Source organism: Thalassospira alkalitolerans (genome assembly GCF_002115745.1).
Lineage (GTDB): Bacteria > Pseudomonadota > Alphaproteobacteria > Rhodospirillales > Thalassospiraceae > Thalassospira > Thalassospira alkalitolerans.
In genome coordinates this window covers 461,372-519,042 of sequence record NZ_JFKB01000001.1, presented here as the reverse complement: position 1 = coordinate 519,042, position 57,671 = coordinate 461,372, and the positions used below count along the sequence as shown (strand labels likewise).

At 52.6% G+C, this 57,671-nt stretch carries 52 protein-coding genes and 1 tRNA gene (1 of these 53 cut by a window edge); 22 read left to right on the top strand and 31 right to left on the bottom strand.

Annotation, left to right across the window (positions count from 1 at the left end):
- Nucleotides 1-471, top strand: partial view of a M48 family metallopeptidase gene (locus tag TALK_RS02380; RefSeq protein WP_085615426.1) — the 3' portion only. It extends 246 nt beyond the left edge of the window; 471 of the gene's 717 nt are visible here — the last part of the coding sequence; its start codon lies off the left edge, out of view; it ends in the stop codon at nt 469-471.
- 38 nt (nt 472-509) lie between these two features.
- Nucleotides 510-1,142 (top strand): LysE family translocator, encoded by a 633-nt coding sequence (locus TALK_RS02375; protein ID WP_085615424.1) that lies wholly within the window; start codon nt 510-512, stop codon nt 1,140-1,142.
- 12 nt (nt 1,143-1,154) lie between these two features.
- Here TALK_RS02375 and TALK_RS02370 read toward each other — a convergent pair whose 3' ends face one another.
- Nucleotides 1,155-2,060: a LysR family transcriptional regulator gene (locus tag TALK_RS02370; RefSeq protein WP_085615423.1), complete on the bottom strand. Its 906-nt coding sequence runs from the start codon at nt 2,058-2,060 to the stop codon at nt 1,155-1,157.
- Nucleotides 2,061-2,211: 151 nt separating this feature from the next.
- Here TALK_RS02370 and TALK_RS02365 point away from each other — a divergent pair, with 151 nt between their 5' ends.
- From TALK_RS02365 to argE, 4 genes are read left to right on the top strand one after another with little or no spacing between them, the layout of a single operon-like run.
- Nucleotides 2,212-3,201, top strand: a complete 990-nt coding sequence (locus TALK_RS02365; protein WP_085615421.1) for a Bug family tripartite tricarboxylate transporter substrate binding protein — start codon at nt 2,212-2,214, stop codon at nt 3,199-3,201.
- 37 nt (nt 3,202-3,238) lie between these two features.
- Nucleotides 3,239-3,769, top strand: coding sequence for a tripartite tricarboxylate transporter TctB family protein (locus TALK_RS02360; RefSeq protein WP_085615419.1), 531 nt, complete (start codon nt 3,239-3,241; stop codon nt 3,767-3,769).
- Nucleotides 3,770-3,786: 17 nt separating this feature from the next.
- Nucleotides 3,787-5,286 carry a tripartite tricarboxylate transporter permease gene (locus TALK_RS02355; RefSeq protein ID WP_085615417.1) on the top strand — a complete coding sequence of 500 codons (1,500 nt, stop codon included), beginning with the start codon at nt 3,787-3,789 and terminating at the stop codon, nt 5,284-5,286.
- A 29-nt stretch (nt 5,287-5,315) separates the two neighbouring features.
- Nucleotides 5,316-6,494, top strand: a complete 1,179-nt coding sequence (argE, locus tag TALK_RS02350) for an acetylornithine deacetylase (protein ID WP_085615415.1) — start codon at nt 5,316-5,318, stop codon at nt 6,492-6,494.
- 277 nt (nt 6,495-6,771) lie between these two features.
- On the opposite strand, the gene TALK_RS02345 is transcribed toward argE, so the two are convergent.
- The 9 genes from TALK_RS02345 to mutM all read right to left on the bottom strand — a co-directional run bounded on the left by TALK_RS02345 (nt 6,772) and on the right by mutM (nt 20,373).
- A complete protein-coding gene (locus TALK_RS02345) occupies nt 6,772-8,793 on the bottom strand; it encodes a transglycosylase domain-containing protein (RefSeq protein ID WP_085615742.1) in 2,022 nt (673 codons plus the stop codon).
- Nucleotides 8,794-8,973: 180 nt separating this feature from the next.
- Entirely contained in the window at nt 8,974-10,893 is a 1,920-nt protein-coding gene (locus TALK_RS02340) for a transglycosylase domain-containing protein (RefSeq protein WP_085615413.1), read from the bottom strand.
- A 141-nt stretch (nt 10,894-11,034) separates the two neighbouring features.
- Nucleotides 11,035-13,494 carry a DNA topoisomerase (ATP-hydrolyzing) subunit B gene (gene gyrB, locus TALK_RS02335; RefSeq protein ID WP_085615411.1) on the bottom strand — a complete coding sequence of 820 codons (2,460 nt, stop codon included), beginning with the start codon at nt 13,492-13,494 and terminating at the stop codon, nt 11,035-11,037.
- Nucleotides 13,495-13,513: 19 nt separating this feature from the next.
- Nucleotides 13,514-14,674, bottom strand: a complete 1,161-nt coding sequence (recF, locus tag TALK_RS02330; protein ID WP_085615409.1) for a DNA replication/repair protein RecF — start codon at nt 14,672-14,674, stop codon at nt 13,514-13,516.
- 65 nt (nt 14,675-14,739) lie between these two features.
- Nucleotides 14,740-15,858 carry a DNA polymerase III subunit beta gene (gene dnaN, locus TALK_RS02325; protein ID WP_085615408.1) on the bottom strand — a complete coding sequence of 373 codons (1,119 nt, stop codon included), beginning with the start codon at nt 15,856-15,858 and terminating at the stop codon, nt 14,740-14,742.
- A 311-nt stretch (nt 15,859-16,169) separates the two neighbouring features.
- Complete coding sequence (gene dnaA / locus TALK_RS02320) at nt 16,170-17,741, bottom strand: chromosomal replication initiator protein DnaA (RefSeq protein ID WP_085615406.1); 1,572 nt, start codon at nt 17,739-17,741, stop codon at nt 16,170-16,172.
- 401 nt (nt 17,742-18,142) lie between these two features.
- A complete protein-coding gene (gene rpsT, locus TALK_RS02315; RefSeq protein WP_085615404.1) occupies nt 18,143-18,403 on the bottom strand; it encodes a 30S ribosomal protein S20 in 261 nt (86 codons plus the stop codon).
- A 176-nt stretch (nt 18,404-18,579) separates the two neighbouring features.
- Complete coding sequence (locus TALK_RS02310; RefSeq protein WP_085615402.1) at nt 18,580-19,356, bottom strand: enoyl-CoA hydratase; 777 nt, start codon at nt 19,354-19,356, stop codon at nt 18,580-18,582.
- A 177-nt stretch (nt 19,357-19,533) separates the two neighbouring features.
- Nucleotides 19,534-20,373 carry a bifunctional DNA-formamidopyrimidine glycosylase/DNA-(apurinic or apyrimidinic site) lyase gene (mutM, locus tag TALK_RS02305; protein ID WP_085615400.1) on the bottom strand — a complete coding sequence of 280 codons (840 nt, stop codon included), beginning with the start codon at nt 20,371-20,373 and terminating at the stop codon, nt 19,534-19,536.
- Between the two features lie 229 nt (nt 20,374-20,602).
- Between mutM and TALK_RS02300 the strand changes: the two genes are divergently transcribed.
- Nucleotides 20,603-21,406, top strand: coding sequence for a TSUP family transporter (locus tag TALK_RS02300; RefSeq protein WP_085615398.1), 804 nt, complete (start codon nt 20,603-20,605; stop codon nt 21,404-21,406).
- Between the two features lie 81 nt (nt 21,407-21,487).
- On the opposite strand, the gene TALK_RS02295 is transcribed toward TALK_RS02300, so the two are convergent.
- From TALK_RS02295 to aroA, 8 genes are all read right to left on the bottom strand, one after another.
- Nucleotides 21,488-22,693: an MFS transporter gene (locus TALK_RS02295; RefSeq protein WP_085615740.1), complete on the bottom strand. Its 1,206-nt coding sequence runs from the start codon at nt 22,691-22,693 to the stop codon at nt 21,488-21,490.
- Between the two features lie 244 nt (nt 22,694-22,937).
- Nucleotides 22,938-23,660, bottom strand: coding sequence for an orotidine-5'-phosphate decarboxylase (pyrF, locus tag TALK_RS02290; protein WP_085615396.1), 723 nt, complete (start codon nt 23,658-23,660; stop codon nt 22,938-22,940).
- A gap of 137 nt (nt 23,661-23,797) precedes the next feature.
- A complete protein-coding gene (locus TALK_RS02285; RefSeq protein ID WP_245829635.1) occupies nt 23,798-24,154 on the bottom strand; it encodes a LapA family protein in 357 nt (118 codons plus the stop codon).
- A gap of 141 nt (nt 24,155-24,295) precedes the next feature.
- Nucleotides 24,296-24,571, bottom strand: coding sequence for an integration host factor subunit beta (gene ihfB, locus TALK_RS02280; protein WP_007088342.1), 276 nt, complete (start codon nt 24,569-24,571; stop codon nt 24,296-24,298).
- Between the two features lie 73 nt (nt 24,572-24,644).
- On the bottom strand, nt 24,645-25,568 hold the full coding sequence (gene sppA / locus TALK_RS02275) for a signal peptide peptidase SppA (RefSeq protein ID WP_085615394.1): 924 nt from the start codon (nt 25,566-25,568) through the stop codon (nt 24,645-24,647).
- Between the two features lie 255 nt (nt 25,569-25,823).
- Nucleotides 25,824-27,527, bottom strand: a complete 1,704-nt coding sequence (gene rpsA / locus TALK_RS02270) for a 30S ribosomal protein S1 (protein WP_085615392.1) — start codon at nt 27,525-27,527, stop codon at nt 25,824-25,826.
- A 221-nt stretch (nt 27,528-27,748) separates the two neighbouring features.
- Nucleotides 27,749-28,393: a (d)CMP kinase gene (gene cmk, locus TALK_RS02265; RefSeq protein ID WP_085615390.1), complete on the bottom strand. Its 645-nt coding sequence runs from the start codon at nt 28,391-28,393 to the stop codon at nt 27,749-27,751.
- A gap of 102 nt (nt 28,394-28,495) precedes the next feature.
- Nucleotides 28,496-29,842 (bottom strand): 3-phosphoshikimate 1-carboxyvinyltransferase, encoded by a 1,347-nt coding sequence (aroA, locus tag TALK_RS02260; RefSeq protein WP_085615388.1) that lies wholly within the window; start codon nt 29,840-29,842, stop codon nt 28,496-28,498.
- Nucleotides 29,843-30,190: 348 nt separating this feature from the next.
- Here aroA and TALK_RS02255 point away from each other — a divergent pair, with 348 nt between their 5' ends.
- Entirely contained in the window at nt 30,191-30,496 is a 306-nt protein-coding gene (locus TALK_RS02255) for an FYDLN acid domain-containing protein (RefSeq protein ID WP_085615386.1), read from the top strand.
- A gap of 100 nt (nt 30,497-30,596) precedes the next feature.
- A tRNA-Ala gene (locus TALK_RS02250) sits at nt 30,597-30,672 on the top strand.
- Nucleotides 30,673-30,803: 131 nt separating this feature from the next.
- Here TALK_RS02250 and TALK_RS02245 read toward each other — a convergent pair.
- The gene (locus TALK_RS02245; protein WP_085615384.1) at nt 30,804-31,778 is read right to left on the bottom strand and encodes a class I SAM-dependent DNA methyltransferase; all 975 of its coding nucleotides are present in this window, start codon (nt 31,776-31,778) and stop codon (nt 30,804-30,806) included.
- A gap of 400 nt (nt 31,779-32,178) precedes the next feature.
- Between TALK_RS02245 and TALK_RS02240 the strand changes: the two genes are divergently transcribed.
- The 6 genes from TALK_RS02240 (at nt 32,179) to TALK_RS02215 (ending at nt 37,062) form a co-directional block, all read left to right on the top strand.
- Nucleotides 32,179-32,610 (top strand): YeeE/YedE family protein, encoded by a 432-nt coding sequence (locus TALK_RS02240; protein ID WP_085615382.1) that lies wholly within the window; start codon nt 32,179-32,181, stop codon nt 32,608-32,610.
- A gap of 4 nt (nt 32,611-32,614) precedes the next feature.
- Nucleotides 32,615-33,064, top strand: coding sequence for a DUF6691 family protein (locus TALK_RS02235; protein WP_085615380.1), 450 nt, complete (start codon nt 32,615-32,617; stop codon nt 33,062-33,064).
- Between the two features lie 209 nt (nt 33,065-33,273).
- Nucleotides 33,274-33,999, top strand: coding sequence for a glutamine amidotransferase-related protein (locus TALK_RS02230; RefSeq protein WP_085615378.1), 726 nt, complete (start codon nt 33,274-33,276; stop codon nt 33,997-33,999).
- A gap of 351 nt (nt 34,000-34,350) precedes the next feature.
- The gene (locus tag TALK_RS02225) at nt 34,351-36,021 is read left to right on the top strand and encodes an adenylate/guanylate cyclase domain-containing protein (RefSeq protein WP_085615376.1); all 1,671 of its coding nucleotides are present in this window, start codon (nt 34,351-34,353) and stop codon (nt 36,019-36,021) included.
- Nucleotides 36,022-36,272: 251 nt separating this feature from the next.
- Entirely contained in the window at nt 36,273-36,776 is a 504-nt protein-coding gene (locus TALK_RS02220; RefSeq protein WP_085615375.1) for an Hsp20 family protein, read from the top strand.
- 16 nt (nt 36,777-36,792) lie between these two features.
- A complete protein-coding gene (locus tag TALK_RS02215; RefSeq protein WP_085615373.1) occupies nt 36,793-37,062 on the top strand; it encodes a DUF1150 family protein in 270 nt (89 codons plus the stop codon).
- A 90-nt stretch (nt 37,063-37,152) separates the two neighbouring features.
- Here TALK_RS02215 and TALK_RS02210 read toward each other — a convergent pair whose 3' ends face one another.
- The 7 genes from TALK_RS02210 to cobA form a co-directional block, all read right to left on the bottom strand.
- On the bottom strand, nt 37,153-37,935 hold the full coding sequence (locus TALK_RS02210; protein WP_245829634.1) for an MBL fold metallo-hydrolase: 783 nt from the start codon (nt 37,933-37,935) through the stop codon (nt 37,153-37,155).
- Between the two features lie 162 nt (nt 37,936-38,097).
- Complete coding sequence (locus TALK_RS02205; RefSeq protein ID WP_085615371.1) at nt 38,098-39,588, bottom strand: methyl-accepting chemotaxis protein; 1,491 nt, start codon at nt 39,586-39,588, stop codon at nt 38,098-38,100.
- A 154-nt stretch (nt 39,589-39,742) separates the two neighbouring features.
- The gene (locus TALK_RS02200; protein ID WP_085615369.1) at nt 39,743-40,204 is read right to left on the bottom strand and encodes a YcgN family cysteine cluster protein; all 462 of its coding nucleotides are present in this window, start codon (nt 40,202-40,204) and stop codon (nt 39,743-39,745) included.
- A gap of 85 nt (nt 40,205-40,289) precedes the next feature.
- Nucleotides 40,290-41,627, bottom strand: coding sequence for a cobyrinic acid a,c-diamide synthase CobB (locus TALK_RS02195; protein WP_085615367.1), 1,338 nt, complete (start codon nt 41,625-41,627; stop codon nt 40,290-40,292).
- A 52-nt stretch (nt 41,628-41,679) separates the two neighbouring features.
- The gene (locus tag TALK_RS02190; protein ID WP_085615365.1) at nt 41,680-42,300 is read right to left on the bottom strand and encodes an SCO family protein; all 621 of its coding nucleotides are present in this window, start codon (nt 42,298-42,300) and stop codon (nt 41,680-41,682) included.
- Between the two features lie 156 nt (nt 42,301-42,456).
- Entirely contained in the window at nt 42,457-43,260 is an 804-nt protein-coding gene (locus tag TALK_RS02185) for a sulfite exporter TauE/SafE family protein (protein WP_085615363.1), read from the bottom strand.
- A 78-nt stretch (nt 43,261-43,338) separates the two neighbouring features.
- Nucleotides 43,339-44,208 carry a uroporphyrinogen-III C-methyltransferase gene (cobA, locus tag TALK_RS02180; protein ID WP_085615361.1) on the bottom strand — a complete coding sequence of 290 codons (870 nt, stop codon included), beginning with the start codon at nt 44,206-44,208 and terminating at the stop codon, nt 43,339-43,341.
- 233 nt (nt 44,209-44,441) lie between these two features.
- On the opposite strand from cobA, the gene TALK_RS02175 reads away from it, so the two are divergent.
- The 3 genes from TALK_RS02175 (at nt 44,442) to TALK_RS02165 (ending at nt 48,657) form a co-directional block, all read left to right on the top strand.
- Entirely contained in the window at nt 44,442-45,554 is a 1,113-nt protein-coding gene (locus TALK_RS02175) for a cobalt-precorrin-5B (C(1))-methyltransferase (RefSeq protein ID WP_085615359.1), read from the top strand.
- 56 nt (nt 45,555-45,610) lie between these two features.
- The gene (locus TALK_RS02170) at nt 45,611-46,396 is read left to right on the top strand and encodes a cobalt-precorrin-6A reductase (protein ID WP_085615357.1); all 786 of its coding nucleotides are present in this window, start codon (nt 45,611-45,613) and stop codon (nt 46,394-46,396) included.
- 113 nt (nt 46,397-46,509) lie between these two features.
- Nucleotides 46,510-48,657, top strand: a complete 2,148-nt coding sequence (locus TALK_RS02165) for a methyl-accepting chemotaxis protein (protein WP_085615355.1) — start codon at nt 46,510-46,512, stop codon at nt 48,655-48,657.
- A gap of 74 nt (nt 48,658-48,731) precedes the next feature.
- Here the strand turns inward: TALK_RS02165 and TALK_RS02160 are convergent, their stop codons facing one another.
- The 3 genes from TALK_RS02160 to TALK_RS02150 are packed head-to-tail and all read right to left on the bottom strand — an operon-like array spanning nt 48,732 to nt 51,570.
- Nucleotides 48,732-50,027, bottom strand: coding sequence for a TRAP transporter large permease (locus TALK_RS02160; RefSeq protein ID WP_085615353.1), 1,296 nt, complete (start codon nt 50,025-50,027; stop codon nt 48,732-48,734).
- Nucleotides 50,024-50,542, bottom strand: a complete 519-nt coding sequence (locus tag TALK_RS02155) for a TRAP transporter small permease (protein ID WP_169714915.1) — start codon at nt 50,540-50,542, stop codon at nt 50,024-50,026. Before TALK_RS02155 ends, TALK_RS02160 begins: the two co-directional genes overlap by 4 nt.
- Nucleotides 50,543-50,559: 17 nt before the next feature.
- On the bottom strand, nt 50,560-51,570 hold the full coding sequence (locus TALK_RS02150; RefSeq protein WP_085615349.1) for a sialic acid TRAP transporter substrate-binding protein SiaP: 1,011 nt from the start codon (nt 51,568-51,570) through the stop codon (nt 50,560-50,562).
- Nucleotides 51,571-51,764: 194 nt separating this feature from the next.
- Here TALK_RS02150 and TALK_RS02145 point away from each other — a divergent pair, with 194 nt between their 5' ends.
- Nucleotides 51,765-52,667 carry a dihydrodipicolinate synthase family protein gene (locus TALK_RS02145; protein WP_085615347.1) on the top strand — a complete coding sequence of 301 codons (903 nt, stop codon included), beginning with the start codon at nt 51,765-51,767 and terminating at the stop codon, nt 52,665-52,667.
- Entirely contained in the window at nt 52,660-53,337 is a 678-nt protein-coding gene (locus TALK_RS02140; RefSeq protein WP_085615345.1) for a GntR family transcriptional regulator, read from the top strand. Before TALK_RS02145 ends, TALK_RS02140 begins: the two co-directional genes overlap by 8 nt.
- A 71-nt stretch (nt 53,338-53,408) precedes the next feature.
- Here the strand turns inward: TALK_RS02140 and TALK_RS02135 are convergent, their stop codons facing one another.
- Together TALK_RS02135 and TALK_RS02130 are read right to left on the bottom strand one after the other, a co-directional pair.
- The gene (locus TALK_RS02135) at nt 53,409-54,416 is read right to left on the bottom strand and encodes a complex I NDUFA9 subunit family protein (RefSeq protein ID WP_085615343.1); all 1,008 of its coding nucleotides are present in this window, start codon (nt 54,414-54,416) and stop codon (nt 53,409-53,411) included.
- Between the two features lie 150 nt (nt 54,417-54,566).
- Nucleotides 54,567-55,472: an SDR family oxidoreductase gene (locus TALK_RS02130; RefSeq protein ID WP_085615730.1), complete on the bottom strand. Its 906-nt coding sequence runs from the start codon at nt 55,470-55,472 to the stop codon at nt 54,567-54,569.
- A 274-nt stretch (nt 55,473-55,746) separates the two neighbouring features.
- Here TALK_RS02130 and TALK_RS02125 point away from each other — a divergent pair, with 274 nt between their 5' ends.
- Together TALK_RS02125 and TALK_RS02120 are read left to right on the top strand one after the other, a co-directional pair.
- Nucleotides 55,747-56,562: a tetratricopeptide repeat protein gene (locus TALK_RS02125; protein ID WP_139833692.1), complete on the top strand. Its 816-nt coding sequence runs from the start codon at nt 55,747-55,749 to the stop codon at nt 56,560-56,562.
- Nucleotides 56,563-56,634: 72 nt separating this feature from the next.
- Nucleotides 56,635-57,666 carry a substrate-binding domain-containing protein gene (locus tag TALK_RS02120; protein WP_085615339.1) on the top strand — a complete coding sequence of 344 codons (1,032 nt, stop codon included), beginning with the start codon at nt 56,635-56,637 and terminating at the stop codon, nt 57,664-57,666.
- Nucleotides 57,667-57,671 lie beyond the last annotated feature (5 nt).

The following is a 57,671-nucleotide window of genomic DNA, read 5'->3' as shown; positions in this document are numbered from 1 at the left end:
GCCTGGGTGCCATTCATGGGCAACGAACACGCCATCCGAACCGTCCCCGATGCCAAGCGCGGCGTCTGGGCCGAAGCCGGGGTCATTTGGGTATCGGGCCTTGCCGAACACACCAACCGCCGCGTTTCCGACTGGCTTAAAAAACAGGCCAAGCTTGAAATCGCCCCGCGCGCCCACGCCTATGCCGAACAGATCGGCAAAAAGGTCAACCGCATTTCGTTAAAAGATACCCGCACGCGATGGGGCAGTTGTTCATCAAGCGGCAATCTGTCCTTTAGCTGGCGACTCGTGCTTGCCCCCGAAGATGTGCTGGATTATGTCGTCGCCCACGAGGTCGCCCATTTGCAAGAATTAAACCATAGTGCGCGTTTCTGGGACGTGGTCGAAGACCTTTATGGTCCATCGAAAAAACAACAACACTGGTTAAAGAAAAACGGCTCGGCCCTGCATCGCTATGGCGCAGGAACCTAGGAAAACACAGCGACCACCGCACCATCTGGAGCCCCGATATGCTGATCCCTGCTGAAACCCTGCTGATTTTCATTCCAACCGCGCTGGCGCTTAACATGACGCCGGGCAATGACATGCTATTTTGTCTGGGACAGGGGATAAAGTCCGGCCCACGTGCCGGATTGGCAGCAAGTTTTGGCATTGCCACAGGGGCGATGATCCATACACTTTTAGCAGGGCTTGGCCTTGCCGCACTGGTTTCCACCCATCCGGTCGCGCTGGAAGTTCTGCGCTGGGCCGGGATTGCCTATCTGGTGTGGCTGGCGTTCCAGTCATTCCGGGATCGCAGCGGCGTTTTAAAACCAACCAAAACCGCACCGGCCAGTGCAATGAAAGCATGGCAGGATGGGATCATCGTCAATCTTTTGAACCCGAAAATCATCGTTTTCGTGCTGGCTTTCATCCCGCAATTTGTTGATCCGGCGCGCGGATCGGTTTTGGCGCAATTCCTGATCCTTGGTGCTCTTCTAAATATTGGCGGCACAATCATAAATTGTCTGGTCGGCGGATTTGCCGGAAAACTTGGTCAATTTCTATCGCGATCAGCCCGTCTGGCACGTGCCTTTCAGGTTTTTACCGGCTGTGTGTTTCTGGCACTTGCCGCCCGGCTGGCGTTCGACAAACGCGCCTGAACACCACCAAGGTCAAAGAACACACCCCGCCTTGCGCAAATCAGGCAATTCCGCACGCAGAAAGCTTAGAAAACTGCGTTCAACCGCGCTGAGTTCCCCTGATGCCCGAAAAAGCGCAATATCCCATTCGATTGCCGGGGTCAGGGGACGAGCAACAACCTTTTCTTCCTCTACGAACAAAGTTGCAAAGGGGTCAATCACGGCAATGCCGACATTACGTTCAACAAGGCGCGAAATGGTGCGGATGGTTCGCGCCTCGACCGCGATTTTACGCGGCCAGCCCGCGATCTGGAAAATATAATCAATCTTGGTCCGCAACGGCGACCCGATAGATAGTTCGACAAAACTTTCACCGCGCAAAAGATCAATATCAATGGTCTCAAACCCGGCCAGCCGATGATCACGCGGCATCAGGCAAACGGCCCGGCATTGCGCAAGCGGCATGACTTCCATATTCGGATCCTGAAGATCAAGAGTGATACCAATCCCCAAATCGCATTGCCGGGTTGTCACCAGATCAAGCATCCCTTCAAGGCCGGTATCGGTAATGCTGACCGCGACATTGGGATGGGCGCGTTTGAATTTTGCCACCACATCCAGAAGATAAGTGTCCACATAGATCGGCTGAGCCGCAATGCGGATGCTGCCAAGCTGATCGTTGGCAATCGCACGGGCCTGGGTTTCAATCTCGCGGAAGGCATTCAGGGATCGCAGGACGGTGGTGTGAAACTGCAAGGCCTCGGTCGTTGGCAACACCTGATTTCGTTTGCGGATGAACAATGCAAAGCCAACGGATTTTTCAAAGCTGTTTAACAACCGGCTGACCATCGGCTGGCTGATATTCATTGCCAATGCTGCCTTGGTCACCGATCCATAGGTCATAAACGCATTGAAACTTTCAAGTTCACGTAGCCGCATCAGCCTATCCTCTCAAAATATCTCAGCATGCAAATCAGTTATACTGAAATTAATTTTTTGCGTAACGAGTTATAGTTTGCGATGGAATGTATACAAAATAAAAACCGTGAGCTTGGGCAATCCTGCCACCACTATCCAGGGAGACATAAAAATGTTTCGACAGCTCAAAAAGGCCGCGACTTTTGCGGCTGCAGTTCTTGCAACCACGACGCTTGTTTCAGCCGCACAGGCCGCTGATTATCCTGAAAAAGCCATCACCCTTGTCGTACCTTATGGCGCAGGTGGCGCCTCGGATCTGGCTGGTCGTGCATTGGCCGAAACCGCGCGTCACTACACCGATGACCAGCCAGTCGTCGTTGTAAACAAGACCGGCAATGGCGGCATGAACGGTGCACGTTATGTCACCGAACAAAAGCCCGATGGTTACACCCTGCTGCTGTCGCGCGTTGGCATGGCTCTTTATCCGGCCGTTTATACCGATAGCCCGGTTGGCTGGGATGATTACACCTTCCTCGGCATTCTCGAATCGACTCCGATGATCCTTGCGGTTAACGCAGAATCAGACATCCAGACCATTGACGATCTGATCGCCAAGATCAAATCAAGCAATGGCGCGACCACCTATGCCGCATCCGGTCCTACTGCGATTGATGGCTTTACGGTTCAGGCCCTTCTGGCCGACACCGATATGGATCCGCTGTCTGCTTCTACCCTCGTGCCATACAAAGGCGGCAGCGCGCTTGCCGCAGCTCTTCTGGGTGGTCATGTCGACTTCCTCGCCATTTCTGCTGGCTCCCTGATGCCCCACATCGAAGCCGGTAAAATGCGTGCATTGATGATCTATGCCCCGAAACGCATGGATGCCCTTCCGAATGTCCCGACCGCCAAAGAACTTGGCTATAAACTGGCCGGTCAGGTCGGCGGATGGAGCGGTCTTTACGCACCAAAAGGTCTTCCGGAAGACGTTGTTGCCAAATGGACCGAAATCCTTGGCAAAGTTGCCACGGACGCAACCTGGCTTGACCTTGCCAAAAAGCGCGGCTCGGTATCGGTCATCGGTGACGAAGAACCAAGCGCCTACGTCAAAAGCCAGTTCGAGCTTTATAACGGCATGGCCAAAAAGTTCGGTTACATTCAGTAAACCGCACCCCATAAACATCTGAATGTGAGACGGAACCATGACGCCAAATCGCGATTTTTATACCGGACTGATCGCAACGGCACTCTTCGCCCTTGTCCTGTTCGTACTGATCCCGATCTATGTGAAGGTTCCGTCTTTCATTCCCGGATTTGCCCCGCCACCCAATATGTGGCCACGTGTAGTAACCTGTGTCGGGCTGGTCATGGGCATTCTTGCCATTATTTTTGCCATCCCAAAAATGCGCGAAGCCCGCGGTGAACCCGTCACCACCTTTGGTCAGACGCTTTACCGCAATCGCAAATTGATCGTGCGTTTTGGCGCGGTTCTGATTGGTTTTGCCGTTTTCACCTATGCCATACCGGCGATCGGATTTGTCGCCGCAACCATTTTACTTTTGGCCTATTTGTTCCTGATGTCGGGCGATTATAGCCGCAAAACCTGGATGATCGGACTGACCATCGTGTTTCCGATCCTGCTGTATCTTCTTTTCACCAATATCACCCACACGCCTTTCCCCGAAGGCCATCTGTTTTCGGCCCTTTCCGCCGATTTCATGACCCTGATCTGATTTGAAAGCGCCCCTTCATGTGGAATGAACTGCTTTACGCCTTTGAAGCCGTCGCAACGCTGCCCAATTTCATCGCCATGGCGGCCGGGATCTGGGGTGGTGTGATTATCGGTGCAATTCCAGGCATGACCGGCACCATGGCCGTGACCCTTGCCTTGCCCTTTACCTTCTATCTGCCGCCGGTTACCAGCATTCTGTTGCTGGTCGCCCTTTACAAGGGATCGACCTATGGCGGTTCGATTTCAGCGATCCTGATCAAGACACCGGGCACCGCATCGGCCGCCTGTACTGTTTTGGATGGTTATCCGCTGGCACAGCAGGGCAAAGGCGGCAAGGCGCTTAACATGGCGCTGGTTTCAAGCTGCATCGGCGATTTCATATCAAATATTTCGCTGTTTTTCCTGGCGATGCCGCTGGCGATGTTTGCGCTTCGGGTTGGGCCGCCGGAATATTTCATGCTGATGGCGTTTTCGCTCACCATCGTCGCCAGTATTTCGGGCCGATCACTTGTACTCGGTATCATTTCGGCCTGTGTCGGTTTGCTTTTGGCAACTGTCGGCGAAGATATGTATGGATCGTTCCGCTTTGCCGTGACCGAAGACATGAAATCCGGCCTTGGTGTTGTTCCGGTTCTGATCGGTTTATTTGCCTTGCCTGAACTGATCAAAATGATCGTGTTCCGCCCCGAAGACAACAATCCGGCCATGAAGCTTGGCGATAACCGCCTGACCATGGCCGAATTCCGTGGCAGCCTGAAATCGATCCTGCGCGGTTCTGTGATCGGTGTGATTCTGGGTGCCATTCCGGGTATCGGCCCATCAACGGCGGCGTTCTTTTCCTATAGCGAGGCGCGTCGCACATCGAAAAACGGTGATAAATTCGGCGAGGGCGAACTCGAAGGCATCGCCGCATCAGAATCGGCCAATAACGGATGTTGTGGCGCGACCATGATCCCGCTTTTGGCCCTTGGTGTTCCGGGTGATGTGATTACCGGTGTGATGTTAGGCGCGTTCATGATCCACGGCCTGACGCCGGGTCCGCTTCTGTTCCAGAACAACATCGGCGAGGTTTATTCCCTGTTTATCGGCATCCTGTTCAGTTCGGTCTTCCTGTTTATTGCTGGCAAACTGACCGCAGGTGCCTTTGCCAAGATATCGCGCATTCCCCAGACACTGCTTTTGCCCTGCATTCTGATCCTGTGCGTCTTTGGCATCTATTCAATTGGTGCAAGCCCGTTTGACGTGACCGTTCTTTTGGTCATGGGGGTTGTCGGGTTCATCATGATGATCCTGAACATCCCGGCGGCACCGTTCCTGATTGCCTTCATTCTGGGCCCGATGTTCGAAGACAATATGCGCCGGTCGATGGCAATTTCACGCGGCGATCTGAGCGTCTTTTTCCAGTCCTGGATTTCATGGGGGTTCTTTGCCCTGACCATTTTGTTCATCGCGCTGACCATCCGCCGCGAATGGCAGAAATGGCGTGAAAAATCCCGTGATGCGGCACCTTCAGCCTGATAATTCGAGAAACGAGAAGCGACAGTAAAATGAGCAAACCCAACATGTCTCGCCTGCATAATGCCATTGATTTGCTTGGTAAACTTGTAGCGTTCGACACCACCAGCAAGAACTCGAATCTCGGTCTGATCCATTTTGTCCGCGACTATCTGGCGCAATATGGAGTCGATTGCACGCTTTTCCACGATGAAACCGGCGAAAAAGCCAACCTTTTGGCCACCATTGGCCCTAAGGATGTATCGGGCATTGCGCTTTCCGGTCATACCGATGTTGTTCCGGCCCTTGAAAAAAGCTGGATCAGCCCGGCGTTTGAACTGACCGAACGCGACGGCAAACTGTTTGGCCGGGGATCGGCCGACATGAAAGCTTTTGCAGCCTGTGCACTGGCGATGGTGCCCGAATTGGTGAAACACGATCTCGCGATCCCGTTCCATCTGTGCCTGTCCTATGACGAAGAAGTCGGCTGCCTTGGCGTCGGCTCGATGGTCGATCATCTGGCCGCGCTTAAAACGCCGCCGCGCCTTGCCGTCATTGGCGAACCGACGGATATGAAGGTCATCAATGGTCAAAAGGGCAAGTTTTCGATGCGGGTTTCCGTGACCGGCACAGCAGGGCATTCATCCTTTGCCCCGCGTCACGTTAATGCCATCGAATATGCCGCACGTGCGATTGCAATGATTTCAGACCTGGCCCGTGAATTTGAAGAAACCGGTCCGTTTGACCCTGATTTCACGGTCCCGCACAGCACCATGCTCACGACCACAATCGGTGGCGGAACCGCCACCAATGTCACGCCGGATTTCTGTGAATTTACGTTCGAAATCCGCCACCTGCCAGATCACGATGCCGGTTCCGTGCTTGCCGGGATCAAAGACAAAATCCTTAAAACCCTTGATGCTGAAATGAAGGCCAAAGAGGCCGAAACCGGTTTTGAATGGGAAGAAATCTTTTCCTATCCGGGGATGGGTGATTGCACCGATGCCGAGGCATTCGAACTTGTACGCAATGTCATCCCCGAAGTTTCAGGCAAGGTTTCCTATGGCTCTGAAGGCGGGATTTTCGAAAAACAGGGCAATATCCCGTCCATCATTTGCGGCCCCGGCAGCATCAAACAGGCCCATAAAGCCAATGAATTTATTGAAATTTCGCAGATCGAGGAATGTCTTGGATTCCTTGAGAAGCTCAGCAATCAGGCTGTAGCGGCCTGATAACCTCGCCGATGCGCAGCCCCTGAAGCTGCGCATGCGGATGTCTTTCGATGCAAGGGACAGATTGCACCCAGTCCCTTGATTCCATCGCGATATTCGACAGGTGAGAACTCCCTCGGCTTTGTCGGTCTCCCCCGACGAAGCCATGCAAACTGCGAACTTGATGGCCGGTAATTCCCATGTGGATGCCGGCCATTTTTTTGGCCATCACACATCAGGGACCAGTGCATTTGCACCGGCCCCCAATGGTATTGCAAACGATAAAACCAGTCTGCTGTTACTTTTTGTTGCCCGTCGTAAAGCCAGATGTGAAATCACGCCAACTGCCGTCTTCACCAGCTTTTTTCGACCGCGCCAGTGCCGCCTTACCCAAAGACCGCACCGGCAGGTTCTGATGGGCATGCAACATGAAGTCATGCCAAAGCTTGGCGGGCAAATCGCCCCCTGTTACCTCATCCATCGGACTGCCATCATCATTGCCCATCCAGACACCCGCGACCAGTTCCGCGGTATACCCGATAAACCAGGCATCGCGGGAATCAGATGTCGTTCCGGTTTTTCCGGCCGCCGGCCGATCAATAATCGCATTTCGACCGGTTCCCTTGGCAATCACGGCTGCTAACATATTGTTCATTTCGCCGGCATGCAGCGGGTTCATAAGACGCCCTGGAAACTCTTCGCTGCGTTCATAAATGACTTCACCACCGCGACCGGTAATCTTGCGGATCGCATGGGGGAACACCGAAAACCCGCCATTGGCAACGATGGCATAGGCCCCCGTCATATCAAGCATCGAAACCTCGCTTGTGCCAAGTGCCAGACTGGGCTCCCGACCAAGCGGGCTTGAAACACCCATATCATGGGCTTTTTTAATCACAGCATCCAACCCGACTTCCATTGCGACCTGAACCGCAATTGAATTGTTCGACGTCGCCACCGCATCGCGGATCGACAAGGTTCCATGATGTTTACGATCAAAGTTACGCGGTTCCCAGCCATTCACCGAAATCGCAATATCGCGCATCCAGTCATTTGACCCAATGCCTTTGTCCAAGGCAGCAAGATACACAAACAACTTAAAGACCGAACCCGGTTGACGACGGGCCTGGGTCACGCGGTTATACTGACTTTCAAAATAGTTCCGGCCCCCGACCATGGCGCGTACGGCCCCATCGGGTGTCATGGCAAGCAATGCGGCCTGACCGACATGTTTTTCCCGCGCGCGCGGGCTTTCAAGCGCACGTTCAAGGTTAAATTCGGCCATTTCCTGAAGACGGGAATCAAGTGTTGTTTGAATCAACAGATCTTCATCGACATATCCAACATAGTCACGCACCCGATCAAGAATCCAATCGGTGAAATACCGAACACCGGGGCCGCTTTTAACCTGGCGGGCGGTTCTTACCGTTGGTTGTTTTGCCCGTTCGGCGCGTGCAGATGAAATAACGCCATTAGACGCCATTGCTTCAAGAACAACATTCGCACGCTTTGCCGAATCACGGGGATCGACCAAGGGATTATAGCGGCTTGGTGCCTTGGGAAGCCCGGCAAGAACCGCGGCCTCATACAGGTTCAGACGCCGGGGATCGGTATCGAAATAATGTCGTGATGCCGCATCAATGCCATACATCCCCGCCCCGAAATAGATACGGTTTAGATAAAGCGAAAGGATTTGCTGCTTGTTGAATTTGAATTCCAACCAGATTGCCAAAAGAACTTCTTCGATCTTGCGACCAAAACTGCGTTCGGGTGACAGAAACAAGTTCTTGGCCAATTGTTGGGTGATTGTGCTGCCGCCTTCGGCAATGCCCCCCGACCTCAGATTGACCCAGGTTGCCCGCAATATGCCCAATACATCGATGCCGAAATGGTCATAAAACCGGCGATCTTCAATCGACACAAAAGCCTGACCGACATAATCGGGCAGATCGCCAACTTCAACCGGATTGCCATATCGATCACCATAAGCCGCCAGTACAGCGCCATCGACGCTGATCACCCGAATGGATGGTTTGCGTTCACTGGCAACTTCAAAATTGATTTTGCCGGGCAATCCATAGCCGTAATAAGCAACAATACCGCCACCGATCACAAGACCCCAGATACCAAGAATAACGGCAAATCGTATAATCGCCTCGGGCCCGGGGATCATCACGCCAAGCTTGGCGAAAATGCCCGATCCACCGTTACCGTTACCGTTACCGCCACCATTACCGGTATTAACGCGTTTCTTTCGTTTGCGGGGCGCGGTGTTGCCTTTGCGAACGGCTTGCTGTCTTTTGAATGGTCTTTGGGCCACGAATGTACCTTTGATCGAATTTTGCCGCCGATTTGGGCCCATGAATGATTACCTGTCAATACAACCGCCTGACAGGCAAAAAATGGCTTCAAATCTGCACAGCTCAGCCTTTGCGACTGAAATTTATATGATTAAGCCCCAACCGTTACAGGAGACCCCATCCCCTGATGACAAGACGGTTTACTGCTCTTCCTTCAACAAGTCATGCTTCCACATATCGGTCACACCATCATTTTCGCGACGGCGTTGCGACGAGGCACGAATCATTGAACGGATCGGCAATCCGTCATGTGCGTCCAGCATAAATAACCGCCAAAGAGACGCAAGTTCTACATCCCCTCGCACCAGTGGAATTCGACGATTATCATCATTTCCGGCCCAAACGACCGTAATCAGGTCAGATGAGAACCCCGTAAACCAGGCATCCGATGCACCGGTTGACTGAGTCCCGTATCCAGCAAACGGCCGATCAAGGCGAAGTTGCGGATCCGTCACACTGGAAAACAGGGTATAGGCCCCCTGAATTGCTTCATCGGTAAGACGTTTTTCCACCTGCTGTTGGACGCGCTGATAGACCGGAATTCCGGTTCCGACAAAGGAAACACGGTTCACAAGGCTCCGTTGAACCGGTTTCCCGGAATTTTGCGGAATTGCGTGAATCGACGCAATATCGGCCAAAGTCACCGGATCAAGCCCGACAACGGTCCGAATATCGTTTGAAAGCGGACTTTGAATGCCAATCGCCTTGGCGTAATCCTTGACCTTCAACAATCCAAACTGATCGGCCAGATTGACCGGAACAGTATTAACGTCTCGAACAAAGGCTTCGCGCAAGGAAATCTGCCCGTGATATTCGTGATCCGGGTTTACCGGACGCCACCCCGCTACAGCCATGCGATTATCACGAACCCATTGTGCCGGGTCGCTGTTTTCATTCATCGCATAATAATAGGTGATCATCTTGATCATTCGACCGGGATAGTGACGCACATCCCACGCACGATTTGGCTGGAACGGAGTATAATCGGCACCGCCAACAAGGGCGCGAATTCGGCCATCCGGACTCATGGAAAGCAAGGCAACCTGTTCGGCACCTTTGGGTTTGAGCCGAAGATTGGCAACCTCGCGCACGACATCCTGTGCCAGACGCTGGATCGTCAGATCAATACTGGTGGTCACCTCGATATCGCGGCTGGTATAGCCGACCCGTTCGGCGACTTCGTCCATCACCATATCGATCACGTAATTTGAAATTACGCCTTCTTTGTATTGAACATTCAACTTGGGCTCGACCAATGTCAGGGCCGAAACACGATCCAATTCGATGAACTTATACCGCCCCAAATTCAAAAGGATTTCATTTGCCGCATTAGCCGCTTCACGCGGATGAAGCAGGGGATCGTATTTCTTTGGATCCCCCATAGCCGCGGCAAGAACGGCGGCCTGATGCAGGGTAATTCGTTCCGCGGGACTGCCATACCAAATGCGTGACGCCGCCATGATCCCGAAAATACCGCGCCCGACATAGCTACGCTCCAGATAGCTGCGCAAAATGGTTTTCTTGGTGAATTTAAATTCAAGCCAAAGAGCAACCAGCAATTCCTGGAAACGGCGCCCGGCACCAAATTTGGGGGTTTTGAAAAAGCTGCGCGCCACCTTCATGGTGATGGTCGAACCGGGACGTTCATCCCCAGCAAAAATGCGGAAAAAATCGCTGCTCGAGACACCAAGGTGATCATAGAAATCGGGATCAGCGGCAACGACAAAAACGTTCTGAATGCGTTCCGGAAGCGTGGTCAGGGATACATCCTGACTGTAACGTCCCTGAACGATTTCAAGCGTTGCCCCGTCAAAACCCATAATCCGGACTTCCGGGCTTCGGATCATATTGCGGCTGAAGTCAAGATTGGTCTGAACTGAAAGCGCAATCGCCAACAACGCCGATAGGGCAACCACCGCGGAAAACATAATAAGAAACAAACGTCGGCGACGGCGACGGCGCATAATAATGCGCAGTTCACGTTCCGCAATTTCCTGCATTGCTGCCTGGGCTGCGTTCTTACCACCAGCCTCGGTATCTTCTAGTTCTTCGTCTGCCACACCCGGATCCGTTTTTTGCCCGCAGGTTTCCTATGCCAGCGTACAGTAAACCCCCAGCTATTAAGAAAACACTTCATCCAAAGCAAACGGGGCAGCCCAAAGAACTGCCCCGCCCGAAATCACAAAATCCACCGTCGCCGATCAAACGTCCAGATTGGCAACCTTAAGTGCATTGGTCTGAATAAAGTCGCGGCGCGGCTCAACGACATCGCCCATCAGGGTTGAAAAGACCTCTTCGGCCTCATCAACGTGATTAACACGCACCTGCAAAAGCGAACGGACATTCGGGTCCAATGTGGTTTCCCAAAGCTGATCCGGGTTCATTTCGCCCAGGCCTTTGTAACGCTGGAACGAAATACCACGACGGCCATATTCCATCACCGCATTGACCAGATCAACAGGACCACTGATTTTCCAGGTTTTGTCCTTGGCACCGAACTCTGCACTGTTTTCAAACAAATCGCGCAGTTCCGTCAGCAAACCAGCCATCGCACGGGTTTCCGCCGACCGCAGGATATTGCCATCGATCACGTAACGTTCTTCGACCCCACGCAGCATACGCCACATGACGATCTCGTCCATTGTGGCTTCGCCTTTCCAGCCGCGATCAAAATCTTCGGCCAGGGCATCAAGACGTTTGGCAAGGATATCAGCCGCATCTTGACGCTTTTGGTCATCGTCAAGCAATGCCGGGTTCAAGGCACCGGCCAAGACAGCCTGTTCAAGGATCGAAATCGGCAGTTTCACCGACAATGGTTCCAAAAGACCCTTTGCCTTACGCGCCAGTTCGACGACACGAACCAAATCAGGACCCGCAACCTGAACACCGCCACTTAGCGTCAAGAGCGCATCTTCCGTGCCCTGTGCCGTCAGATACTGTTCCATTTCGCGGTCGTCTTTAAGATATTGGACAGAATTACCGCGTTTCGCACGATAAAGCGGTGGTTGGGCAATATAAAGATATCCACGGTCCACCAGTTCCGGCATCTGGCGATAGAAGAACGTCAGAAGCAAGGTCCGAATATGGGCACCATCGACGTCCGCATCGGTCATGATGATGACTTTGTGATAGCGGGCTTTTTCAATGTTAAAATCATCCCGCCCGATACCGGTCCCAAGTGCAGTAATCAGGGTACCGATTTCCTGACTTGAAAGCATCTTGTCAAAGCGTGCGCGTTCAACGTTAAGGATTTTACCACGCAACGGCAAGATCGCCTGGAATCCACGTTCACGGCCCTGTTTGGCCGAACCACCGGCGGAATCACCTTCCACGATGAACAATTCGGCTTTGGACGCATCGCGTTCCTGACAATCGGCCAGTTTGCCCGGCAAGGACGAAATATCCAGCGCACCTTTGCGTCGCGTCAATTCGCGTGCCCTGCGCGCAGCTTCGCGGGCTGATGCCGCTTCGACGACCTTCGTCACGACCTTGCGCGCATCCTGCGGATGTTCTTCCAACCACTGAGCCAGACGGTCATTGACGATGTTTTCAACAACCGGGCGCACTTCGGACGATACAAGCTTGTCTTTCGTCTGGGACGAGAATTTCGGATCCGGCACCTTGACCGAAATCACACAGGTCAGGCCTTCGCGTGCATCATCGCCCGACAGGTTGACCTTTTCCTTCTTAACAATCCCGGTTGCCTGCGCATAGGAATTGATCTGACGGGTCAATGCCGCCCGGAAACCAGCCATATGCGCCCCACCATCCCGCTGGGGGATATTGTTGGTAAAGCACAGTGTGGTTTCGTGATAGCTGTCATTCCACTGCAATGCGACTTCGACGGTGATACCGTCTTTTTCACCCACGATGGAAACCGGCTCTTCGATCTGACGAACCTTGTTGCGATCAAGATATTCAACAAAGGCACGGATACCACCGTCATAATGCAGCTGGCTTTCAACGGGTTCCCCGCCGCGTTCATCACGCAGTGTCAGGATAACCCCCGAATTCAGGAAGGCCAGTTCGCGCAGACGATGTTCCAGCGTCGGCAGGTCGAATACGGTCTGGGTAAAGATCTCGGTATCAGGATAGAAAGTAACTTCGGTCCCGGTCAGCGGTTTGCCTTCCGCTGTGATCGGGGCATCACCGACAATTTCCAACGGCTTGATCGCATCGCCGCCGGAAAATTCCATATAATGTTCCTTGCCGTTGCGCCAAACGCGCAGCTTCAGCAAGGTCGACAGGGCGTTCACCACCGAAACACCCACGCCGTGAAGACCACCGGAAACCTTATAGGAATTCTGGTCGAACTTACCGCCAGCATGAAGCTGGGTCATGATGACCTCGGCAGCGGAAACGCCTTCTTCCTTGTGCATATCGGTTGGAATGCCACGGCCGTTATCACGGATCGTCGCCGACCCGTCACCGTTAAGCTGTACCCAAACCGTATCACAATGACCTGCCAATGCTTCATCGATGGCGTTATCGACGACTTCATAGATCATGTGGTGCAAACCACTGCCATCATCGGTATCGCCGATGTACATGCCCGGGCGTTTGCGTACCGCCTCAAGGCCTTTCAGGACCTTGATCGATTCTGCACCGTAATCCTGCGCTTCTTGTTCGTCAGTTTTCGGAGCTTCTGTTTCGTTGGTCATAGCGTCACAACCTCGGCATTCACGGAGTGGTTTCAGCGGTCAGTGCGGCATCTTCCACGCGGAAGAATTGCGCACGTCCGTCCAAACCTTCAAACAGCGCCCGGTCCGTACCTGTCATCCAGGCTTGGACGCCAAGCGCCACGATTTCATCAAACAAGTAGCCGCGGCGTTCTGCATCCAGATGCGCCACGACTTCGTCAAGCAACAGCAACGGGCCAGCCCCGCGCGCTTTGCTTTGCAGGCGGGTATTGGCCATAATCATCGACAGCAACAGCGCCTTTTGCTCGCCGGTCGAGCATTGGTCCGCCGACTGGTTTTTGGCATCGTGCCATACCAGAAGGTCACTGCGCTGTGGGCCGACCGCTGCCCCGCCATAGGTCGCATCACGCGCACGTCCATCGCGCAATGCCGCCCGCATTCTGTCTTCAACCTCGATGGCCGGAAGTTGTTCCAGCCAATTCTCAAGATCACCAGCCAAAGCAAGCCTTGCCACCGGGAACGGACCAACGGCCATGGTGCCGGCCCGGCCCAGCTTTGCCAGCAATTCTGCCCGGGCAACCGCAACGGCAATTCCATGACGAACCATCGAATCCTCGATCGAGGCCAGCCATTTGTCGTCGCCCTTGCCTTCTTTCAAAAGCTTTGCCCGGCTTCGCAAACTATGTTCATAGGCGGCAACGCGGCTGCTGTGTTCCGGATCAAGGCCATAAACCAACCGATCCAAAAAGCGCCGACGCGCCGACGGACCATCCAGAAACAGACGATCCATTTGAGGTGTCAACCAGACTGCGGCACAAACCCGGCCAAGGGATGCCTGCCCGCGCTGATTTTCACCATCGATCCGCACCGCGCGTCTTTCACGTCCCTGCGCAAGAGCCGTCGGATCAAGCCCCGATCCAACCTGATAGTCCCCATCGGGGGTGGTTAACTGTGCCGATACCGCCCAGGCACGCGGCGCACCATCATCGGACACCGGAACATTGCGCGCCATCTCGCCCAATTTGGCCCGACGAAGCCCGCCCCCCGGCGACAAAAGCGACACCGCTTCCAAAAGGTTGGTCTTTCCGGCCCCGTTTGGCCCGGTCAAAACAACCGGCGCCGTATCAAGCGACAGACACAAGCTTTCATAACAGCGAAAGTCGCTAAGCTGGATGCGGGATACGGCAAGACGGTTCGTCATGGACGCACCGTCTTGTGGTGAAAAGTTTTGGGCAATGGCGGCCACAGCAAAAGTGCGCTTAACCGTCAGACGCGCATCGGCATCAGGACATACAATGCCGACAGGTCATCAGTATCGCGCAAGATGGTCGGCGACGATCCGTCCGACATCAAAAGGTTCACGGTATCGCCCTTTACCTGTTTGGCAATGTCGAGCAAATAACGCGAGTTAAAGCCGATTTCGATATCATCGGCATCATAATTGATTTCAAGTTCCTCGGTCGCAGTACCATGTTCCGGGCTTGAAGCCGACAGTGTCAGGGTATTGCCCGACATAACGACTTTGACGGCACGGGATTTTTCAATCGAAATCGCCGAAACGCGATCAACCGCATTCGCAAAGGCTTTGCAGTCGATATCAAGCGTCTTGTCATTGCCAGACGGAATAACGCGCTCGTAATCCGGGAAGGTGCCATCAATCAATTTCGAGGTCAGAACCGCTTTGCCAAAACCAAAACGGATTTTGGTATCAGACAATGCAATATCGACAGCTTCGCCGGTTTCTTCGATCAGTTTACGCAATTCACCAACGGTTTTACGCGGAACGATCACACCTGGCATATTTTCCGCCCCCTCGGGCAGCGGTGCTTCAACGCGGGCCAGACGGTGACCATCGGTCGCGACAGCGCGCAGGATTTTGGTGCCCTCGGCGTCGGTCGCATGGAAATAGATCCCGTTAAGGTAATACCGGGTTTCTTCAGTCGAAATCGCAAATTCCGCACGATCAATCAACCCGCGAAGCTCGGCAGCGGCCAAACTAAAGCTGACCGGAAGATCGCCACCCGACATAACCGGAAAATCATCAACCGGCAGAACGGCAAGATTGAACTTCGAACGCCCTGCTGACAGGGTCAAGCGCCCGGCACCGGGTTCAAGCGCGATCTGCACCTGAGAGCCCTCAGGCAACTTGCGAACAATTTCATAAAGAGTATGTGCAGGCGTGGTGGTTGCACCGGCTTCACTGACTTCCGCAGTGGTGGTTTCAATCACCTCAAGATCCATATCCGTGGCGGTCAGAGAAAGCTGATCTTTCTCGGCCCGCAGCAAAATATTGGACAGAATCGGAATGGTATTGCGTCGTTCGACCACACTTTGAACATGGGTCAAAGATTTCAACAGAACCGCGCGTTCGATGGTCAGCTTCATGCCCGTCCTATCCGTCTGTCAGTATTGGTTTAACAAATTGATTTATAATCGGTTTTTTCACTTTTGCCTCACCCTTTCGGGTGAAGTCGGCGCATTATAACATGCATGCCGTGAAATCGAAGGATTTTTACAGCATAAACCCAAGCAAACAAAACGAGTCGTTGCATATTTTAAATCGTAATGCACGCAAAGCGCGGAAGCCCGCGCAACCCGCCATTCTCAGCGGCCCTTTACAATCAAAACATCCCGCCAGAATCAGAACGGGCCACCGTTTTCAAACCGTGACCCGCATCAAATATTTACTGCTGCAATCAGCTTTCAAGCATCCGGCGCAACAAATCGATATCTTCAGACAGCGACGGATCGCTGGCATGAAGCTCGTCGACCTTGCGCACGGCATGCATGACCGTTGTGTGATCACGTCCACCGAATTTACGACCGATTTCCGGCAAGGAATGCGTGGTCAACTGCTTGGACAGATACATCGCCACCTGACGCGGGCGGGCAACCGCACGCGCACGACGCGCTGAATGCATGTCCGACACCTTGATATTGAAATGCTCGGCGACTTTTTTCTGGATTTCCTCGATCGATACCCGGCGCTCGGATGCACGCAGAACGTCATGCAGGATGTCCTGAACCATCTCAAGCCCGATTTCACGACCGACCAACTGCGCATGCGCAATCACACGGTTAAACGCGCCTTCAAGCTCACGGACATTGGCCGTGATCTTATGGGCCAGAAATTCCATCACACGCTGCGGAAGCTCAACACCCAAACGTTCCGCCTTGGATTCGAGAATCCCCAGACGCAGTTCATAGGTCGTCGCATGAATATCGGCAACCAGACCGGACCCCAAACGCGACCGCAGGCGTTCTTCAATATCTTCAAGATCGGATGGCGACTTGTCGGCAGATACAATGATCTGACGGCCCTGATCGACCAGCGCGTTGAAAGTATGGAAAAACTCTTCCTGGGTTGAATCTTTGCCGGAAATGAACTGGACATCATCAACCATCAGCACATCGACAGAACGGAACTGATCCTTGAAATCGACCGTGTTCTTATCGCGCAGGGCACGAATGAACCGGTACATGAATTTCTCGGCCGACAGATAGATTACCGTACGATGCGGCTGGGTCCGGCGAATATGCCAAGCAATCGAATGCATCAAGTGGGTTTTACCCAAACCGACGCCACCATAAAGGAACAGCGGGTTGAACGGCACCGACTCGGCCTCGGCCAGACGCCGTGCCGCCGCATAGGCAAATTCGTTCGGCTTGCCGATCACAAAATTGTCGAAGGTATAGCGCGGATCAAGGGCTGCTGAAATGCCATCATCAGACATGCTACCGATTGCCTTGCGACCACCGGAAACCGGTGCCTGAGACCGCCCGCCATAAGATTTGTGGGTATCAACTTCGTTTGCGGCCTGACCCGGGCGGGACGCATTATTGCCACCCCGGCCACGTGCGGCGCCTACTTTGGCAGATTGCGAATGATCCGTCGCAGCGTTCGACGATGCAGCCGCGTTTTTTCCATTCCCATTTGACGACAAAATCACAACGATTTCAACGAAATGGACGTTCTCGTCTTCGCTATGCCAAAAAGATTGAATGCGATCCAGATAGTGCTGCGTAACCCAATCGCGCATGGCACGAGTCGGCACGCCAAGACGCGCGACACCGGCTTCGACAGTGATCAATGCGACCGGATCAAGCCAATAACGATAGGCCGTCGCGCCAAACTCCGAACGAAGCTTTTCGCGTACAATCTGCCAGGTCGCCTTAGTATGATCGTCTAGTGCCGCCTGTTGGTCACTTGGAATCCCCCCGTTGGACTCCCCGAGTACCGATTGCGTTCCCCTAACGGCGTGCTGCACTGTTAGAACCTTTCCCCGCTTTCCCAATCTTCAACACCAAACAAAAACAGCAAAAGACAAAAAAGTACTGCACCGCGTTGATCACATTCGCAATCAACACGCCGGTCTTCCACCAAGTATTGGAAGCGTACTTAAACTCGCGCCTATCGTTTTTTTGGTTCTTCGTCTTTCACCGCATTGCGCAGCCAGCGAAGTCCAAACACTGTACTGATGCGATATGCATCAGGCAAGGCGATCTTTAACAGAACGTTAAAAGGATTTCGGCACCAAAACGGTCCTTGGTTCGCGCGGTTTTGTGCGGCTCCGCAACCATAGAACAAAAGGTGATTCAGCGAAATCCGGACAGCGAAAAGGCCGCGCCAGAAGCGCGGCCTTCGACTCGCCATCCCGTAAGGGATAAATTAGAGTGCTTTGACGCGAGCGGTCAGACGCGAGACCTTGCGAGCAACGGTGTTCTTGTGCAGAACGCCGAGCTGTGCGCCACGCGCCATTTCCGGCTCTGCGATTTTCAACGCAGCTAGAGCAGCATCTTTGTCGCCAACGATCAGCGCAGCCTCGACCTTCTTAACGAAGGAACGAATGCGGCCGATACGATTACCGTTAACGGTAGCACGTGCGGCGTTGCGAAGAATGCGCTTCTTGGCCGATTTATGGTGAGCCATTGCGAACCTGTCTCTTAAAACAAATGTTACGTAATTCGGAGCGCGGCTTATAGCTCCGTCCCCAACCCTCGTCAACCCCCGATACCTCCAATTCCGGCGAAATCCCACGGCTTGGGACTCATCAGCGCCATATGGCAGGAATGCATTTCGGGGATTTGTAGGTTAACCGACCTCGATCAGCGGTGCTTGAAGTCGGGTTTTCTCTTTTCAGCAAAGGCTTTCATGCCTTCTGCACGGTCATCAAGCGCAAAGGTCGAATGGAACTCGCGACGTTCAAACATCAACCCTTCGGTCAAGGTCATTTCATAGGACTTGCTGACACTTTCCTTGACCTTCATCGATACCGGTGCCGAGAACGAGGCGATTTTACCCGCCAGTTTCAGAGCTTCGTCCAAAAGCGAGTCGGCCGGGACGACTCGTGCGACCAGTCCGGAACGCTCGGCTTCTTCTGCATCCATCATTCGACCGGTCAGGCACATTTCCATTGCCTTGGACTTGCCAACCGCCCGTGTCAGGCGCTGGGTCCCCCCCGCCCCGGGGATGGTCCCGATGGTGATTTCCGGCTGACCGAACTTTGCGGTATCCGCCGCCAGGATGATGTCGCACATCATGGCCATTTCACAACCACCGCCAAGCGCAAAGCCAGCCACAGCCGCAATCACCGGCTTACGACAACTTGCCACACGGGTCCAACCCTTGGTAATGAAATCGTTTTTATAGACATCCATATAGTCGTAATCGGCCATTTCCTTGATATCAGCACCGGCCGCAAAGGCCCGTTCCGATCCGGTAATGACAATCGCGCGGATGTTGTCATCATTTTCAAACTGATCAAGTGCCCCGCCAATATCGGTGATCAATGCCGCACACAGGGCATTCAGGGCCTGAGGACGGTTAAGCGTGATCAGACCGACATTGTCCTTCACTTCGACAATGATGTTTTCATAAGACATCGCAATAATCCTTTGTCGGGAATCGCGCCGGTTTTGATTTTCGGGGCGATTCGGTCGAAATCATATTTTGATACTGTTTTACCGATTTTATTTCCCGGTCGCAACCAGACCGGCGGGAATCGCATGATTATCTGGATGCATCCCGACGTTTCCCGGGCGACCGGACCGGTAAAATCTCTATTTCTGGCAGGTTGGGCAAAAGAAGGTCGAACGACCCGCCTGAACAATCCGTTCGATCACGCTGGTACATCCATCGACAACGCAACTTTCACCTTCGCGGCCATAGACTCGGAAACTGTGCTGGAAATAGCCAAGCTCGCCATTGGTCTGACGATGATCTTTCAGGCTGGAGCCACCGGCCGCAATCGCATCTTCAAGAACCAGCCGGATTTCACGATAAAGACGCTCGACCTCGGCGGTTTTCAATGTCTTTGCCAACCGATCTGGCGCGATGCCCGACCGAAACAGGGCCTCGCATACATATATATTGCCAAGTCCAGCCACCAGGCGCTGATCAAGCAACACGGTTTTGATCGGGCTTGCCCGTTTGACAAGTCCGCTAGCAAGAACTTCAGCATTGAAACCATTGCCCAACGGTTCCGGGCCAATGGCCGCCAGCATCTTGTGGGTTGTGATTTCATCCGCTGCGATCAGGGTTATCACACCAAATCGCCTGGGATCGGTAAACCGCACAACAGCCCCGCTCTGCATGACAAAATCAACATGATCATGCTTTTCCGGGTCCGGCACGCCAACCATCGCATCATCGAAAATCGTCATCCGACCCGACATGCCAAGATGGATCAGCAAAACCTGACCATCATCAAGATAGCCAAGAATGTATTTTGCACGACGCGTCAGCTGTTCGATTCTCCGCCCCGCCATCCGTCCGACAAAATCCTCTGGGAACGGAAAACGCAGATTGGCGCGACGCTGTACGACATGATCAACAATATGCCCTTCCATTACCGGTGTCAGACCGCGGGTCACCGTTTCGACTTCAGGTAATTCGGGCATCGAAAATCTCACATATAAAATGACAGGAATACTATCTAGAACCCGACTCGACGATTAGCAAGCCGCCACACCGGTGAACATTGTCGCCATTACAAAGAAACAATGGACGCTGTTTTACAAGCCCCTATGCTTTCGGCGTTTTCTTGCCATCAGTATGGAGCATCGCATTGCTTCATGCACTTGTCGCGCATCGCCCCAACCTTGCGGGCTATCTACAGGATTTCAATTTATGGAATTTGGCGTCGATCTTTTGGCGATCCTTTTCGCCGTCGCTCTTTTTGCCGGCCTTGTCGATGCGATTGCCGGCGGCGGCGGGCTGATTACGATCCCGGCTTTGCTTTGGGCGGGAATCCCGCCTGCACAGGCCCTTGCCACCAACAAATTACAGGGCAGCTTTGGCAGCTTCACCTCATCGCTTAACTTCATCCGCAAAGGGCATGTTGATCCGCGTGACATGATTCTTGCGATTGCATTGACCTTTATCGGGGCCGCACTTGGCACCGTATTGGTGCAAATGGTTGATCCGGGAATCCTGCTTAAGATCCTGCCCGCCCTTTTGATCCTGATTGCGCTTTATTTCCTGTTATCGCCTCGTGTTGGCGATCTTGATGCCCATCAGTTGATCAGCAAGGGGGCATTCGCATTTACCGCCGGTTTTGGCATCGGTTTTTACGATGGCTTTTTTGGTCCGGGAACCGGTTCGTTCTTTTCCATCGCCTTTGTCGCCTTGCTTGGTTTCAACATGACCAAGGCAATCGCCCATACCAAGGTTCTGAACTTCACGTCGAACTTTGCATCACTTGTGATGTTCATTGCCGGCGGTGATGTTGTCTGGACCATCGGCCTTGTGATGGCGGTTGGCTCGTTGATTGGCGCACAAATCGGATCGCATATGGTGATGAAGGTCGGTGCCCGTTTGGTCCGCCCGCTTTTAGTCATTACGTCCATGGCCATATCCATCAAACTGATCATGGATCAATATGGCGATATCATCGGCCAATACTGGAACCAGATGCAAATCTGGATCGGCTAAATCGCCCCTGTTATTTCCCCCAAAAAACCCGCCTGACTTTGTCACGGCGGTTTTTTTATTTTCAGATAAGACGTCTCAAACTCAGGCGCTGGCTGCTGTTTCGACAAACACTTCGTCGCGACGGTCCATCAAGTGGCTCCAGATTGAAAACACCAACGCCAGCACCGCAATTCCGGCACCAAGCCAGGGGATATCCTGATAGGAAACCCCGTGGATGATTGCCAATCCGCCAAACCATGCACCGGCTGCATTGCCAAGATTAAACGCCCCCTGATTAAGGGTCGATGCAAGGTTCGGTGCCTCGGTCGCCTCGTTTACCACACGCATCTGAAGCGGCGAAACCAAGGCAAAGGACACAACACCCCAGACAAAAACCGTCACAACCGCCGGGATCACATTGGTGACCGTTTCAGCAAACACCGCAAGGATTACGATCAGCAAAACAAAGGTAATGATGATCGCCGGCATCAAACGCCAGTCACCCAGACGACCACCGATATAATTGCCAACCGTCAAACCAGCCCCGAATAACAACAAGACATAGGTCACTTCACGCGCGGAAATGCCGGTCACATTCTGAAGCATCGGGGTAATATAGGTAAACACGCTGAACATACTGGCAGCCGCCAGAACACTAATCAGCATGGCAAAAATCACCTGTACCTTGGCCAAGGCACGGGCTTCGGCAATCAGGCTTCCCCCTGTTGCCGCAATCCTGCGCGGCAGACATATATAAAGGGCAATGGCCGCCACAATCCCGATCCCGACAACCACCCAAAATGTCGATCGCCAGCCAAATTCTTGTCCCAGCGCGGTTCCAAATGGCACACCTAACACATTGGCCAACGTCAGACCGGAAAACATCAGGGCAATGGCCTGAACGCGCTTTTGCGGCGCGACAAGGTTTGACGCAACAACTGCACCAAGACCGAAAAACGCCCCATGACAAAATGCTGTCACAACACGGGCCGCCATCAAAAGCCAGTAATCCGGTGCTATCGCACACAGGAAATTGCCGAAAATGAAAATCCCGATCAACATCATCAATGCGCGGCGACGATCCATTTTTGACGTCGCAATTGCCAGAAACGGCGCACCGAATGTCACACCAAGCGCATAACCGGTTACCAGCAAACCGGCATCGGGGATGCTGACACCAAGATCAGTGGCCACATCGGGCAACAGACCCATAATGACAAATTCGGTGGTCCCGATCCCAAAGGATGCGAGCGCAAGAGCAAGAATTGGAAGATTTGCGAAGAAACCGGTGCGGGCAGCAATCGTCATGATCGAAACGTCCATGGGCGTCCAAAGGTGCTTGGCACCAATGCGAGATTATGGGGAGCATGCCGGTTTTGCCTGTCAGACCGACGTCTTAAAACCAGCTGAAACTTGAAACGATTCAATTGTGGGTGCAGCGCACAATTTCCACCATCGCGAAATTGGCATAAAGACTATGCAGCGATGTCACAACTGACACAGGCCCGGTTGAACACCGGACCTGCAGAAACCACAAACCGGATCAAATGGATCAGGAAAGCTCTTTGACGATGCGTTTAGCAGCCGCAACCGGATCATCAGCCTTGGTGATCGGTCGGCCGATAACCAGCACATCGGCTCCCATCGCAACGGCATCCCGCGGCGTTACGATACGCTTTTGATCATCACCACTGGCCCATTTTGGCCGAATGCCCGGGGTAATCAGTTTAAAGTCCGGACCGCATGCTGATCGCACAGCCGTAATTTCCTGCGCGGAACAAACAACACCATCAAGCCCCGCCTTTTTTGTCAATTCAGCCAATTTGACAACCCGGTCACTGATCGGGCCGTTCAGGCCAACATCATCCAAATCACCCTGGTCCAAACTGGTCAGGATGGTTACCGCGATGACCCATGGGGTTGCGACTCCGGCCTTGTCCGCAGCTTCACGTGCGGCTTCGACGGCCCGTTTCATCATTTCCGCGCCACCGGTGGCATGGACATTGACGATCTTAAGGCCAAGCGGCGTCACCGCACGAACGGCACCGGCAACTGTATTGGGAATATCGTGATATTTGACGTCCAAAAAGATCGGCAAACCGGCCTTGGCAACTTCGCGAACGCCTTGCGGACCATGTGCCGCAAAGAATTCCTTGCCAAGTTTTGCCCCGCCGATCACACCCGACAGGCTTGAAGCCAAATCAATTGCACGTGCAAGATCGGTCGTATCAATGGCGCAAAAAATGCGATCCTGGGGGGCAAGTATCTCGGTCATGGCGTTCTCCGATCGGCTGTAATTTCACGATTGGCCCACATAAGCACGACGGACCGGGCATCACATAGCCGATTTTACCCGAAATCACCAAGTCCAAATTGGTTTGAGCATTTGCCAATGCCCCACATCAATCCCCTTCAGGATGCCTGATCCTGGCCGATTGCCCGTTGATCGACCACAGCACCCTTGCCGTCGTCGGGGCGCAAATGACGTAATTCCCCATCCAGACGTTTGGCCGCACGGCGATGCTTTCCATTGACCAGCCATTCATATGCCAGTCCAATCCCAAGCCCGATCAACAACGCAACCATGATCGGCAAAAATAACGGCAGGTCGATTTCATACGGAAGCGGCCACAGCGAAAGCGTCACAGACGCACGATTCGACACGGCAAAAATCGCAATCAGGATCGCAAGCGGGATGGAAAGGATCCAGTAAACAATGCGCATTTCAACTCCTCGTGCCGATGGCATAAAGGCGGGAACTTGCCCCATTGGTCAGGATGCTGACTGCGGGGCCCGATTGGCTCAAATGGAAAACGATGCAAACGGCGTTAAACCACCCGGCAGAATTTCCACAAGGCAGGTTTAACGCAGTTCACACACTTTCAGCAAGCCGATCAAACAGTGCTGCGATTAGTTCAGACGTTCGCGCAACTGTTTGCCGGTTTTGAAATAGGGAACCTTTTTCTCACCTACCGGAACGGCTTCACCGGTACGCGGATTACGTCCAACCCGGGAGTCCCGCTGTTTGACGGAAAAGGCGCCAAAGCCACGCAGTTCGACCCGGTCTCCGCGTGCCAGCGCTTCGGTAATTTCGTCAAAGATCGTCGCCACGATCCGTTCAACGTCGCGCTGATAAAGGTGCGGGTTCATTTCGGCTAGCCGGGCGATCAGTTCTGATTTCGTCATATTCAGGCCCCATCCTGTTCGTTCTGACAGATATCCAATCAACCAAAGGTTAGATTACGTCACGTCGGCGCTTTCACTCAGGTTGCCAGACCGTTAGCAACCCGTCAAGATTAAGCCCCTCAGATGACAGCATTTTTCCGATATTTCCTTCGAAAAACGCTTCCATAAAGGAGTCTTCCGGATAATCGATTTCAAGCGGCACAACCGCAAGGTCCGGAGCAACCCCTTTTTCTTCCTGCAGCCAGCGCAAAGCTTCACGACGGCCGCCAATTTCGTCAATCAAACCGTTGGCAACAGCTTGCTGACCGGTATAGACCCGGCCATCTGCCAAACGGCGCACGGTATCGCTATCCATGCCACGTCGTTCGGCAACCATGTCGACAAACACGCTAAACATGTCTGAAATCAGGCTATCCATAGCCGTTCGCGCGACATCATCGATGGGCTCGAACGGGTTCGGTACCGCTTTAAGCGGACCACTTTTGACCGTCAAGGGCTCAACACCAAGCTTTTCGAGCGTACCGGTGAAATTCATCGACTGAAAAATCACGCCGATTGACCCGGTGACGGTCCCGCGCCGTGCCACGATATGGTCGGCGGCAATCGCGGTCATATAACCGCCTGATGCAGCAACAGTCCCCATTTCGGCAACGATCGGTCGGGTTTCACCAATCCGGCGAAGACTTTCAAACAACACCTCGCCACCAACCATGGTGCCGCCCGGGCTATTGATATGAACAATCACACCAACAACATCGCGGTCTTCCTCGACCTGCTCAAGCGCATCCAAAAGATAGGGGTCCTCGGTAATCACCCCTTCGATGTTTACTTCGACGATGCGTGGGCCTGCTTCGCCCCAGACAACATCACCGGCACCGCTGTGCTTAAACGCAATGATAATGGCAATCACCACCGCCACAGCCGCAAGTACGCGCCAGCGAAAAATTGATTTTTTCAAACGTCGGCGATCAAGAAGGATATCGGCATCAAATGCCATTTAACGTGCCCCGGTATTGCATCGTGAACTAACAGCTTCAAAAGCTTGCCTTTTCAAATGGTTTTTCTTCATTCGCTTGGCAAGGATAAAAAACGTTTCAAATCAAAATTCTCGTGAAAAAATGACCTTTCAGTGGAAAAGTCAGCCCCAAACCGAAAAATCCGGTGAAAAATACAAAAAAACGGGCCGTGCAATGCACGACCCGTCTCTTTGTGACCTGCCAAAGCAGATCCTGTTCTTTCAGGAACAGATGCCTTATTCGGCACCTTCCTGTTTCTTGCGCATTGCTTCGCCAAGAATATCGCCGAGCGATGCACCGCTATCAGCCGAACCGTAATCCGCCATGGCTTTCTTCTCGTCAGCGACTTCAAGAGCCTTGACCGAGAGGGTAACCTTGCGGGTTTTGGCATCGATGGTGGTAACACGCGCATCGATTTTCTCGCCAACTGCGAAACGTTCCGGACGTTGGTCCGAACGATCACGAGCGAGTTCAGCCTTGCGGATGAAGCCTTTAAGATCGGTGCCGCCAACTGCAACCTCGATGCCACCGTCGTTAACTTCGGTGATTTCGCAGGTTACTGCCTCGCCGCGTTTGATGCCGGTAACGGCTTCTTTGAACGGATCTTCAGCAAGCTGTTTGATACCGAGCGAGATGCGTTCTTTTTCAACGTCAACGTCAAGAACCTTGGCTTTGACGATGTCGCCTTTTTTGTATTCTTTGATGACTTCTTCACCGGCACGGTCCCATGACAGGTCCGAAAGGTGAGCCATACCGTCGATTCCGCCAAGCAAGCCAATGAACAGACCGAATTCGGTGATGTTCTTGACTTCGCCTTCGATCTCGGCACCAACCGGATGAGCGGCCAGGAAGGCATCCCACGGGTTCGAGGTGCACTGTTTGAGACCAAGCGAGATACGACGTTTCTGGGCATCAACGTCAAGCACCATGACTTCGACTTCCTGCGAGGTCGAAACGATTTTGCCCGGGTGGATGTTTTTCTTGGTCCAGGACATTTCTGAAACGTGGACCAGACCTTCGACACCAGCTTCGAGTTCGACGAATGCGCCGTAATCGGTGATGTTGGTAACGCGGCCTTCGAATTTCGAACCGACCGGGTATTTGGCTTCGACACCTTCCCACGGATCAGCTTCGAGCTGTTTCATACCAAGCGAGATACGCTGGGTTTCGCTGTTGAAGCGGATAACCTGAACCTTGACGGTCTGACCGATCTGAAGAGCTTCAGACGGATGGTTGATACGCTTCCAAGCAATGTCGGTAACGTGCAACAGGCCGTCAACGCCGCCGAGATCGACGAATGCGCCGTAATCGGTGATGTTTTTGACAACGCCGTCAAGAACCTGACCTTCTTGAAGGTTCTGGATCAATTCGGCACGCTGTTCAGCACGGGTCTCTTCGAGAACGGCACGACGCGAAACCACGATGTTTCCGCGCGAACGATCCATTTTCAGGATCTGGAACGGCTGCGGGTTATTCATCAGCGGGGTAACGTCACGAACCGGACGGATGTCAACCTGGCTGCCCGGCAAGAATGCCACGGCGCCCGACAGATCAACAGTAAAGCCGCCTTTAACGCGACCAAAGATGGTGCCGTCAACGCGTTTGCCTTCGTTAAACTGTTTTTCAAGTTCAATCCAAGCTTCTTCGCGACGCGCTTTTTCGCGCGACAGAACGATCAGGCCATCTTTGTTTTCATAGCGATCGACATAAACATCAACGGTATCGCCGATTGTAACGTCGCCTACGCCAAATTCTTTAAGCGGCACACGGCCTTCGGACTTCAAGCCAACATCAACGATGGCATCATCGTCGGTAAGCTTGACGACCGTACCGGTCATCACGCGGCCAATAAAGCCTTCGTCTTCAGTACCAAGGGCTTCGGCCAGCAGTGCGGCGAAATCTTCGCCAGTAGAGAATTGTGCTTGTTCAGCGGTTGTCATTAAAGAGACTTCCTTTCGAGTGTATTTTCACTATTCCGGCCTATCGGTTGTATCCGATGGTCTTGCCACAAAATTGCAGCGGTTTTGCCAGTCGCTGTCCGGGTCCCGTCGCGGAAAACCAAACGATCTTCCATATACGAAAAGGTGAACGCACAAGTCGTTCACCTTAGGACATCAGTCCTCGGGTCATTCAATCGCCTGACGGCTAAAACGCACCGATATCAGTCATTCTCGCCCATATGGGTCCGAATATGCGCCATGACGGCGTTAAACACCGCATCAGCATTCAGACGATCCGTATCAATATGGATTGCATCTGACGCCATTTTAAGCGGCGCAACGTCACGCGCACTGTCTCGGGCATCCCGTTCTTCAAGTTCTTTGAGAACGCGCTCGTATATAGCAGCGGGATTTTTTTCCTGCAACTGTTTGAACCGACGGTTTGCACGTTCTTCAACACTGGCGGTCAGATAAAACTTGATCGGGGCCTCGGGGCAGACAACCGTCCCGATGTCACGGCCATCAAGAACCGCCCCGCGTTTACCCGCAGGCGGGGTGCGGGCAAGGTCGCGCTGAAAGTCAAGCAACACGGCGCGAACCTTTGGAATCGCTGCAACTTTTGACGCTGCACTACCGACTTCCTCGCTGCGAAGTTCTTCGCCATCAAGGTCACCAGACACCAGTTTTTCAGCCGCCGTAATCGCGGCATCATCATTCGAAGGATCAAGCCCAAGAGCCAGAACTTTTGCCCCCGTCGCCCGGTACAAAAGACCGGTATCAAGATAGGCATAGCCCATTGCATCAGCGACTCGGCGTGCCAAAGTCCCTTTTCCCGAAGCTGCCGGTCCGTCAATTGCGATGATCATGCGCGGGTGCCCCTGTTTGTTTTGATGTCACTTATATGTGTGAGCCGTAATTTGCTTTACGAGCCCGAATATCCGAATAACGAAGGCCCTTTATACTTCGAATCACGATCCTGCCGGGGCGAAATTCGCACCCAGTTCGCGCATCAGCGATTCAAAACTCGGAAAGCTGGTGGTGATCGGGCTGGCATCGTCAACGGCAACCGGATCATTCGCACCAAGACCAAGAACCAGGAAGGACATGGCGATACGGTGATCAAGATGGGTTTCCACCATCCCACCGCCCGGAACATCCCCACCCGTCACGATCAGATCATCACCTTCGATCCGATGGACAACACCATTCGCCGCAAGACCGGCGGCAACCGCGGCAAGACGATCCGATTCCTTAACCCGTAATTCTTCAAGCCCGCACATCCGGGTTTCCCCCTGTGCATAGGCCGCGGCAACGGCCAGAACCGGATATTCATCAATCATCGATGGCGCACGTTCCGCCGGGACAACAATCCCGGTCAGGCGGCTTTTACCGGTTACGACAAGGTCACCAATGGTTTCACCGGCTTCTTCGCGCTCGTTGGTGATGGTGATATCCCCACCCATTTCGATCAGGGTGGTAATCAGGCCCGTCCGCAGGGGATTAAGGCAAACATCGCGAATCGTAACGTGCGATTCCGGATTGATCAGCGCCGCGACAAGCGGAAAAGCAGCCGAACTTGGATCGGTTGGCACAACAATATCCGCAGCCGTCATTTGAACCGGGCCGGTCAGACTAACGGTGCGACCGCCATCGTCATTGATGCTGACATCAACATCGACACCAAAATGGCGCAACATACGTTCGGTATGGTCACGCGACGGTATTGGTTCGATCACTGTGGTGGTCCCGGCCGTATTCAAACCCGCCAGCAAAACCGCCGATTTCACCTGTGCGGATGCCATTGGCAACGTATAGGTCACCGGTTTGGCCTCGTCGGTGCCAATCACGGCCATCGGCGGACGCCCCCGATCCCGCGTAATAAATTGCGCCCCGAATTCCGCCAGCGGATCAGCAACGCGCCCCATCGGACGCTTGCAAAGCGATGCATCCCCAGTGAAAAAGGTCGTAATTGGATGGGTTGCAACAATCCCGGCCATCAAGCGCATTCCCGTACCGGCATTGCCCATATCGATAACACTATCGGGTTCGCGAAGGGCCCCAACACCAACACCGGTTACATGCCATGTACCTTGATCATCACGGATGACGGTTGCACCAAGCTTGCGCATGGCATCTGCGGTCGCCAGAACGTCTTCGCCTTCAAGCAGGCCGGTAATTTTCGTTTCACCGATTGCAAGGCCACCAAACATCAGGGAACGATGGGAAATCGATTTGTCACCGGGAACCCGGATATCACCATTAAGAGCACGGGACTTCAGCGATTGAAGCGGACGTTTGGTCTGCGAGGAACTCATCGGGCCTGCCTGTCTATATCTGGTTGTGACCATCAAATCTTTGGTTTTTCCGCCCTTTGAACACCGTTCGATGCTGCCGCAATTTCGGGCGCAAGCAAGGCGTTCAATTGCCGGGGGGAAATTCCTATCATATGCGCTTTTGACGCACCAGTATCGAAGCTAAATTTCCCTTCAAGTTTACGGCGGGCGACAGCGCAGATTCCCGCCTTTTGACAGCTTATCGAGAAATCGGACAATTTCCTTTTGACAAGCCCGCCTCAAGATGGCAATTGGGCCCTTCAGAAGAAGGTGAATTCGCCCTTCAACCCAATTCTTTGAAGATAACGGTATTTAAGAGGGTTTGCCGTAATGTCAGCACGCGGTAAGAAACGTCACTGCCAAGCCTGCGATACCAAATATTATGATTTGAATCGCACCCCGGTCGTGTGCCCAAAATGCGCAACCCCGGACGGGGTGACCAAAATCAAGAAAGCCGCGGCTATAAAGCCAAAGCCGAAAGAAGACGATGATATCGATGACGATGTCGATCTTGATGACGATGTCGACGCAGATGTTGATGACGATATCCTTGAAGATGCGTCAGATCTTGGCGAAGACGACGATGATCTTGGCGAAGTCCTTGAGCATGTCGAAACCAAGGACGACGACCGCTAGGATTTTTTAAAAATAGGTCTTGCCAAGTTTTGGTGAACCTTCTAAATATCCCCCGCGCCGCAACGGGCACAGTCAATATCGTTGCGTCGCGGACATAAATGGGGCCGTAGCTCAGTTGGGAGAGCGCTACAATGGCATTGTAGAGGTCGTCAGTTCGATCCTGATCGGCTCCACCATCAAAACCCGTTGCCTAAAGCGACGGGTTTTGTCGTTTCCGACTTGTTTTTCCAAACAAAAAGACCACCCCGAAGAGTGGCCTGTAAAATAATTGAATTCCTATCCGGAAAATCCGTAACCGACTTTGTAATCAGTGAACTGTCTGATCTATCGAATGGTCTGGCTCGGACACGCGATCATGACCGCCAAGCAAGTTCGCAATACCATCCCCGGCACGCACAACCATAATCCGTCCTGATACGGGACGCCCCTTTTCCTGACGCAAGATACCCGTCGCGTCAGACAGCAATTCAAACTGGCAGTCTTTCAGCCAGTCATAAATCGCCCCCTCGTGATGGCGGAACCGCTGACCGGGGCCAAGGTCGAACGGGAATATGTCACCATGTTCAAGCGTAAAGACCATTAAACCACCGGGCACCAACCGTGCATGTGCCGCACGCAGCGCCGGGCCAAGATCACCCAGATAGTTTAAAACATCCCCGGCAAGCACAAGACCGTAATCATCATCCAGACTATCGGGAAGGTCCGTAATATCGGCCGCAACCAGATTGCGATACATCCCTTTGGCGCGTGCACGGTTAATCATGCGCGGTGACAGATCAACACCGTCAATGACATCAACATGCCCGGCAAAGACATCGGCAACCAATCCCGTACCACATCCCAGATCAAGCACCCGTAATGGACGCAGCAATTCGGGCAACCAGGAACGAACCGCTTCAAACAGCAATTCCGGTCCACGATACACCAATCCGTCACGCAGCGAGGTTTCAAAACGCGGCGCATAATCATCAAACAGAGCACGCACATAATCGGGTGGCAAACGGTCGCGAAGCGCAACAGCCCCCAACAACGTCAAGCGGATTTCCGCCCCCATCCGATCAACCGGATCCAGCGCAAGGCACTGACGAAATGCTTCGATGGCGTTTTCGCGCTGATCGGCACGTTCGAACATATCGCCCAGCACAAAATGCGTCTCTTGCCAATCAGGATCAGCCGACAACGCCGCCTGGGCCACCTCAATTGCGGCCTCGATATCATTTTGGTCCAAAAGCGCCAACGCGATATCAAGCCGCCGACTGGCAAGCATTCGATCTTTGCTCATGTATGATAAAAAATCCGATACGGCTCCCGGTCAGGAAGACCAAAAACACTGGGATAACTCCATCGCTGTATCTGCCCAATTCGGATCTTTGGCAAGATAGATAATCTTAATATTTATCAATGCATTAGCTAAAAATGCACTTGGGGTTGCAACAAAAAGACCTTATCTGCATGTCGCAAACTCGCGCAATCATCGCTCCCCGCTCAAATCAAACGATCACGATCACCAACATAACCATAGCCCCGCTGTAACCTTACCCGGTGGCATAAGACGCTACGGCCATCAGATCAAACCCGCTTTGTGCAACAATCTACATGACAGACAAGAAAACCAGAACACTTGCATTACATATTAATGTTATAATATATTAAATCATCACACAGGCTAACCGGAACCTACGATGGAAAATTTTACCCCAATTTCTGCCCTTTTGGGTGGCGCCTTGATCGGCTTGGCATCCGGTCTTTATCTTTTGCTTAACGGTCGCATCGCCGGCATCAGCGGTATTCTTGGCGGTTTGATGTCGCGCGGCAGCGCGATGAGTGAACGGCTCGAAAAACTTGCCTTCATCATTGGCATGATCGTCGGTCCGATCATTGTGATCGCAACCTCACCTATTCAGGCACAAAGCGTCGTGGACGCATCATTGCCCGTCATTATCGTCGCCGGGTTGATTGTCGGTTTCGGCACCCGACTTGGCAGTGGCTGCACCAGCGGACATGGCATTTGCGGCCTGTCACGGCTTTCTGCGCGATCCCTGGTGGCCACGCTATGCTTTATGGGGGCTGGCATGGCCTGCACCTTTGTCGTTCGCCATGTGATCGGGGGATAGAATCATGCGTATTCTTGCATCACTTTTCTGCGGTTTGATATTTGGCGCCGGATTGCTGATTTCCGGCATGATCGACCCGCAAAAAGTCCTTGGTTTCCTTGATATTGCCGCCATTGCCAATGGTGGATGGGACCCAAGCCTTGCCTTTGTCATGGCCGGTGGCCTTATCATCGCATTTCCGATTTTCCATTTCGCCCGTTCACAGCGCACGGCCATGTGCGGCGGCGAAATCGCTTTTCCCACACGACGCGATATTGACCGCGATCTTGTCATTGGCGGGCTATTATTTGGTATCGGCTGGGGAATGGTCGGATATTGCCCGGGCCCGGCAATCAGTGCACTTGCCTTTGGCCAGACAGAAACGTTCATATTCGTATTGGCCATGATCGGCGGCATGATCATCCACAGATTTGTTATCCCGACATCAGTCAGAAGCCCACGATTGTCACGTTAAATTCTGTTCTGACGAACATCCAAGCAGGGCCACATGCATTCCAGCCATGTCGGCCCTGCTTCGCATCCTGCGACAAATCAAGGCTTTAGCGTTTCAAATTCGCATTTCCTTGCGCCGAACATGTGAAATCACGCAGCAACAAGCTTGTCTTTGTGCGTACACTGACATATGTGCAGATCAACGCTACAATGTGATTTTGAAGGCCCCGCATGAAAATCGGCATTCTTGAAACCGGGCTTGTGCCCGATGATCTACGCGACACATTCAAAAGCTATCCCAGCATGTTTGAAACAATGCTTGGTGCGATTGATCCCACGCTGACATTCCAGACTTGGACGGTTGTTTTGGGTGATTTCCCCGAAAGCATGGATGCCGCCGATGCCTGGATCATTACCGGATCAAAACATGGTGTTTATGAAAATGAACCCTGGATGATCCGCCTGCAAGATTTGCTGCGCGATATGGTCACCGCGAAAACACCGGTTTTTGGCGTGTGCTTTGGCCATCAAATTCTGGCTGCGGCCCTTGGTGGCAAGGTCGTCAAATCCGACAAGGGCTGGGGTATTGGCGTTCATGAATACGTCACCAGCAATCAGGCACCCGCATGGCTTGGCGACGCACCGCAAAGCTTCAAACTGAACGCTTTCCATCAGGATCAGGTCGTCGAACTGCCCGAAGGTGCCGTTGTGTGGGCAAGTTCGGAATTCTGCCCCTATGCCGCCCTGCAATATGGCGAAACGGCTGCCTCGATCCAGCCACACCCGGAATTCCAGCGCCCCTACGAAGAAGCATTGTTAAAAGCCCGCTATACGCTGCTGCCTGAAGACGTGCATTCCAAGGCAAGTTCATCGCTTGAGGGAAAAATCGATAGCGACCTGTTTGCCAAATGGATTTTGAACTTCCTGCAGCGCAATCAGGCCATCAAAGCGGCTTGATCACAAAGATCAGAACAATCAATCGGCATCGGATGCTTCGGGAAACCGAACATCAGATGCCCTTTTGACAGATCACCAAACCCGCACCTCAATGAATGCCATTTAAAACGGCCCCCCCTCCCAGGCGGCACCGGCTATACGCCCGTCCCAACGCATGGCAACGCCTTGTGATCCGGCCACATTGATATTGACCGGCATCTGATCGACACGCCGTGCCTGCTGCAACAGCAAACCGATGACAAACTATTGATTATGGAATGCCTGATTTGAAGCATTCCAAATGATATGATTTATTTATGATTGCACCTGATACTAGGTTTTCCCGCGACAACAGCCAAGAAACCGAAATCCATGATCCAGAGCTTGCGGCTTTATTCCGGACTGACGCTTTTTGCGTATGTGTTCATGCATCTGATCAATCAGGCTGCGGGCATCATTTCGCCCGAAGCAATGGAATCCATCGATAAATTCACCACCAAAATCTGGCAATTTCCCCCTCTGGAAATCCTGCTTTTTACGGCGGCCATCACCCATTTCCTGCTGGCAACCGCAAGATTGACCAGCCGCCGATCCCTGCGTCTGCGCAAATGGGAATGGGCACAGATGCTCCTTGGCCTGAGCATACCATTCTTGTTGTTCCGTCATATCATCGCGACCCGGATTATCGACATCGGCTTTGATGTTGATTCCGCATTTGAACGCGTCCTTCTGGACCTTGCCATATTCGTTCCCGGACAAGGCATTTTGCACGCAATTGCCGTTATTGTAGTCTGGACACATGGCTGCATCGGCATTCATTTCTGGTTGCGGCTAAAACCGTTTTACCCGAAATGGCGCGGTCTTTTAGGTGCAAGTGCCGTCCTTGTCCCAACAATGGCACTTGCCGGATATGGCGCCGCATCTGCCGAGATTATCCGCCGAACCGAAGAAGGCGGTCGTAAATATATTTTCGGTGTTCTTAATGCCGCAAACGTTAATGATGCTGCCGTCAAATTCTATGAAAACGCCTTGCTTCCCGGCACCATCATTGCAATCGCGCTGGCCCTTGCCCCCTTTGTCGTCCGGCAAATCCGCCAAACCATTGACCGGATCAAACGCGGGCCGATGTTATCGATGCCCAATGGTCGCATAATCCGCGTTTCGCCGGGCGCTACGGCACTTGAGGCACTGCGCGATGCCGGCGTTCAGATGGCATCGGTCTGTGGCGGGCATGGGCGTTGCACGACATGCCGGATCCATTGCGGATCAGGTCTTGATCAACTTGCGGCCCCCGGCACCATCGAGGCCGCCGCATTGCAAAGCATTCAGGCGCCCCACGGTATGCGACTGGCCTGCCAGATCCGACCGCAGAACGATTTGGCCCTGGCACCGCTTTTACCCCCCAACGCCACGGCACAGGATGGCCGCCGCCCGGGTGGCCTTTCAGGAAGTGAACGTCAGGTCGTTGTCATATTCACCGATTTGCGTGATTCAACACGTCTTGGCGAAAAGAAAATGCCCTATGACGTGTTGTTCATCTTAAACCAGTTCTTTGCCGAAATGACCGAGGCCCTGCGGGAAACAGGCGGGCTTTATGCCCAGTTTACCGGTGATGGGCTGATGGCGCTTTATGGGCTCGATACCAACGATACCGAAACCATGATCCGCGATGCCCTGCACGGTGCGTCCGGCATGCTAAAACGGATCGAAAATCTGAATGAACATTTGAAATCTGAACTGCCCCATACCCTTCGCATCGGAATTGGCATTCACATGGGTGAAGCAATTGTTGGCGAAATGGGGCCACCCGGCCGGGAAAATATCACCGCAATCGGCGATACAATTAATATTACCGCACGGCTTGAAAGCCAGACCAAAGAGCACGGCGTGCCGTTGGTCATCTCAAAGGCGATTTTCGACCACGGGCCGATTCCCTTGCCCGAAAATGCTGCATTGCATGAAGTAGCCCTTCGCGGTAAGGACCAGACCGTTGCCTATTACGCATTGGAAAGCATGCCAGAATTGCCAGAACGCAATACATAATAGGTCGCCTGACTCGTGCCAAACCATCACTATCTACAGATAACAAAGGGCAAATATCACAGTTTTCCGAGCTTTGCGAAGACGCCGGATCAAAACCGGGTCTTGACTATGTCACAGAAAACCACATTTATTCGACTAGATACATATGTCTGATGCCGAATGGTTCGGGTCAGATTTACAGATGCCCGAAACGCGTAAAAGCGTGGGGTCTGGTCGAATATCACACTCGCTCTGCTGAGGAGGTGCCACCAATGTCACGAATTTCTATGTTTAACAGCCCCCTGCTTTTGGGGTTTGATCAGATCGAACGTGTGCTTGATCAGGTTTCCAAAACCAAGGCAGAAGGCTACCCCCCTTATAATATCGAGCAAATCGGCGAGAATCATCTGCGCATTACCGTCGCGGTGGCTGGATTTGCCGAAGACGATCTTTCGGTCACCACCGAAGATAACCAATTGATCATTCGTGGCAAACATCAGGAAGACGAAAGCGACCGCATTTATATCCATCGTGGTATTGCTTCGCGCCAGTTCCAGCGTTCCTTTGTGCTGGCCGAAGGCATCGAAGTTGTCGGGGCCCATCTTGATAACGGACTTTTGCATGTGGACCTGAACCGTCCTGTTCCAGAACCGGTCGTCCGAGAAATCGCGATCAACTCTGCCAAGAAAAAAGCCGTCTCGTCACGCACCATAGATATGACCGTCGACGCTGAGAATAATACCGACACGGTCAAAGACACTAGCCGCAAGGCGTAACAAGGAGAGTGGTTTTATGAGCAATCGCATCACAGACCATGACACCAAAGAAGAAGCCCACGGCGCAGATCAGGATTTGGACCTGTTGTCATCGGGGGATTTCGCCATGCTGGGCATTCACGACTTTGCCTATGTCCGTGCAATGCCCCATGCCGAGGAAGAAAGCAGCGCAATCGTATTTGGTGTCTTTACGGCCGACGGTACGCATATCGCGTCATTCGAAAGCTGTGCTGTCGCCAATGCGGCAATCCGCCAGCACGATATGGACCCGCGTTCGGTTCATTGAAACAGATCAGAACGCGGTCAATCGACCCCATAAATTACAAAGGCGGCCTTTCGGCTGCCTTTTTTATTACAAAACTTGAAAATTCAAAAGCTAGCGGATTTCAATCACTTCGCCGGGTACGGCCAAACGGACCTGTTCGTTTTCGCGCAGAATTTCGGCGATCTCGCGCCGGGCATCCCGTTTGATGTGATACAGCCAGAAACGGGCGCCGGGCATATCGGATGCCAATTGAAGAATGGTTTCAAGATCACAATGCGCGGCATGCCTAAGATCATGCTTGGGCAGATATGTTTCCTGAAACACCAAATCCGCACCGGTGAAAAGTGCCGCCGTATCCGCTGTGACATTACCGTCACCCGAATAGGCAAACCCCTTGTTATCAAAACGCAACAGGATGGCATTGTTCTGAACGCTATGATCAGAGCGGGCAAATTTGGTCTTGAACGGACCAATTTCGGTCGTTTCAGGAACCCCGTGCCATATGATTTCAAACGGCCAGGCACTGCCAAGACCGGCGAAACCAAGTTCCATAATCTTTTCAAGATGGTTGCGAACGGCGGCGGTGGCAACGATATGAAGCGGTTTTGAACGCCCGTCATCACGCCAGTTCAGCATAACCGGGACCAAACCGAAAACATGATCCGGATGCATATGGGTAAAGTACATTGCATCAATCGCATCGGGATCGGGAAATTTGCGCATCAACAATCCCGGCACTGTCGCGCCGCAATCGATCATCAGGCGATACCCATCCGCCGTAACAACGACGGACGAATTTTCAAAGGCAGGGTCAAATGCCTCGCCAACACCCAAAACATCTATGCGCATATATTCACTCGACATTTCCTGATCGCCGCGTTGTTTGCGGATCATTTGAAAGAATGTCTATTTTCGCTGAGACAACAAACAATAGGCAAGCTGTTCAAATTTCTTTGGTCAAGAAAGTCTCGAAACTGTCACCGTGCGAAGGAAACGGGGCGACCAAATACGTCAATCGCCCCGGATTTCAATACAAATGTATAGGACAAGACGCAATTAACGCGCCAAAACCTCGGCGGCTTCTCTTGTGCGGCTGACCGAGTCGGCAACCATTCCTGTGGTCGATTTGATCGAGTCCAGATTTTGCGACAAACCATCCACTGCCGATGCCATCATGCGCATGTTTTCCGAAACACCTTCGGTCACGGCACTTTGTTCTTCAACGGCCGACGAAATATTGGTCACACTGTCACGGACAGTTTCGACAGAATGACGAATAGTTCCAAGCGCCTCGACAACCTCGGACGAAATTGACTGAATGCCCGAAATTTCTGCTGAAATCTGCTCGGTTGCACGGGCGGCCTGATTGGCAAGGTTTTTAACTTCGTTGGCCACAACGGCAAAACCCTTGCCAGCATCCCCGGCACGCGCACTTTCAATCGTCGCATTCAATGCCAGCAGGTTGATCTGCCCGGCAATATTCTGAATGACTTCGACAATGCTTCCCATCGACTCGACGACTTCCGTCATACGCTGTGTTGAACTGTTTGCGCTGACAGTCTGATCAAATGCACGTTCGGTTTCCGTCCGTGACTGCGTCATGCTGCGCGAAATTTCGGCAATCGAGGCCGCCATTTCTTCGGCACTGGCAGCAACGGTCTGAACCGCGCGCAAGGTTTCTTCGGATGCACTGACACTTTGATTAGCCGAACGATCCAAAGCCGAAATATTGCTATCGATCTCTGAAAAATTCTTATCAATCATCGCTTTAAGATTAAGCAAAAGATTGGTTTGCTCGGTAATATCAATCGCAAACTTAATCACCTTGAACGGTTTGCCCACCGGATCCAACACCGGGTTATAGGATGCTTCGATCCAGACTTCCCGACCGCCCTTTCCAAGACGCTTGAACTGACCTGCCTGAAATTCACCGGCATTCAGTTTCTGCCAGAACGAACGGTATTCCTCGGTGTCACGCTGACCCTTTTCAACAAACATGCTGTGATGTTTGCCAACGATTTCATTCTCACTATATCCCATGACATCAAGAAAATTATTATTTGCCTTCAGGATCTTACCTTTAAGGTCAAACTCGATGACGGCTTGGGATTTTTCAATTGCACTAAACACGCTTTGCAACAACGCCCGCTCGACCCGTCGCTCTGTAATGTCCGTTGCGAATTTAACCACCTTGGTCGGTTTGCCATCTGCGCCCATGATCGGATTATAGGTCGCTTCAAGCCAAATCATTTCGCCGTTCTTCTTCACACGAGGCACGGCCCCGGCCGAAAACTTGCCCGCGCGAAGCTGATCCCAGAACCGACGATAGTCATCACTGCTGGAAATTTCTTTTGGAACAAACAACGAGTGGTTTTTCCCAACCACTTCTTCAAGCTTGTAACCCATCGTCTTAAGGAAATTATCGTTTGCTGTCAGGATCTTGCCATCCATGGCAAATTCGATCACAGCCATCGAAAGACTAAGCGCATTATAAATCTGCTGCCCGTCCTGCGCGCTATTATTCTTGAAAATTGACGCGAAACCCATCTCGATGCTTCCTTTCCAACGACCAGAGTTCAATTCCAAACCCAGTCTCACGATCCGCAGATATAAAAGAAAAACTAATAAACAATATTACCTATACATACGTCTAATTGGAACATATATCTTCGAACAATAAACTCTGCGTTGAATCTTGATTTCAGGCTGGCCACTTAACGATATAGCGGGTCAAATCGGGATGGGCATCATCTTCGGAAATCACCAGTCCTTTGATCGACATTCCGGCCATAATGGTCGAGTCTGAACGACCGGTCACAAGCGGATGCCAATCCGGAAGTTCCTTTTGCTCTGAAATCAGGCGATAGGCACAGGTTGATGGCATCCATGACAGGGTTTCAACATTTTCCAGCGAAAGTTGCACGCAATCAGGAATATGCTGTGTCCGATTGGGATAATCCTTGCAACTACAGCTCTCACAATCAAGCAACCGGCAGGCAACCGACGTGTAATAAACAAAATCGGTATCTTCATCCTGAAGCTTGTGCAGGCAACATTTCCCACAGCCGTCACAAAGGGATTCCCATTCTGACGGCGTCATTTCGTCAAGTTTTTTGGCTTCCCAAAACGGGATTTCACCCGCCTCGCGGGTTGGCTTTATCATCGTCTCTCTCGTCCGGTATTTATATTATTATTGATATATTACAGGATATTATCGGAAATGACTTCGCAAAGTTCCGGAATTCATCCTAGCGACAAATCATATGAAAAAAGGACCCGAAAACAGAACCATCAACCAGTCCGGCCGGACCATGCTTTTCACCCGTTGCACTTACCATGCTGCCCAGTGAAACGCCAGTTGCCGAAACTGTCGATGCATAATGAAACTCATGCCCGCGCAACACTGTGCCTGCGGGGCCAAACGGTGTTGCATCGGTCAAGGACAATGCCCTATAGCCCAAATGCAATCTGCGATCGGCAAAACTCGTGACAAGGGGCAAAAGACCCAGCATGTCATAACGATCCCCATTACCGTCAATCAAGGCCTTGCCCAACACCATATAGCCACCGCATTCGCCATAGATCGGGATATTACGCCCGGCCAACCCCATCAATGATGCCTTGAACTTGCTGGCACCTGCCAAAGTCGCGCCGTGAAGCTCGGGATAACCACCGGGAAGATAAACCGCATCGGCCTGATCATCGGGGGTTTCATCGGCAAGGGGCGAGAAAAAGGACACCACAGCCCCCTGACGGCGCCAGTCTTCAAGAACATGCGGATAGGCAAAGGCAAATGCCCTGTCGCGGGCAACAGCAATATGACGCCCAAGTGGCGGAATACTGGTGGTGGCATAGACGGTGTCATTCAGCGGTGCCGAATTATGCCCCCCATGTACCAAACCGATCAAACGATCGAGATCCACATCATCGGAAATAATCGCCGCCGCCTGATCCAAAAACCCATCAAGCGCGTCATGTTCGCCCGCCTGCACAAGGCCAAGGTGGCGTTCTGGCAATGACAACACATTGCTGCGCCGAACCGCCCCGATCACAGGAATATCTGGTAAATGTTGTGCACAGGCGGTTTCGACCATGGCCCGATGCCGGTCACTGCCGACCCGGTTCAGGATCACGGCCGCAATCTTCACATCCTTGCGAAAGCTGGCAAATCCGGCAATCACCGCTGCGGCCGACATTGACTGCCCCTTGACATCAATCACCAGCACCACGGGCCAATTCATCAACGCCGCAAGATCGGCGGTTGATCCGGCACCATCAGCAGCACCATCAAACAGCCCCATCACGCCTTCGCACAAAAGAACCGATTTATTCTCGGCCTGACGGCGGGCAAGTATCGTCATCTGATCTGGTGACATCGCCCAGGGATCAAGATTGATGCAACTTTGCCGACATGCCGCCGCCTGAAAGGCCGGATCAATATAATCCGGGCCAGTTTTGGCCGCAGAAACCGCAACACCGCGATTGGCAAGGGCGCGCAACAAACCAAGCGTTATAACCGTCTTGCCACTATTGGAAGACGGTGCGGCAATCACAAGGCCCGGAAGCTGCTTTGCGGTTAATCCCATATGCCGGTTTCCCTGATTGCCGCCTGAACTGATCACAACCAGATCGCTGCAATCATCCGTTCTTTTTCACAACTTCGGCAATACCCTTTGCCATATCTTGCGGGGCTGTACCGTAATTGAAATGACGGACAAATAATCCATCACGCCCCATCAGATAGACAAAGGACGAATGATCCATCAGGTAGGATTCTGAATCTTTCGGTTCCCCATCGGCATAGGCCTTGGCGTAATAAACCCGAAAGGCTTTCGCCGCCGCCGTGGTCTGTTCCAGCGTCCCGGTCAAACCGACCATGCGTTCATGAAAATGCGGAACATAGGCAGCAATCGCATCAACCGTATCGCGTTCCGGATCGACAGAAACAAACACCGGGATGACTTCGCTGGCAATCGCCGGATCAAGTTCGTCAAGCGCATTGCCCATGACCTGCAATTCGGTTGGGCATACGTCAGGGCAATAGGTATAGCCGAAATAAATCAGCATATATTTCCCGCGGAAATCCTGTTCCGTGCGGGTTTGCCCGTTTTGATCGACAAGTTCAAACGGCCCGCCAATTGCCGCAACCCCAGAACCGGAAGACGCCGTCTCCGATCCCATCATCATCAGGCGATAGGTCAAACCAACGCCGAGAACCAGCGCAATCGCCAAAATGATCACAAGTGTTTTCTTGCTCACGCTATTACCTGTTCCTTTTGTCCGGGGATCGCCATCGCTTTGCAACCATCCGGATAATAATCAACAATCTTGCGGGCACTATAAATCCGCAAACCGATCATGCAAGACCCATGACTTTGCCATCGCTCACATTATCGTCATTGCGATTTCGCAAAACTATCCGATCTGATGAAATGCCAACACGGCAAGGATAACCGCATTTGCGACCATCAAACCGCGCCCGACCGGGGCCATAAAGCTTCGAAAACGTTTGGCGGCATATTGCCCGATCACACCGGTGGCAAATAACATCGGCACCGTACCAAGGCCAAATGCCGCCATAACAAAACCACCGCTAAGCGCATCCCCACTGGCCGCAGCCAAAACCAGCGCACCGTAAATCAGCCCGCAGGGAATAAACCCAAGCATGACACCCAGAACATAACCACGCCAGCCAAACGGGGCACCAAATAACGGTTTGATCCGATCCCCGATCACGCGGCTCCACCATTGGCCCGCCTTGCCGCCAACCACACCATCCGCCATTGCCAAATTCGGGAACAGCCCGCCAAGATGGGGAACCAACCCCATGATGCCAAAAACAAGAAAGAATGCCGCCGCACACAGCAACAAAACCGGGCCCAGCCACCAGACTTTGGTCAGAACGGTAATGCTATCGGCAAAGAAACCGGCCAGAACGCCCAATAGCGTGTAAGTCGTCAGACGGCCAAATTGGTAGGGCAGCAACGCCGCGCCGGTCAGGCGGCGAAACTCGTTCATTTTGGCAAGCGGCAGTTTTTCCATGCGGGCGGTGACCTGAGAGATCACAAACGGACCACACATGCCGACACAATGGGTGGCACTGCCAACCAGACCGGCAATCAACGCCGTCGCCAAAACACCCCTGTCTTCTTGCAAGACAGTCGCGCATTGGGCCCAGCCACTTTCGATGATGCGGATCAGTATCTGTTGCTCGTCCATGATCCATCCGGTTTGATCGATTGCGGCGATTGTGACGCGCCGATCATGTCCAGACAACGATATAGATCAATCAACGGATCAGGACTTGGTCGCACCGGCATCAATCGGTGTTGTAATCAGTTCAAGAACCTGTTCGAACGGAACATGGCGCACCGCCGTGACATTATCCTGCGGCGAAAGCCAATTTAACCGTTCGCGCAAATCAACGACCTTGCCCAAAATGCAAACCGCAGGCGGTTCAACACCGGCCTTTTCAACATCATCGGCCGCCTTGGCCAATGTCGTGATCAAAATACCCTGATCCGGCGTTGTCGCCTGATTGATAACCGCCAGCGGTTCATCACCAGACCGACCATTTTCCATCAATTCAGACGATATCCGGCGCAAATGTTTCATCGCCATATACATCACCAGAACCGGCGAACCCTTGGCCAGTGCCGCCCAATTGATATTATCGGGCATTTCACCGCTGGAACCGTGGCCTGTGACAAAGGTGACCGATGAATTGCAATCGCGATGTGTGGTCGGAATACCGGCATAGGCCGCACCGGCAATCCCCGCCGTAATGCCCGGCACAACCCGAAACGGTATATGATGATCAACCAGCGTCAGACCTTCTTCGCCACCGCGGCCAAACACAAACGGATCGCCACCCTTAAGGCGCAGAACCCGCAAACCTTGTTTGGCGTAATCGACCAGTTGCAACGAAATATCAGTTTGTTTGGCCGATGGGCGACCGCCCCGTTTACCGGCGTAAACCCGTTGCGCATCAGGCCGCAAAAGATTGAGAATCCGTTCGTCAACCAGCGCATCATAGACAACAATATCGGCCTGTTGCATGGCATTGACGGCATGAAGCGTCAGCAAACCGGGATCCCCCGGACCGGCACCAACCAGCCAAACCCAACCCGGTTCAAATACCGGAAAATCAAGACCAAGTGTTGTCATGGCGAATTCTTTATCTCGTGCTTATTGGGTCCATCTGTGCGGGACCGGATCAATTGGATATGTTAAACAACATCATGATGCAGCGTCCAACATATTAGTCCGTATTTTTTTAGTTATTTACCAAATATCACATTGAATTTAATGTTTAATGATGAAGTTCTGGTCAAAGAACGCATCAGAATAATAATGATTTATCACAAACCTCAAAGGCATAAACCGGGATCACCCGCCGCATGAGCAAAAAACCGGACGGACCGCTCCGCAAAGGATGGACAACGGGGGCCTGTGCCACCGCCGCCACCCGTGCGGCTTGGCAGGCGCTTTTGTCTGGCGAATTTCCCGATCCGGTAACAATCACCCTGCCGCGCGGTGAAACGCCGTCCTTTGCCCTGATCAAGTCGGAAATCGGTGATGGCTGGGCCCGCGCCAGCGTCATCAAGGATGCCGGGGACGACCCGGATGTCACCCATGGCGCCGAAATCATTGCAACGATCCGGCGCGCCAAAACCGGGGTCGGGATCACATTCCATGCTGGCGACGGCGTTGGTATGATTACCAAACCCGGTTTGCCATTGCCGGTCGGCGAGGCCGCAATCAATCCCAAACCGCGCGAAATGATGACCCATCAAATCATCGAAATCGCCAACAAATTCAATGCTGCCCCGGATGTCGAAATCGAAATTTCCATCCCCGGTGGTCAGGAAATCGCCCAAAAAACATGGAACCCGCGCTTGGGGATCCTTGGCGGGCTTTCGGTTTTGGGCACCACCGGGGTTGTCATCCCGTTCAGTTGTTCGGCATGGATCCATTCCATCCATCGCGGCATTGACGTTGCGCGCGCCACAGGTCACAACCATGTTGCCGGTGCGACCGGAAAAACGTCCGAGGCCACCATCCGGAAATTTTACAACCTTCCCGAAGAAACCATCCTTGATATGGGTGACTTCGTGGGTGGCATGCTGAAATATCTGCGCCGTAACCCGGTTGAATATGTGACAATTTCCGGTGGTTTCGCCAAACTGGTAAAACTGGCCCAAGGCCACATGGATTTACACAGCAGCCGATCCGAGGTCGATTTCACCAAATTGGCTGAAACGGTCGCGGCTCTTGGCGGCGATGACGAACTGGTATCGGAAATCATCAAGGCCAACACCGCCAAACAGGTTCTGGAACTTTGTGCATCGAAAAACGTTGATATAGCAGGCACCATTGCCCGTCAGGCCGGTGAAACCGCCCGTGCCACCATTGACGGTGCATGCGCCGTCGAAGTTGTCATTATCGACCGCAACGGCACCATCATTGCCCGCGCCGGACATGGCGATTTTAATGCCTTTAAGCCCGCGTAATTCCGCGTGTTATAGACTCGAACCGTCACAACGCACAAAACCAAGGCCCGCATCACATGATCCCCGCGCACAGCAACACCGCACCGCTCAACATTTTGATTTTTGGCGGCACCGGGGATGCCAATCGTATTGCCGGTGACCTGTTACAGGAATTCGGATCCGATCTGCGGTTGCAACTGTCCCTTGCCGGTCGCACCAGCGCCCCGCGGCTTCCCGATGGCATTCCCGTCCGGATTGGGGGATTTGGCGGGGCCGAAGGAATCATTTCCTGGTTGGGATCGGAAAAGATCGATCTGGTGATTGATGCCACCCATCCCTATGCCACCCAAATTTCCAGTCACGTCGCCATGGCCTGCCACGCGGTTGCGACACCCTGCATCCAGTTTCAACGATCCGTTTGGAAACAAACCGATCAGGATCGCTGGATCATGGTCAAAAGCCTTGCCGATGCCGCCAATATCCTGCCTGAACATGGTGAACGGGCACTGATTGCCAGTGGTCGCAAGGATCTTGCCCATTTCGAAGGATTGGAAAAAACCTGGTTGCTGGTGCGAACGGTCGAATCCCCGACCGAACCATTTAATCTGAAATATGGTGAATGGCTGATCGCACGCGGCCCCTTTACCGTCGCAGGCGAGATCGAGCTGCTGCAACGACACAATATTGATGTGATCGTCAGTAAAAATAGCGGCGGTTCCGCCACCGAGGCCAAGATTCTTGCTGCCCGTGAACTGAACATTCCGATCCTTATGGTTGAACGCCCTGGTGCATCACCGGTTGCTCAGGCTGAAAATATACAAGAAATAATTGAAAACGTTAGAAACACCCTTGCCAGTGCATAATTTTCAGCGATATTTTCGAATCTGATTTTTGACCTTTCAGGGCGGTCAAAGGTCAACTGTCGAGAATGGCAAAATAGCCGCCGGCAACCTGAAATCATTGAGTGGAAACTATAATGACCGGCAAAATTGGTTTGCGCGGCAGGTTGATGCTGGCAATTGTGCCCATCGCTTTGCTCGCCGTATGTGCCGCCGCCCTGGCGGTTTTTTCGTTCCGAAAGACTGAACAGCAGCAAGAAGTTGTCACCGAAGAAGCCATTCCGGCATTGATATCCGGACAAGAACTTAATTCCTTCAGCGAAGCCATTACAAATATGGCCCGTCGCGTGACAACAGCACAATCCGAACCCCAATTGGATACCGCAACCAAAGATCTTGATCTGATCGAAAACCGAATGAACGATCAAATCGCGTCACTTGCAAAATACGACATCGACAGCAAGATATTGAGCGCATTTTCCGAGCAAACCGGAAAAATGATCAACAACATTGGCGATCTGTCAGATGTCATGAGAACTCAGTTTGAGACGCAAAAATTACGCGAATCAATGATGAGCAATCTGATAAATGCGGCAAATGATATCGAAGCCATTTCGATTAATGCCAGCGAGAATGCAAGTGAAGATCTGGAAAACAATCTAAGCCAATTGTATGGAATGGTGCGTAATCCGGCCAAGGCACGACAGGTCATCCAGACGCTCAATACGCTTCGCGGCACGGATTCACCAACAACACAAAATATGATGAAACTGCGTGCGGTCTCGCTGAAAATTCCAGCCCTTGCCCGCATGACAGCCACCGCCATCAATCTAGAAAAGTTGGACGAGATAAAAAATCTGTCAACACCACTCATCCCTCAGATGCAAAGTGGTATTGATGAGATCCCGCTTGATGATGACCGCGTCAAAGCCAAAGCTGCCCTGGATGTTATCGCCGAGGGTCTGACGCCAAGTAGCGACACGAATTTATTTGGCCTGCGCCAAACGGAATTCGCCAGCGAAAACGCGCTCGCGAATTTAATGGCGCATACCACCGAAACATCACAACAGATGGGTGTCACGGCGCGACAGCTTCTTAAAGACATGCGCGGAAAAATCAGTTCTGCCAATCAAGGCGTGACAACAACCATCGACGCCGCCAAGAAAATCATGATCGGCGTCGCAATCGCCGCAATGGTCATCTCGGCCCTGATCATCTGGCTTTATGTCCAGCGGAACCTGTTGACCCGTTTGATTGGATTAAACACCGCGATGAGCCGCCTGACCAAAGGCGACCTTCAAACCGCGGTCATTGATCGCGGAACCGACGAAATTGCCGATATGGCCATCGCGGTCGAAACCTTCCGCGAAAATGCACTGGAAGCCGAACGCCTGCGCGAACAAAACAAAGCCGCGGAACTGCGCGCCGAAGAACAACGTCGCGAGACCCTGCTTGAAATGGCCAATGGTTTTGAAAGCTCGGTCAATGGTCTGGTTGCAGAACTTCTGTCCCAGGTTGGCGAAATGCGTGATTCAGCCGATCACATGGCCCAAAATGCCGGTGACAACGTCCATCGCGCTATCGAAGTCACCGAAGCATCACAAAATGCTTCGGAAAATGTCAGTTCCGTCTCATCCGCGACCGAGGAACTATCGGCATCAATTGCCGAAATCGAACGCCAGGTTACCAAGGCCGAAGAAGTTTCACGTGCCGCTGTTTCCGAAGCCCGCAAATCTGACGAAACCGTGCGTCAAATGTCTGAGACGGCAGAACGCATTGGCGAGGTTATCCAGCTAATCACCACGATTGCGGATCAGACCAACTTGCTGGCGCTAAATGCCACCATCGAAGCCGCCCGTGCCGGTGATGCCGGCAAAGGCTTTGCCGTGGTCGCCAACGAGGTCAAAAATCTGGCATCCCAGACCCAGCGTGCAACCGAAGATATCGGCAAACAGATCAATGAAATGCGGTCAGTCAGTTCCAAAGCCGTCGAAATGATTTCAACAATCACCAAAACAATCGGCGAGATCGACAGTATCTCAAGCTCGATCGCAGCCGCGATGCGCCAACAGGGTGCCGCCACCGCCGAGATCGCCAATGGCTCCGAAGAAGCTGCTAACGGCGTGCGTCATGTCTCGGAAAACATGATCAATGTATCGCGTGCCGCCGAGGCGGTGCAGGACCTTTCCGGTTCAACGCGCAACACTGCCGAAGAACTTCTGCAAAAAGCCCACCGCCTTCAGGACGAGGCCAACGGTTTTGTTGCCCGCGTTCGCGCAGGCTAACCCATCTGCAAAATATGGCTGTTTTCGTCATATAAAACCCCGCCAGATTTATTCTGGCGGGGTTTTTTATTACCTTATCCGGCATAGCCAAACAGTCGCGGCAGCCACAAGACCACGGTAGGTACAAATGTCAAAAATGCCAACGCCAACAATAATACGAATATAAACGGCCAGATTTCGCGGATGATATCACGCAGCGGAATACCGGTTACCCCATTCAGAACGAATAAAAGGACCCCGTATGGTGGTGTAATCAAACCAATCATAATGTTGATTGTGACCACGACACCGAAATGAACAAGATCAATTCCAAGCAACCGCGCTGTGGGTAAAAAAAGCGGAACAACAATTAACAGAAGTGTTGTCGCATCAAACAAACACCCCAGGACCAGAATAATCACGTTCACCATCAGCAAGAACATCGGGGCTGACATATTGACTGCGGTCAGGTGATCCGCAACGACAGACGGGATGTTCTCGCTTGCGACAAGGTAATTAAGCACCAGCGCAGATGCGATAATCACCCCCACGACCGAGGTTGATTTTGCACCATCCAAAACCAAATCATAAAAATCACGCCAGGAAATAGAACGATAAAAGAATGCCGCCAGAATAAGGGCATAAACCGCCGCAACGGCCGCTGCCTCGGTTGGCGTGGTCACCCCACCGTAAATCCCGTACAGCAAAATCACTGGCAACATCAACGCGGGAAACGCCCGCAGGGTCAGACCGGGGATCTTTTTTAACGGGACAACTTCATCGCGTTTAAAATCACGTTTATGCGCAACAATGACGTTTAAAACCATCAACGCCAATGCCAGGAACAACCCCGGCACAATTCCCGCCAGAAACAGATACCCAATCGACGTATCTGATATCAACGCATAAAGGATCATTGGAATTGATGGTGGAATAATCGGGCCGATCACGCTGGACGCTGCGGTTAATGCTGCGGCATAACCCGGCGGATACCGGTTCTCGCGACACATCAGGTCAATGATGACCCGTCCAATGCCTGCGGCATCGGCAATGGCCGACCCGGACATTCCCGAAAAAATCACACTGGCCATAACGTTGACATGCGCAAGCCCGCCGCGCAACCGCCCGACAATCGCAATACAAAACGTCAACAAACGGTCGCTGATCGTGCCTGCATTCATGAAATTGGCCGCCAGAATAAACAACGGCACGGCCAAAAGGACATAGCTGTTAAACAAGCCATTCAGGGATTGTTCGGCAACAAGGCCAACATCCTGCCCGGTTAAAAACAGATAACCAATTGATGCGGCAAATGCCGCAATCGCGATTGGCATCCCAATCGCACCAAGCAAAAGAAACGCCCCCAAGCTAAACACAAAGGCGATGCTCATAGTTTTTCCTCGCCACCAATGCGGTCTTCACCGGCAATCAAGGCGATTTCTTTGTCATATGTATCGGCTTTGACAAGCCGCCACAGGGATAAAACCCCGCGAAGAACAAGTGCAAGAATGAAGATCGGGAAAATCGCATAAACATAATCAAGGCGGATACGCGTTACCGGTGCCTTTTCGATCCGCATGAACATCACATAATCAATAATCACCGGCAGGGCGGCAATAAATGCGATCACAATGCAGGCAATCCCGACAATCGCCATGATCCGCTTGCCTTTTCTGGGAGCCGCCAGAAACAACATATTAAAAGACACGTGATCACATTCACGCAGCAGAAACGCCGATGTCCAAAACACAAGCCAGATATAAAGAATGATGCAGACTTCCAACGTCCAGCCAAGCGGAGTGTTCAGGACATAGCGCGAAAAAATCTGCAACAGAAAGACTGCAAACATCGCGGTGAACAATGTCACCGCGATGAAAGAAGCCGCTTTTTGGAATTTCTTTGTCAATTCTCGCATCGCGCAAATCACTGAATAGCGTTTACCCGATCGACAATCCCCTCAGGCCAGTCTTTTGCAAACTCACTTGAAAGATAGGCTTTTTGAACCTGATCACGGAATGCCGCAACATCCGGCTCATAGACGTTCAAGCCTTCATTTTTGAAGAAATCAACCAGTGATGCTTCGTCAGCAATACGGTTTTCGTTATTAAACGCCGTTGCAACCGCCGCTGCTGCCTGAACCTTTTCCTGCTGATCCGCCGTCAATTCATCATAGGTTTCTTTGGACATCGACAGGAAAACGGCATCCACCAGATGCTGTGTCAGGACGATCTGTTTTGTAACTTCATAAAATTTCGCGGCTTTGACCGTCGGCAACGGATTGTCCTGACCGTCAATCGTGCCGGTCTGCAAACCGGTATACACTTCGCCAAAGGCCAAGGGGGTTGCATCCGCACCAAGCGCATTGCCAAGGAACAACCATGCATCCGAACCGGGCATCCGTAATTTCACCCCGGCAAGATCCGACGGCGTATTGATCTTCTTGTCATTTGCCAGATTAAGCTGGCGTGTCCCAAGATAACCAACGTCGAGGATCTCGATGTTCATGTCATCGGCAACCATCTGATAAAATTCTTCACCGATGTCGCTGTTGAAAACCTTCTTCTGATGACCGGGATCGCGAATAAGGTAACCCGCGGTAAAGACGGACCATGCCGGGATTTGCTTTGCAATATCCTGTGCCGAAATCATCGCCATATCAAGGTTGCCGCGCTGCATCGCAGCCGGTTCTGTACCCTGTTTGAACAGGCTGGCATTCAAGTGAATTTCAACATTAAACACGCTTGGTGCAGTCTTGGCCAACTCGTCCTTGAAAACCGTCAGCATCTTTGCATGCCAATCAGACTCAACAGCCGGGGTCGATATCCGCAGTTTTACCGGATCAGCAGCAAACGCCGCCGTCGTGCCGATTGAAAAGGCGCATACGGCAGACAGTGTCATACAAGTCAGAATACGCTTGGACAGCAGTGTAAACATAGAGTCCTCCCTTGGACTAAATACCTGATTTTTATGGTTATCGTTTCTTATTTTGCATTGATTTTTACTGTTAAATCAACGTTTCTCATACTAGAAACATACTGATTGTATAACTAACATGTTAGTGATAGACAAGCATCAATACATCATTTCCCCACCATTTTTATGCTGTGGGCCAATATCAGGAAGCCACCATGACTGCTGTACCCCGTCGTCTTTTTGGCATCTCAGCTGCCTTAACGACCCCGTTTGATGAAAACGGCAATGTTGATAATTCCGCCCTCAGTAAACATGCCTCAAACCTTCTTCAACAAGGCTGCGCATCCGTTACACTTGGCGGGACAACCGGCGAAGGGCCGTCCTTGTCAATTGACGAAAAAATCTCGGCACATATGGCACTGACAAAAGCCGGGATCGCCCCCGAAACAATAGTCTTTGCGGTCATGGAAACGGCTTTGCCAACGGCAATTGCCGCCGCCCGCAAGGCGCTTGATCTTGGCAGCAAATATCTGCTTGTCGCCCCCCCGTTCTATTTTAAGGGCACAAGTGAACGCGCTGTCGTCGATTGGTTCCGGCACTTTCTGAACGCCATCGCCGATAAACCCGCCAAAGTCATCCTGTACAATATTCCGCAAATGACGGCTGCGCCAATGACACCAGACATGGTCGGGGTTTTGTTAAAGGCGTTTCCCGATTTCATATCCGGCGTTAAAGATTCGTCAGGCGACTGGGAAAATACCAAGGCTTTACTTGAACAGTTCAAAGAACTGGACATCCTGATTGGTGATGAGCGGCTATTGGCACCTGGCATCCAACTTGGCGGGGCGGGTGCGATCAGCGGTGTCGCCAATTTCCGGCCTGACCTGTTAATTCCGCTGCTTGATAAACACGACCCAGCCCCCCAGCTATCACCAATGGTCAACTTGTTACTGGAATACCCGGTAACCGCCGCGGTCAAATCCTTGGTTGGGCATCTGACGCGAAATACCGACTGGCGTCGTATCCGGGCACCGCTTGCCCCCTTGGATCAGGCACAGTATGACATACTGACCAGCAAGTATGATGGTCTGTTCACCAATGGAACCCCGAATGACTGATGCTGCCAAGCAGCCAAAACGACAAAGTCGGCGCAATCACGCCTATGATAGTTTTACCGAACACCTTCTGGCGCGTGATATTCTTCCCGGACAGTTCATTTCTCAACGGGAATTGATTGATATTACCGGTATGTCGCTGGGTGCGATCCGCGAACTTGTTCCGCGCCTCGAGGCAGACGGACTGATTACGACGGTTCCCCAGCGCGGCATGCAAATCGCCCATATAGACCTTGATCTGGTCCGCAATGCTTTCCAACTGCGCATTTTTTTGGAACTGGAAGCCATCAAACTGTTCACGACAACGGCAAGCAATGCCTTGCTCGTGAAATTGCGGCAAGATCACGAAGAAATCATTGAAGCCGCCAAACACGACATCACGCCGGAATTGCTCGAACGGGCGCAAAATGTCGATTGGGCATTCCATGATTGCGTCATTGATTCACTGGAAAACGCAATCATTTCCAGTATCTACAAAGTTAACTCAATAAAAATCCGACTGATCCGGCAAGAACGATTTCGTTTAAACGAAAACCTTCTGCGCACGGTTATGCAAGATCACCTGAAAATTATCGACTGTCTGGAAGAACGTGCCCCTGACAAAGTCGTCAACGCATTGCGTCAGCATCTTGAAAATGCCCGTGGTCGCGCGCTGGGTTTGGGCGAAATGTAAATAAAAAGCCGGTTAAAGCATCTGCTTTAACCGGCTTAAAATTTCTAAAACTTGGGCATCCGTTACCCGCCTTATACGACGCGACGGAATTCACCACTTTTGCGCGGCGGACGGAACCGTTTCAGATAAGTCGGCGAAATGGCTTCGACACTGTTTGGTGTAATGCCAAGATCAGCAAAACCAAGTGATCCTTCGGAAACCACATTGTCAGTTTTCAACAGACGGACCTGATCAGGTGTCAAAAGCGGTTTGGGCAAAAACTGCAGGAAGAAGGCCTTGATCGACGCCAACCAGAACGGCACCGGCACCAGAATGGCGCGCTGGCGGGTATATTCCAGCATATCGCGCAGAAGCCCCATAAAGCTGTAAACTTCCGGCCCGCCAAGTTCATAGGTCTTGCCCGCAGTTTTGCCTTCGACCAGTGCTGTCACAAAGGCCTCGGCGACATCACCGACATAAACCGGCTGGAATTTTGGACCGCCATCGCCCAGCATATCAACCTTGCCCTTGCCAAGGTCAACCTTTGGCAAGCCCGGTGCACCAATAACCGGCAAAACCGGCGAATAGCGCGCCAAGGTGGCGAACTGGTTCAGGAAATTATCTTCCGGGCCAAAAATCACCGACGGACGGAAAATCACAGCATCGGGAAAAACACTGCGAACGGCCTTTTCACCGGCCAATTTCGACGTCGCGTAAAGGGCATGTGGGTTCTTATCCACCCCAAGGGCTGACATATGCAAAAACGTTTTCACGCCACATGCCTTGGCTTCCTCGGCAATGCGCTTGGCGGCTTTGACGTGGATATTCATAAAGTTGCTGCTGCCGCGCTCATACAAAATACCCAGCAGGTTGATCACGGCTTCGGAACCGTTGATCGCATCTTTAATCGATTCTTCTTTGCGCACATCGCAATGGATCGGAACCACCTGACCAAGATAGCCCATCGGCTTGAGTTTTTTGACACGTTCAAAACTGCGAGTCGGAACGCGGACGATAAAGTCGCGCTCAAGCAGGCGCTTGACGATATGGCGCCCGACAAATCCGGTGCCGCCAAAAACGGTTACAATACGACGATCCATGCTTGCTCTCTCCTTGCCGATCGGTGACGTCGCGATGACCTCGCACTCACGATCCGGCGCTGGGTACCTTCAAGACCGTTTGCGGTAACGGCCCGATCCAAATTCCTAAGCGGTTATATACGACGCATGGGGTGCGTCAACAATGCGCTTTTAGCGGATTTTAGCCTTCGTACCGTTGATTTTGGCCATTATTTCATCATGCAGGGTCAACAAACCGGATTTGTAATCGGTAAATCGCAACTTCACGCCAAGTTCGGCCTTGATCCGGTCATTGGCAACCCGCTTGTTATCTTCATAAAAACTTGCAGCCATCGGGCTTAGGTCCGCCGTCGCAAAATCTTCCTCGGGCGGGGGATCCATGCCCAATAACCCGCTGGCATAGGCAATCACATCCTGCGGCGGAGCAGCATCATCATCACAAACATTATAGGCCGCCCCCGCATCAGGGCGTTTGATGGATGCCAAAACAGTTTGCGCAATATCGTTAACATGAATGCGCGAAAAGACCTGACCGGCCTTAACCACGCGCCGCGCCCGACCAGATCGAACCGTTTCAAGCGCATTGCGCCCCGGCCCATAAATCCCGGCCAAGCGAAAGCTTTGCACGCACAAACCGTGGCGTCGTCCCAGATCAAACCATGCCTTTTCGGCGGCCACGCGCCTGCGGCCGCGTTTCCCACTGGGCAACAAATCATCGTCTTCGGTTACAACCGCGCCATCGCGATCCCCATAGACCCCCGTCGTCGACAAATAACCGATCCATGTGCCATCCGGCAGCGCCGCCAGATCATGGGCATGATGGGCAAGAACCGGGTCGCCATTCCCACCCGGCGGGGCCGAGACCAAAATATGCGTCACCCCGTCCAGCGCTGTTTGGATATCAGAAACCGGTGTGTCATCAGAAAATATATAGGGCTCGATCCCCTGCGCACGCAGCGCATCGGCTTTGTCTGTGCTGCGCGTGGTACCGGCAATTTTCCAGCCTTCGTCGCGCAACCGATCCGCGACAAGGCGCGCGGAAAAACCCAATCCGAAACAAAACAGTTTTTCGGTCATCATCATATCCATTATGCCGGGGCGACTATCACCAAGCGTCGAACACTATCGATCTGAACTCTCCCTGACAAAAGCTTTCGGATGATCAATATCGAAACATTAAGGTTTAAATTCATTCACAATCATTATCTTGCCGCTTTCATACTGTGCAATGCGGCCCTGACAAACGGGGTCTGGTCGGCGCATACTCAACACCTTATATGCTTTGTGCATGCGCCCCGTCAGATCGCCTGATTGCCACACATCTATTTGCCAAACCACAGAAAGGTCCATCATGTCAAAACTGCCCGCACGCAAATTCTTGCGCGCTTCATCATCCCTTATCGTGATGATCGTCTTTGGCATGACAATGGTGCCGTTTGGCACCGGGCAACAGGCACGGGCCCAAGGCACGGATATGACTGCGGATGATGCCCAACAATATCAGGCTTGCCTGAAACTGGCGCGTCTTAAGCCCGAGGACGGTTTTGAAAGTGCGATTGCCTGGCGTGACATGGGCGGTGGGGAACCGGCAAAGCATTGCGTTGCTGTGGCGCTGATTGCGCTTGAAAAATACGAAGAAGCCGCTACCCGCCTTAATGCACTTGCTGATGAAAGCACATCCCCGCAACCAGTCATCGCAGGGCTTCTGGCGCAAGCCGGGCAAAGCTGGATGATGGCAGGAAACCTTGAATTCGCATGGCGCGATCAAACCCGCGCTCTTAAAATCGTTCAAAATGACCCAACACTTTGGGTCGACCGGGCGATGGTGCTGGGCATGGCCGGGCAATATTGGGATTCGATTGATGATCTGAATGCCGCCCTTGATATTGACCCGGATAATGTCGAGGCCCTGATCTATCGCGGCACCGCATGGCGTATGCTTGAAACCTATGACCTTGCAATGAGCGATATCGAACATGCGCTAGAACTTTCACCACGAAATGTTCAGGCCCTTTTTGAACGTGCAAACCTGCATCGCATCAACAAAGATAAGGACCTTGCACGTCGGGATTATTTGACTGTCATAGAAAATTCAAACGGAACCCCTGTCGCAGATGCCGCAAGAGCGAATATAGAAAAGATGGATGTTCACACCGGATCGGAATAGGTTCTGATCCGCATTTGATATGTGCCCGCAGGTTTTAAGGCCATATCACCAGATTTTCAGCCGGGGGACCCCATGCGCCGTTTGATCGCCACGACTGCCATTGCCGCATCCATGACTTTGATGCTTGCCACACATGTTGCGCAGGCCCGCGACCAGATTCGCATTGTCGGCTCGTCAACCATTTTTCCGCTTACCACCAAGGTCGCGGAATATTTTGGCAAGACCACAGGGGACCGGGCACCAGTTGTCGAAAGCACCGGATCGGGGGGCGGATTCAAACTGTTCTGCGGCGGGATCGGTTCCCAATACCCAGACATCGTTGATGCATCCCGCAAAATTACCGGCTCGGAAACGGCCATCTGCGCTGCCAATTCAGTTCGCAATATCAGCGAAATCAAAATTGGGTATGACGGGATCGTCATTTTGGGATCACGCAATGCCCCAACGATGGCCCTGTCTGCCCGTCAGCTTTATCTGGCCTTGGCGCGAACCATCCCGGTTCAGGGTGCAAGCGTTCCGAACCCGAATATCAAATGGTCCGATATTGATGCCGACCTGCCCGATATCCCAATCCGGGTTTATGGCCCGCCACCAACATCGGGGACACGCGATTTGATGGGACAGCTTTTGATGGACAAGGGCTGCTCCACCTTTGGCGACCTCGCCAATCTTGAATCGACCGATATTGAAAGCTTCCACCTGCTGTGCCGCACCATCCGCGAAGACGGGGCCTATATCGAAGCCGGTGAAAATGACCGACTGATCATCAGCAAGCTGGAAAAAGATCCAACATCCTATGGCGTGATGGGGTTCAATAACCTGGATCGCAATCGCGAAGCCATGCAGGGTATACCGATCAATGGCATCGAACCCGATTATGACACAATCCTTGATGGCAGTTATCCGGGATCCCGCGCGCTTTACCTTTATGTCAAGGATGACCATCAGGAATTGGTTCGGACCTTGGGTGCCTTCATTACGACCTATGTCTCGGACGCCATAATTGGCGACGAAGGCCTGCTGGCCGACAATGGCCTTGTGCCACTACCAAAAGACGAACGCGTCGAAGCCCTTTCGCAGGCAAAGAAATTCATCGCCAACTAGATATC

Excerpts from the sequence above, each read along its gene's own strand:
- TALK_RS02135 (WP_085615343.1), bottom strand. The coding sequence starts at position 54,416 with ATGGATCGTCGTATTGTAACCGTTTTTGGCGGCACCGGATTTGTCGGG.
- argE (WP_085615415.1), top strand. The coding sequence starts at position 5,316 with ATGAGCAAACCCAACATGTCTCGCCTGCATAATGCCATTGATTTGCTT.
- TALK_RS02130 (WP_085615730.1), bottom strand. The coding sequence starts at position 55,472 with ATGACCGAAAAACTGTTTTGTTTCGGATTGGGTTTTTCCGCGCGCCTT.
- aroA (WP_085615388.1), bottom strand. The coding sequence starts at position 29,842 with ATGAGTTCCTCGCAGACCAAACGTCCGCTTCAATCGCTGAAGTCCCGT.
- TALK_RS02200 (WP_085615369.1), bottom strand. The coding sequence starts at position 40,204 with ATGATAAAGCCAACCCGCGAGGCGGGTGAAATCCCGTTTTGGGAAGCC.
- cobA (WP_085615361.1), bottom strand. The coding sequence starts at position 44,208 with ATGACAACACTTGGTCTTGATTTTCCGGTATTTGAACCGGGTTGGGTT.
- TALK_RS02255 (WP_085615386.1), top strand. The coding sequence starts at position 30,191 with ATGTCAGCACGCGGTAAGAAACGTCACTGCCAAGCCTGCGATACCAAA.
- TALK_RS02165 (WP_085615355.1), top strand. The coding sequence starts at position 46,510 with ATGACCGGCAAAATTGGTTTGCGCGGCAGGTTGATGCTGGCAATTGTG.
- TALK_RS02360 (WP_085615419.1), top strand. The coding sequence starts at position 3,239 with ATGACGCCAAATCGCGATTTTTATACCGGACTGATCGCAACGGCACTC.
- TALK_RS02220 (WP_085615375.1), top strand. The coding sequence starts at position 36,273 with ATGTCACGAATTTCTATGTTTAACAGCCCCCTGCTTTTGGGGTTTGAT.
- TALK_RS02205 (WP_085615371.1), bottom strand. The coding sequence starts at position 39,588 with ATGGGTTTCGCGTCAATTTTCAAGAATAATAGCGCGCAGGACGGGCAG.
- TALK_RS02230 (WP_085615378.1), top strand. The coding sequence starts at position 33,274 with ATGAAAATCGGCATTCTTGAAACCGGGCTTGTGCCCGATGATCTACGC.
- TALK_RS02355 (WP_085615417.1), top strand. The coding sequence starts at position 3,787 with ATGTGGAATGAACTGCTTTACGCCTTTGAAGCCGTCGCAACGCTGCCC.
- TALK_RS02195 (WP_085615367.1), bottom strand. The coding sequence starts at position 41,627 with ATGGGATTAACCGCAAAGCAGCTTCCGGGCCTTGTGATTGCCGCACCG.
- TALK_RS02120 (WP_085615339.1), top strand. The coding sequence starts at position 56,635 with ATGCGCCGTTTGATCGCCACGACTGCCATTGCCGCATCCATGACTTTG.
- TALK_RS02185 (WP_085615363.1), bottom strand. The coding sequence starts at position 43,260 with ATGGACGAGCAACAGATACTGATCCGCATCATCGAAAGTGGCTGGGCC.
- cmk (WP_085615390.1), bottom strand. The coding sequence starts at position 28,393 with ATGATCATCGCAATTGACGGACCGGCAGCTTCGGGAAAAGGGACTTTG.
- mutM (WP_085615400.1), bottom strand. The coding sequence starts at position 20,373 with ATGCCCGAATTACCTGAAGTCGAAACGGTGACCCGCGGTCTGACACCG.
- TALK_RS02295 (WP_085615740.1), bottom strand. The coding sequence starts at position 22,693 with ATGACGATTGCTGCCCGCACCGGTTTCTTCGCAAATCTTCCAATTCTT.
- TALK_RS02240 (WP_085615382.1), top strand. The coding sequence starts at position 32,179 with ATGGAAAATTTTACCCCAATTTCTGCCCTTTTGGGTGGCGCCTTGATC.
- TALK_RS02225 (WP_085615376.1), top strand. The coding sequence starts at position 34,351 with ATGATCCAGAGCTTGCGGCTTTATTCCGGACTGACGCTTTTTGCGTAT.
- TALK_RS02310 (WP_085615402.1), bottom strand. The coding sequence starts at position 19,356 with ATGTCTTATGAAAACATCATTGTCGAAGTGAAGGACAATGTCGGTCTG.
- TALK_RS02215 (WP_085615373.1), top strand. The coding sequence starts at position 36,793 with ATGAGCAATCGCATCACAGACCATGACACCAAAGAAGAAGCCCACGGC.
- TALK_RS02370 (WP_085615423.1), bottom strand. The coding sequence starts at position 2,060 with ATGCGGCTACGTGAACTTGAAAGTTTCAATGCGTTTATGACCTATGGA.
- pyrF (WP_085615396.1), bottom strand. The coding sequence starts at position 23,660 with ATGACCGAGATACTTGCCCCCCAGGATCGCATTTTTTGCGCCATTGAT.
- recF (WP_085615409.1), bottom strand. The coding sequence starts at position 14,674 with ATGACGAACCGTCTTGCCGTATCCCGCATCCAGCTTAGCGACTTTCGC.
- rpsA (WP_085615392.1), bottom strand. The coding sequence starts at position 27,527 with ATGACAACCGCTGAACAAGCACAATTCTCTACTGGCGAAGATTTCGCC.
- TALK_RS02365 (WP_085615421.1), top strand. The coding sequence starts at position 2,212 with ATGTTTCGACAGCTCAAAAAGGCCGCGACTTTTGCGGCTGCAGTTCTT.
- dnaN (WP_085615408.1), bottom strand. The coding sequence starts at position 15,858 with ATGAAGCTGACCATCGAACGCGCGGTTCTGTTGAAATCTTTGACCCAT.
- rpsT (WP_085615404.1), bottom strand. The coding sequence starts at position 18,403 with ATGGCTCACCATAAATCGGCCAAGAAGCGCATTCTTCGCAACGCCGCA.
- TALK_RS02170 (WP_085615357.1), top strand. The coding sequence starts at position 45,611 with ATGATCCCCGCGCACAGCAACACCGCACCGCTCAACATTTTGATTTTT.
- TALK_RS02175 (WP_085615359.1), top strand. The coding sequence starts at position 44,442 with ATGAGCAAAAAACCGGACGGACCGCTCCGCAAAGGATGGACAACGGGG.
- TALK_RS02140 (WP_085615345.1), top strand. The coding sequence starts at position 52,660 with ATGACTGATGCTGCCAAGCAGCCAAAACGACAAAGTCGGCGCAATCAC.
- sppA (WP_085615394.1), bottom strand. The coding sequence starts at position 25,568 with ATGGCATTTGATGCCGATATCCTTCTTGATCGCCGACGTTTGAAAAAA.
- TALK_RS02150 (WP_085615349.1), bottom strand. The coding sequence starts at position 51,570 with ATGTTTACACTGCTGTCCAAGCGTATTCTGACTTGTATGACACTGTCT.
- TALK_RS02235 (WP_085615380.1), top strand. The coding sequence starts at position 32,615 with ATGCGTATTCTTGCATCACTTTTCTGCGGTTTGATATTTGGCGCCGGA.
- TALK_RS02210 (WP_245829634.1), bottom strand. The coding sequence starts at position 37,935 with ATGATCCGCAAACAACGCGGCGATCAGGAAATGTCGAGTGAATATATG.
- TALK_RS02300 (WP_085615398.1), top strand. The coding sequence starts at position 20,603 with ATGGAATTTGGCGTCGATCTTTTGGCGATCCTTTTCGCCGTCGCTCTT.
- TALK_RS02160 (WP_085615353.1), bottom strand. The coding sequence starts at position 50,027 with ATGAGCATCGCCTTTGTGTTTAGCTTGGGGGCGTTTCTTTTGCTTGGT.
- TALK_RS02375 (WP_085615424.1), top strand. The coding sequence starts at position 510 with ATGCTGATCCCTGCTGAAACCCTGCTGATTTTCATTCCAACCGCGCTG.
- TALK_RS02285 (WP_245829635.1), bottom strand. The coding sequence starts at position 24,154 with ATGGGGCAAGTTCCCGCCTTTATGCCATCGGCACGAGGAGTTGAAATG.
- gyrB (WP_085615411.1), bottom strand. The coding sequence starts at position 13,494 with ATGACCAACGAAACAGAAGCTCCGAAAACTGACGAACAAGAAGCGCAG.
- TALK_RS02125 (WP_139833692.1), top strand. The coding sequence starts at position 55,747 with ATGTCAAAACTGCCCGCACGCAAATTCTTGCGCGCTTCATCATCCCTT.
- ihfB (WP_007088342.1), bottom strand. The coding sequence starts at position 24,571 with ATGACGAAATCAGAACTGATCGCCCGGCTAGCCGAAATGAACCCGCAC.
- TALK_RS02145 (WP_085615347.1), top strand. The coding sequence starts at position 51,765 with ATGACTGCTGTACCCCGTCGTCTTTTTGGCATCTCAGCTGCCTTAACG.
- TALK_RS02245 (WP_085615384.1), bottom strand. The coding sequence starts at position 31,778 with ATGAGCAAAGATCGAATGCTTGCCAGTCGGCGGCTTGATATCGCGTTG.